Here is a 53,860-nt window from a genome sequence, read left to right on the forward strand (position 1 = left end):
GGCCAGCGGTCCAACAAGCCGCATCAACAGGCCGGACATATGGATGCAAGCGATCCGATCAAACCTCACTTGGCTCTTGTGCCACGGGGGCCGTCCACATATGGGTCCTGGCTTTCGCCAGGACGACCTCTGAGGGTTGGTTCCGCCAGAGGCCACTATCCTGCAGCCTCAATTCTGCAGCCTCACCCCAAGCATCACCACCGTCCCTGACGAGCTCGCACCCACGACGTTCGAATTCAGGATATCGTGGCGCAGGCTGCCCTTGATCCAGAGGTTGCGGTTGAGCTTGTAGATGATGTCGCCTTCGATCGAGTAGGTCTTGTCGTTGCGGTTCTGGCCCTGATAGTCGAGCGTGCCGTAGGTGAACTTGCCGATGCCGGTGAGCCAGCGGCGGAAGTCGTGATCGACTTCGGCGGTGTAGGTGCGCACCAGCACGCCGGAGGCGCCGGGGATCGTGGTCTCGGCGAGCTGCGTGTCGGTGAAGAATTTGACCGTGGTGAGCCCGCTCGCGTTCCAGATCAGCGAGCCCGTGGTCAGGAAGCCCGAGAGCTGGCTGAGCCTCGGATCGACATAGTTGCGCGCGGCGTAGCCGATCGAGATTTCGCCGGTGAGGATGCGCGAGAACTCGAAGGACGTGCCGACCTTGGCGTAGCCCCCGTTTGAATCGCGCAAGTACCCATTGCGGTCGACGGCCTGGTCGTGCACGCGGGTATCACCCTCGATTTCCAGGAACGGCTTCAGGCCCGGCTTGAGATCGTAGGAGAAGCGCCCCACTCCGCCATACTGGTTGAAGTCGCGGTCGTCGTTGCTGGAGGTCGTACCGTCGGTGAGTTTCGAGTTGGTGTAGGCCGTGCGATCGACCGTGGCGCCGGCTGCGACCTCGAAACGGTTGAAGGTCTGGTCGACGCCGAGCGTCGTGCCGTAGGTGGCGTAAATTGGATATTTCTGCAATCCGGCCTGGATGTTCGGGCTGCCAGGATTGTCGGTGGCAAGCCGCAGCCGGAGCTGCGAGGTCAACTTGAGATCGCGGTCGACGTCGATGCGGCCGTCGACGTGGCCGGTGAAATCCGGGCGGTCGATCTCAACCGGCGCGGGGGAGGCGAGACCGTCGATGGTCGACGGCAACTGATTGCCATAGCCGGTGAAGGAGCCACGCAGGTCCGCGACCAGCGCGTGGCGCTCCCAGTCGGACATCACGACGAGTTCGGGGGCGACGACATAGAGCGGTGAGCCGATCGGCTTGTTGAGGCGCGCAGGGTTGGTGTCGTAGCCGCCCGAGAGCTCGAGCGCGCCCTTGATCAGGAAGCTGCCGGCGTAATCTCCGACGGGGCCAAACGGATCGTCGTCGAGCTTAAGGCGCCGGCGGAGCGGCTGACCGGGCACGGTGCCGGCCATCGCCGCCGGCACCGGCGTCTTGTTGGCGGCCTCCGACGGCGGCGGCGCGATGCGCGGCTGGCCGATGCCAGGTGCGGATGTCGCGGCCGGGGCCGGGGTGCCGGGACCGGGCGCGCGCTTGGGCTTCGGCTGTCCGGGATAGAGCTTGGGCTGCTGGCGCTTGCGGTTGAGCGAGTCATAGCCCGAGACGCCAGAGCCGTTGGCGGCAGGCAGGCCGTAGGTCGGCACCTGACCGACGCGCGAGGGCGCCGGTGTGTCCTTGCTCTTGCGCGGATCGGCGCTGGGATCGGGTAGCGCCGGCAAGGCGTCAGATGGCGGCTGCGCGAATGTCGCCGTGGCCGTGCGGCGCGTCGGCAGTGTGTCCGGCGAGACGAAGCCGCCGCGGCTCGGATTGAAGAGGTCCGGTGTGAGGCTCTGGGCAGCTGCGGGCGTGGTCTCCAGCACGGTCAGCGCAAGGCATGGCAGGACAACGCGCGCGAATTGCGCGCGTTTGCTCCGGCCCATGCCTGGAGACCACCCCACGATGGAAAAACTCCAACGAATTCCAATACTTCTGCGAGAGCTTCCGCGGCGGGCGCGGGAACCATCGTTAATGGAGTTAAAACAATTATGGTTAATGAGCCGTTGAGGACGGACGATCGGGCTGTCGTTTCTTCGAAACGCTATCCCGCTCTATCTCTTTGTTTGAGCATGATCTTTCCGGAAAACCGGTCTCCACTTTTCCGGATCATGCTCCCGCGTCGCCTCCCCGGGCCCGCCGTGCTAAGCAGACGGCCACGGGCAACCCGGGTTGCCCTCCTCCCTGGATCACAACATGCCGAGCTCGAAACCGCTGATGACCCCATCATCCGGCCCTGCCTCCCCCGACATCGAATCCGCGCTGCGCACGCTGGAGACGGAGAGCGGCGGCATCGGCGCGCTCGCCACGGCGCTGAAGGGGCCGATGGCCGCTGGCTTCACGGCGGCGATCGACAAGATCCGCAATGCCAAAGGGCGCGTCGTCGTCACCGGGCTCGGCAAATCCGGCCACATGGCGCGCAAGATCGCAGCGACCCTGGCCTCGACCGGCACGCCCGCCTTCTTCGTCCACGCCGCCGAAGCTGGCCATGGCGACCTCGGCATGATCACCACCGACGACGTCATCATGGCGCTGTCCTGGTCCGGCGAGCAGCCGGAGATGAAGAACCTCGTGAATTATTCGGCGCGCTTTGCGATTCCCATGATCGCGTTGACGTCGAACGCGGGCTCCGCGCTCGGACAGGCCGCCGATATCGTGATCGAGCTGCCCAAGGCGCGCGAGGCCTGCCCGCACAATCTGGCGCCGACCACCTCGACCCTGATGCAGGCCGCGATCGGCGATGCCATCGCGATCGCCCTGCTGGAAGGCCGCGGCTTCACGGCGCTGGAGTTCGCACATTTCCACCCCGGCGGAAAACTCGGCGCGATGCTGAAATTCGTTCGCGACTACATGCGCACTGGCGCGGAGATCCCCGTCAAGCCGCTCGGCACGAAGATGTCGGAAGCGGTGGTCGAGATGTCGGCCAAGGGCCTCGGCTGCGTCTGCATCGTGGGCGACACCGGCGAGATCGCCGGCATCATCACCGATGGCGATCTGCGCCGGCACATGCGGCCCGATCTGCTGACCGCGACCGTCGACGACATCATGACGAAGCAGCCAAAGACCGTGCCGCCCTCCATGCTCGCGACCGAGATGCTGGAGGTGCTCAACACGAGCAAGATCACGACGCTGATCGTCGCCGAAGCAAGCAAGCCGGTCGGCATCGTGCACCTGCACGATCTCTTGCGCGCGGGCGTGGCGTAAGCTTTTCTCCGTCATCCCGGGGCATCGCGCAACGGGAGCCCCGGATCCATTGGGCCTCCCGCCTCCTTTCCGTCATTGCGAGCGCAGCGAAGCAATCCAGATTCCAGCCGCGGTCGCAGTCTGGATTGCTTCGCTGCGCTCGTGATGACGACGTTCAGAGCTTCGGAAACCGAGCCGCCTTCTCCTCCAGCGGCAATCTCAACCCGTTCGCCACATACGACACCGTGCGATAGACCCCGCACAGCATCATGATTTCCAGGATCTGCGCATCGTCGTAATGCGCTGCGAGTGTTGCGAACTCTGCGTCATCAAGTGTCGCGCGATGATGCAAGGCGTCGACTGCCGTGATCAGCGCCTGCTCGGCCGGAGACCAGCAGGCTGAAGTCGCCTCGCCATCAGCGGTGGCGCGGACCTGTTCGTCCGTGAGGCCCGCGGCCCCCGCGAAAATCGCGATGTGCACGCCCCATTCATACTCGCATCGGTTCATCGCGCAGGTGCGGTCGATGACGATCTCGCGCTGGCGCAAGGACAGCGGCCCCGGGTCCAGCAGGCTGCCGGCGCGAAACTTGTCCCAGGCGCGCTTGTGTCCCGCCATCACCCGGAACAGCATCAAGGGCGGCGCGCCGCGCATGATGCGGTTGAACTGCTCGTCGATCTCGGGCGGATACGGCGGATCCAGCGGGGCGATGCGTGGTGCGGCAGGTGACATGGCCGGCCTCTCTGCTACAATAGTTGTAGCAATTTATGCTACATTATGTGTAGCAACGCAAGAGGCGGATATGGCCAGACCGGCAAGGCAACGCAGCGTACGCGGCTCACGCACGGGCCGGCCGATCATGGCGCTGCTGGACCTCTTGGGGAAACGTTGGTCCTTGCGGATCCTGTGGGAGCTGCGCGGCGATCCCCTCACCTCCCGCGCGCTGCGCAGCGCCTGCGACGAGGCATCCCCCACGGTGTTGCAAGCGCGGCTGACGGAACTGCGCGAGGCAGGCTTCGTGGAGCTTGGAGATGCCGGCGGCTACAGCCTGACGCCACTCGGGCAGGAATTGTGCCAGACCTTCATGCCGCTGCACCGGTTCGCGGAGAGGTGGCGGAAGTAGAATTCGAGGAAGCGGCCGTCCACTTTGATCTCCCTTCTCCCCTTGCGGGAGAGGGTGGCGCGAAGCGCCGGATGACGGGTCTCTCTCCGCGAACTCTGTGCACAGGGTTATTCGCGGAGAGAGACCCCCTCATCACCCGTCTCGCCGCCGCGCGGCGGTCCACCCTCTCCCGCAAGCAAGGGGAGAGGGGAAGAGAGCTACGCCGCGGCCACCGTCAGGTTCGCACCATCCACCTGCACCACCTTCACCCGCGTGCCGGCCGGCGTGTCCGGGCCGGCGACGCGCCAGACGGTGTCGCCGATGCGCACTGTGCCGTTTCCGTCGATGATCGGCTTCTCCAGCGTGAACTCGCGGCCGAGAAGCGCCTGGGTGCGCTTGTTCAGATGCGGGCTCGCGCTCGTGTCGATCCTGCCGCGCGCCAGGCGTCGCCACAGCGGGACTGCGGCGGCCGCGAACAGGGCGAACATCACGAGTTGTGCCTGCCAGGACGGGTGAAACGCGAACGAGACCAGCCCAACCAGCAGCGCGGCAAGCCCCAGCCAGAACAGGAACACGCCCGGCGCGAACACCTCCAGCGCCATCAGGATGAAGCCGAATATCAACCAGTTCCAGGTTCCGAGGGTGACGAACATGTCGGTCATGACACGACCTCCGAGCTACCCTATTGCCGCGGCGGCACTGCCGGCGGCGCGTTGCCAGCCGGCGGCACGGAGCCGCGACGAGCGGCGGCCGCCGCCGACGCGGCACTCTCGCCAAATGTTGCCTTCGCGATCTCGCCGATACCGGCGAGCGAGCCCAGCAGGCTCATGGCTTCCATCGGCAGCATGATGACCTTCTGGTTCGGCGCCTCCGCGAACTGGCCGAACGCCTTGATATATTTGTCGGCGATGAAGTAATTCAACGATGCGACGTCGCCCTTGGCGATGGCTTCCGACACCGCCAGCGTCGCCTTGGCCTCGGCCTCCGCAAGACGCTCGCGCGCTTCGGCGTCGCGGAACGCAGCTTCCCGCCGGCCTTCGGCCTGAAGGATCTGACCCTGCTTGGCACCTTCGGCGCGCAGGATCTCGGACTGGCGCTGGCCTTCGGCGGCCAGAATGTCGGCGCGCTTGACGCGCTCGGCCTTCATCTGACGGCCCATGGCCTCGACCAGATCGGCCGGGGGCACGATATCCTTGATCTCGATGCGGTTGACCTTGACGCCCCACGGCGAGACCGCGGCGTCGACGACGCGCAGCAGGCGCTCGTTGATCTCGTCGCGGTGCGACAGCACCTGGTCCAGATCCATCGAGCCCATCACCGAGCGGATGTTGGTCATGGTGAGCACGGTGATCGCATTGTTCAGATTGGCGACCTCGTAGCTCGCCTTGGCGGCGTCAAAGACCTGGAAGAAGGCGACGCCGTCCACGGTCACCGTGGCGTTGTCCTTGGTGATCACCTCCTGCTCGGGAATGTCGATCACCTGCTCCATCATGTTTATCTTGCGCCCGACGCGATCGAAATAGGGCACGATCAGATTGAGCCCCGGCGACAGCGTCTGGGTGTATTTGCCGAACCGCTCAATGGTCCAGTCGTAGCCCTGGGGCACCGTCTTCACGCCGGCGAGCAGCGTGACGATGACGAGAAACACCAGTGCAATCGCAAAAATATCGAAACCGCTCATAGGTCCTCCAAGGCGGGAAAAGGCTTTTCCCGCGCCGTTCATTGGTCGGAATCCAGTCCCGACCGGTTCAGCGGCACGCTTTACGTCGGCCTCTCGCGATCATTCCACAAGACGCACGAAGCCGGAACGGCGGCCATTAAGTATTGGCGAGGGGGCTCTTGAAACAGGACGGCCGCAACCTAGCGGATGCGCCTCATTCGATGACCTCGTCGGCGATCGCAAGCAAGGCCGAGGGGATGGTGACGCCGAGCGTCCGTGCGGTCCGCAGGTTGATCGCGAGCTCGAATTTGGTGGGGTTTTGCACCGGAAGATCGGCCGGCCTTGCGCCCTTCAGGATACGGTCGATATAGGCGGCGGCGCGCCGCACCTGCTCGGCGCTATCGGTGCTGTAGGACATCAGGCCGCCCTCATCGACGAAGGTCCGGCTCCAATAGACCGCAGGGACGCGTGCCTCGGCGACCGCCGCCTGGAGGCGCGCGCGATTCGCCAGCGTGAAGAAATCAGGCAGGACGAGCAGGCCTTCGCCCTTGCGGGTTGCGAGCGCGGCGATCGAGGCCTCGTCATGGACCGGCGCCGGCTCGACCGACACGCCGAGCGCATGCGCCGCCTGTTCGATCGCGTGCAGCATGAGGCCGGCGAACGGCGCCGTGGCGGGATTATAGACAACGGCGATGCGGTAGACCTTTGGCGTGATTTGCGTCAGCATCTCCAGCCATTTGCCGGCCATCGGCCCATCGTAATCGGTGAAGCCGGTGATGTTGCCGCCCGGATGCGAAAGCGCCTGGACAAAGCCCTGGCCAACGGGATCCGTGACGATGGCGAACACGATCGGCGTTGCCGCAGCGTGCTTGCGCAACTCCGCGACCGACGGCGTGCCGATGGCGAGCAGGATGTCGGGATTGAGCGCGACCAGCTCCTCGGCCTGCCGCGCGATCAGCGCCCGGTCGCCGCCGCCGCTGCGCCAGTCGATCAGCAGATTGTCCTGCTCCTTCCAGCCGAGCTTTGCGAGCGCGTCGACCAGGATCGTCGCGCGCTTCTGCGCGATCGCGTCGTCGGCCGCCGTCACCGTGAGCACGCCGAGCCGGCGCATCGCCGCCGGCGCGGGCTGGGCGGCGGCCGGCAGCGGCAGCAGGGCGGCGCCGCCGAGAAGTGCCAGAACATCGCGCCGCTTCATGAGACGCTCCTCAGATCCAGCCCTGCAGCTCGCGCAGCACCAGGGTGCGGATCACGTCCATGCCGGGCTCGCTGTCGTTGAGGCAGGGAATCGCCGCAAACGCCTCGCCGCCATTATGCCGGAAGATCTCGGCATTCTCCTGCGCGATCTCCTCCAGCGTCTCCAGGCAGTCGGCGGCAAAGCCCGGCGTCACCACCGCGATGCGGCGCACGCCTTCCTGCGCCAGGCGCTTCATGGTCGCGTCCGTATAGGGCTGGAGCCATTCCTCATTGCCGAAGCGCGATTGGAAGGTGAGCAGCAGCTTTGACGCGTCGAGCCCCAGCCGCCGGCGCAGCGCCTCGGTGGTTGCCACGCAATGACCCTGATAGGGGTCGCCTTTCTCGACATAGGATATCGGCATGCCGTGGAAGGAAGCGACGATCAGCTCCGGCTTGAACGGCAGGCTCGCCAGGCTCGCCTCGATCGAGGTCGCGAGCGCCTCGATATAGGCTTCGTCCTCGTAGTAAGGCGGGCTCACCCGCAACGTCGGCTGCGCGCGCAGGCGGGCGAGCACGCGAAACACCTCATCGCAGACGGTCGCCGAGGTCGAGGCCGAATATTGCGGATAGAGCGGCACCGCCAGGATCCGGTCGCAGCCTTGGGCGATCAGCGCCTCGATGCCCGATTTAATCGACGGATTGCCGTAGCGCATCGCCCAGTCCACCACGACATGCGCGCGGTCGGCGAGTGCGGCGGCGAGCTTGTCGGACTGCGAGCGCGTGATGGTCTTCAGCGGCGACTCGTTCTTCTCGGTGTTCCAGATCTTCTGGTAGTCGAGCGCCTTGGTCCGCGGCCGCTTGCGCAGGATGATGCCGTTGAGCACGAACTGCCAGACCAGGCCCTGGTCCTCGATGACGCGGCGATCGCTGAGGAATTCCTTGAGGTAGACCCGCACGCCCGGGGCATCCGCAGTGTCGGGCGTCCCGAGATTGACGAGCAGCACGCCGACACGCGAGGCGGCCGGAGCCGCACTGGCCTTCGATGTGTCGATCGGGAGAACGCGCGTCATGGTCCAACGGGTTCGCGCGTTGGACCGAACTTGTCAAGATTGGGCCGACTTCGCTAGGGTTTCGGCCCGAGCGCGATGGGTTTCCATCGCGCTCGTCTCTTAGAGGCGCATGGTCTTTCTCGGAAAACCGGTACCCACTTTTCCGGACCATGCTCAGGGGGAAGGAACCATGACGCTCGCGGAATGGTGCATATTTGGAGCGCTGCTGCTCTATCTTGCGACGATCGCCTCGATCAAATGGATCAGGTTCGGTCGTTTCGACAATTCGCGCCCGCGCGACCCGGCCTTCTATGAGGATGCCATCTCCCAGCGCGCGCTGGGCGCGCACCAGAACGGCATAGAGACCTTCCCGTTCTTCGCGATTGCCGTGCTGCTCGCCGAATTCCGCGATTCCCCGCAGCGCCTGGTCGACGAGCTCGCCGTGCTCTTCCTGATCGTGCGGATCGCCTATGTCTTCACCTATCTCGGCAACCGCCCGACGCTGCGCTCCATCCTCTGGAGCATCGGCTTTGCGATCAATGTCGCGATCTTCTTCATGCCGGCGTTGAAGCGGTTCTTGCCGGTGTGAGGCTCTCTCTGTCGTGTCCCGGACGCGGTGCGGCGTCTTGGCGCTGCGCTGCGTCCGGGGCACGAGAATTCCTATCAAAAACACGTCGTGCGTTCGGCGGCGAGGTAGCCGAACAGCAGGCCGGTGCCAAACAGCAGCACGAGGCCGGCAGCCGCAAATTCAATGCCGCGCATGAACAGCGCGCCGCCGCCGTCGCGGCCTGCGCTCAGGCGCCGGGCGACGTCCTTGGCGGAGACGGCGATGACCGCGATCGTCGCAACCGTGATCGCGGTGCCGAGCCCCATCAGGAGGGTTGCGGCAATGCCGGCCCAGAACAGCCCCTGGGCGAGCGCGAACACCAGGACCAGGATCGCGCCCGAACAGGGTCGGATGCCGACGGTGAGGATCGCGGCCAGCCCGCGCCGCCAGCCGCCGGGGCCGGCAAGCTCGCTCGGCGTCGGGCCGTGAGAGTGGCCGCAATGCTCGTCATGGACATGGGCATCGTCATAAGCATGGGCATGAGCATGCGCGTGGCCATGGTGGTGATCATGGTGAGCGTGACTATGCTCATCATGATGATGGTGATGATCGCCGTGATCGTGATGATGCGGCACGCCGGCGATCGCCGGCACCGGCTGGGTCGCCTGGAGCGCGCGAAAGAAGGCGCCGCCCTTGACCCAGACGAGGCGCAGCCCGAACGCCGCGATCAGGGCATAGCTGGCGATCTCGATGACCTTTTCGGCGCTGCACATGGTCTTGGCGGTCGCATTCAGCGCCCAGGCCGCGACGCCGACGATGAGGATAGCAACCATCGACTGCATCAGCGCCGAGACAAAGGACAACACGATGCCGCGCCGTGCCGTTTCCTGGTTGGCGACGAGGTAGGACGAGATCACCGCCTTGCCGTGGCCGGGGCCGGCGGCATGGAAGATGCCGTAGGCAAAGGAGATCGCGAGCAGCGTCCACATCGCCGAGCCGTCGGATTTGGCCGCGCGGATGGTCGTCGACATCTCGCGGTAAAATTCCGACTGCTTGGCCAGCAGCCAGCCGACAATGCCACCTGCCTGCGGTTCGGGCGCTGGGCGCGGACCGCCGAAGGGATTTTGTGCCAGGAGATCGTGAAGCGCTGCATCGACGGCCCACACGGCGGCAAGAACGGCCGCGCCGGTTGCAAGCGAACGCACAAACGGAGACCGAACGAGCGAGGTCACGGGCAATCCACGGTGATCTTGTTGGCGAACATCATGCCGAAGTTGGAGTTCTCGCCGTCCACAAAGGTCTGCTCGTTGAGCTTCTGGGCGCTCGCCGTGCCGTCGCTCGGACGCTCCAGCTTCAGCTGACAGCCGGCGGGTGCGCCGACCAGCTTGACCGGGTTATCCTTGGCCATCTGGAAGTCGATGAAGAAGGAGCGGTCGAAAACCTCCAGCATGAGCTGCTTCGGCTTCAGCGGCGTCTTCAGCGGCAGCGTGAAGTGCAGGGTCAGCACTTGGTTCTTGTAGTCGAGGAAATAGTCGACCGGCTCGTTGAAGCGCTCCCTCTTGCCGTCGGCCTTGGCGAAGGTGAAGTAGGCATATTCCTTCAGCGACTCGACATTGGTCTGGGCGAGCGGGGCGAGCTCCTCGCGGCTGTAAGCGCCCTTGGTCTTGCCCTCGAGCCCCTGGGTCGCATAGGCCGAGAACATGTCGTCGAACGTCCAGGCGTGGCGGACGCCGATGATCGAACCGTCGGGCGCATAGATCAGCTCGCTCGTCGCGGTGATCCAGACGTGCGGATGCGCCTCCGCCGCGCCGGCCACGAGCGACAGGGCGGCACCGAGCAGCAGCCCGAGAAGGGCGCGCGCGCCCATCAGGCCGCCTTCGCGGTGTCGAGCAGGCCGCGGCGGCGCAACAGCGCGTCGGGTTCGGGCGGCCGGCCGCGGAAAGCCTCGTAGGCGGCTTCCGGGTCGACCGATCCGCCGCTGGAGTAGATGTCGTCATGCAGGCGCTTTGCCACCGCAGGATCGAAGATGTTGCCGGCCTCCTCGAAGGCGCCGAAGGCGTCGGCATCCATCACCTCAGACCACATGTAGCTGTAATAGCCGGCGGCGTAGTGGTCGCCGGAGAAGATGTGGCCGAATTGCGTGGGCCGGTGCCGCATCGCGATCTCCTCGGGCATGCCGATCTTCTCGAGCTCCTGTCTCTCGAAGGCCCGCACGTCCCGGGCGGCCGCGGCAGGCTGGGTATGGAATTCGAGGTCGAGAAGCGCCGAGGAGACGAATTCGACGGTGGCAAAGCCCTGGTTGAACTTGCGCGCCGCCAGAAACCGCTGGAGCAGGTCGTCGGGCAGCGGCTCGCCGGTCTGGTAGTGGCGGGCGAACTGCTGCAGCACTTCGGGCCGCTCCTGCCAGTGCTCGTAGAGCTGCGAGGGCAACTCGACGAAGTCGGTGAATACCGAGGTGCCCGACAGCGACGGATAGGTCACGTTGGAGAGCATGCCGTGCAGGCCGTGGCCGAACTCGTGGAACAGGGTGCGGGCATCGTCGGGCGACAGCAGCGAGGGCTCGCCGCCGGCGCCCTTGGCGAAGTTGCAGACATTGATGACCAGCGGTGCGACTTCGCCGTCGAGCTTCTGCTGGTCGCGCAGCGACGTCATCCAGGCGCCGGAGCGCTTTGAGGGACGGGCGTAGTAGTCGCCATAGAACAGCGCCTTGTGCTTGCCGTCCGGGCCCTTCACCTCCCAGACGCGGACGTCCGGATGCCAGGCCGGGACATCCTTGCGCTCCTCGAATGTGATGCCGAACAGCCGCGTGGCGCAGTCGAAGGCCGCCGCGATCATGTGGTCGAGCGTCAAATACGGCTTGATGGCGGCGTCGTCGAAATTGGCGCGCTGGAGGCGCAGCTTTTCGGCGTAGTAGCGCCAGTCCCAGGGCGCGAGCTGGAAATTGCCGCCCTCGGTCGTGATCAGCGCCTGCATTTCATCGCGATCGGCGAGCGCGCGCGCCCGCGCCGGCTTCCAGACCCGCTCCAGCAAGCCCCGCACCGCATCCGGCGTCTTGGCCATGGAATCCTCGAGCCGGTAGGCGGCAAAGGTCGGATAGCCCAGGAGATTGGCGCTTTCCTCCCGCAGCTTCAGGATATCGATGATGGTCTCGTTGTTGTCGTTGGCGTTGCCGTTGTCGCCCCGCGCGGTGAAGGCCTTGTAGACCTTCTCGCGCAGGTCACGGCGGCCAGAGCCCTTTAGGAACGGCTCGACGGAGGAGCGCGACAGGGTGACGATGGCCTTGCCGGCCATGCCGCGATCTTCTGCCGCAGCCTTGGCGGCCGCAATGAAGCTGTCGGGCAGGCCCTGGCGGTCGTCCTCACCGAGCTCCATGAACCACTCCTGCTCGTCACCGAGCAGATGATGGCTGAAGGTGGTGCCGAGCTGGGCGAGCTTCTCGTTGATCTCGGCCATCCGCGCCTTGGCCTCCTCGGTGAGCCCGGCGCCGGCGCGGTGGAAGCGGGTGTAGGTGCGCTCGAGCAGGCGCAGCTGCTCCGGAGTGAGCTTCAGCGCGGCGCGGTTCTCGTGGAGCTGGGCGATGCGGCCGAACAGCACCGCGTTCATCATGATCGGATTCCAGTGCCGCGCCATCCGCAAGGAGACCTCCTTGTCGATCTCCAGGATCGCCGGATTGGAGTGTGCGGAGACGAGGTCGTAGAACACGGCCGCGACCTTGTTGAGCAGCTTGCCGGAGCGCTCCAGCGCCGTGACCGTGTTGGCGAAGTCGGGGGCTGCGGGATCGTGGACGATCGCCGCGATCTCGGCGGAGTGATCGGCGAAGGCCTGTTCGAAGGCGGGCAGGAAGTGCTCCGGGCTGATCTCGTCGAATGGCGGGGTTGCGAACGGCGTCACCCAGGCCTTCAGGAGCGGGTTCGTCTCGGCCGGCGCGGCGCCGGTATTTTCGCGGGGTTCTGACATGACTTGTCCCGTTTTTTGAGCTGGTTTGTTGCAGCCAGCTATAGCACGCGATGGGGCTTTTTTGCGCCTTTTGGCCTTGCTCCCCGCCGCCTTTTCGGGGAGATTGCGCCCCTCAAAGACCACGGACCCAAAGCTCATGAACGCGCCTGCCTCCTCCTCCCGCCGGATCGTCTGGCCAAGCGTCATCACCGTCATCAGCGCCGCCATCCTGATCGGCGCCGAGGTGTTCGGCGCAGCGTTTGCCGGCGGCTGGGCGCTCGCGATTCTGTTCGGGCTCGACGACACCGGCGCGCACATCGTGCAGGCGGTGCTGTTCGCGCTCGGCGTGCTCGTCATGACCGCGTTCATCCGCGCTGCTCAACGCGTCGAGCCGTTCACGAAGCGCGCGTGAGGCGACGCGCGCAAGCAAGAAGCGCTTCGCAGCTCGCACAAACTTAACAGCCATTCATCTTCAGCGTCGCTCGCGCAGCACAGCGCAAGCAGTCGTTAGGCAATTCTGCTCTCAACCTAAAAATTTTCTTGCGAAGCAGAGTCAAAACGCTTATGTGCGTTCTTGCCCAATTTCGCACGTGCCTGTGGTCGTGTGTCAGTCGGTAGGTATCCGGACAAGAGGCCGGACAGCCGCCAAGGGGTGAAGAAGCCGAGGGGCTCTTCGGAAGAAGCGGAAGCCGCAAGACGGCAGATGCCGAAAGTCCGAAGCGTCCAGCATCTCTCTCAAGAGATGCCTTGTCGAAGGTGACTTCGCTCTTTGCAACCGTGACTGGCAGCCGGAGGCGAACCGGCGCACCCCGCTCTCAACGGGGGACGCGACTTAAAGCAACGACGGATCGGGCTTTTTTGGTCTCTACCGGCATTCCAACGCCGGCGCGGGCTACTGAAAAGGCTTGTCCTTCATTGCCAGGTGAGCGGGCGGGAAAATTCCCAACCAATCCACGGCAGCACAATTCGGTCTAGGGGTCTTGGCCCTGTCGCGTCTCCATCGTGCGGCAGCGGCAAAGCGCCCTCGTCCGAGAACATTTTGAACGGGTCTCCGTCGCTGGGGCCGTTTGGAGGGTGCTATGACCGATCGCATCAGGGAATTTCTGCGCAACCGCCGCACCGAAGGTCTCGACACCGAGCCGTGCCTCGTTGTCGACCTCGACGTCGTGCGCGACAACTACCAGAGCTTTGCCAAGGCGCTGCCCGACAGCCGCGTGTTCTACGCCGTCAAGGCGAACCCGGCGCCGGAAGTGCTGGCGCTGCTGGCATCCATGGGCTCCTGCTTCGACACTGCGACCGTCGCCGAGATCGAGATGGCGCTGGCCGCGGGTGCGACACCCGACCGCATCTCCTTCGGCAACACGATCAAGAAGGAGCGCGACATCGCGCGCGCCTTCGCGCTCGGCATTCGCCTGTTCGCGGTCGATTGCGCCGCCGAGGTCGAGAAGGTCGCCCGTGCAGCGCCGGCTGCGAAGGTGTTCTGCCGCATTCTCTATGACTGTGCCGGCGCCGAGTGGCCGCTGTCGCGCAAGTTCGGCTGCGACCCGGAGATGGCCGTCGAGGTGCTCGATCTCGCCAAGCGTCTGGGCCTGGAGCCGTGCGGCATCTCCTTCCATGTCGGCTCGCAGCAGCGCAAGGTGAAGGCGTGGGACCGTGCGCTGGCGATGGCCTCGCAGGTGTTCCGCGACTGCGCCGAGCGCGGCATCAACCTCTCGATGGTCAACATGGGCGGGGGCTTTCCGACCAAGTACCTGAAGGACGTGCCGCCGGTGGTGACCTACGGCCGGTCGATCTTCCGTGCGCTGCGCAAGCACTTCGGCAACCAGATTCCGGAGACCATCATCGAGCCGGGCCGCGGCATGGTGGGCAACGCCGGCATCATCGAGTCCGAGGTCGTGCTCATCTCGAAGAAGAGCGACGAGGACGAGGTGCGTTGGGTCTATCTCGACATCGGCAAGTTCGGCGGTCTCGCCGAGACCATGGACGAGTCGATCCGCTACGCCATCCGCACCCCGCATGACGGGGCGGACATGACGCCGTGCGTGCTCGCAGGCCCGACCTGCGATTCCGCCGACGTCCTGTACGAGAAGAACCCGTATCCGCTTCCGGTGACGCTCGAGATCGGCGACAAGGTGCTGATCGAAGGGACCGGGGCCTATACGTCGACCTACTCGTCGGTGGCGTTCAACGGCATCCCGCCGCTTCGCACCTACCACATCTGATCCGCCTCCTGATCGAGGCCTGACGAACCCCGGGGAGCCGGCGAGCCGGCTCCCTCCCTGACATTTCGATTTCTGACGACGCTTGGGGCGAGTGCGCACGCGCGCCGATGCAAGCGAGGACTGACGTGTCATGACTGCTTTTCGGACGCCACAGGTCGCCCTCACCTCGAAAGCCGCTCCGTTCGCGATCCGTGCGGAGCGTGCTGCCGACGTTGCGATGCGTGAAGCGCTGCTCGATGCCTGCTTTGGCGAAAACCGCCACGGCCGCACCTGCCAGCGCCTGCGCGACGGACGCGCCCCTGCCGCCGGCCTTGCGCTGGCTGCGGTGCGCGAGGGGAAGCTCGTGGGAACCGTGCGGCTGTGGCACGTCAGCGCCGGAGGCAGGCCCGCTCTGGTCCTCGGACCACTCGCGGTCGACCCTGCCTGCCGCGAGTTCGGGATCGGCGCCGCGCTGATGCATCAAGCGCTGGCCGCCGCCCGGGCGCGCGGGCATGCTGCCGTAATCCTGCTCGGTGACGCGCCCTACTATGGCCGCTTCGGCTTCTCGGCGGAGAAGACCGGCGGGCTCTCGCTGCCCGGCCCGTTCGAGCGCGAGCGGCTGCTGGCGATCGAATTCACCAACGGCGCACTCGATGGCGCCGAAGGGATGATCGCCCCGACCGGAGCGGCCCTGCCTAAACGGAGGGTAGTTCGCGTCCTCGAGGCGCACGCGGCCTGAGGGATTGCCATGATGGCGACGACCGAAGCCGCGCTGAGCGGCAACGTCCGGCCGCGCCTGCGCTAGACCCGCTTCCTTTGGGGTTGCGCAGGCCCCGGAAACGCCCTTTAACCCCGCGAAACACCCGCTTCAGTCGAGGTCGAACAGATGTCCCGTCGCCTGATTTCCACCGGCTCGCCCTTCGAGAAGACTGCCGGCTACAGCCGCGCCGTGATCGACGGCGACTTCGCCTTCGTCGCCGGAACCACCGGCTACGACTACACGACGATGACGATGCCATCAGATGTCACGAGCCAGTCACGTAACTGCTTCAAGACCATCGAGGCCGCCCTGAAGGAGGGCGGATTCGAGATGGCCGACATCGTCCGCGCGACCTACTACCTGACCGACGCCAAAGACGCAGACGCCCACTTCGCGGTCTGCGGCGAGTTCCTCGGCGAGATCCGTCCGGCCGCCACGCTGCTCGTCGTCTTGGCGCTCTACAAGCCCGAGATGAAGGTCGAGATCGAAGTCACCGCCAAGCGCCGCAGCGCCTGATCCACCCCTCACCTTTTGTCCGCCAGCACGTTCCGGAGAAACCATCCCATGAGCCCCCCCTCGCAGATCTACGCGAAGATCACCGGTCCCATCGTCATGGTCGGCTTCGGCTCCATCGGCAAAGGCACGCTGCCGATGATCGAGCGGCATCTCGATTACGACAAGTCGCGCGTCACCGTGATCGATCCCAAGGACGAGGGCCGCAAGGCGCATTGCGAGAAGCACAATGTCCGCTTCATCCAGAAGGCCGTGACCAAGGACAATTATCGCGACTTGCTGACCCCGCTGCTCACCGAAGGCGGCGGCCAGGGCTTTTGCGTCAATCTCTCGGTCGATACCGGCTCGACCGACATCATGGAGCTCTGCAACGAACTTGGCGCTCTCTATATCGACACCGTCAACGAGCCCTGGCTCGGCTTCTATTTCGATGCGTCGAAGGGCCCGGAAGCGCGCTCCAACTACGCGCTTCGCGAAGTGACGCTGGCCGCCAAGAAGGCCCGGCCCAAGGGCTCGACGACGGCCGTCTCCTGCTGCGGCGCCAATCCCGGCATGGTCTCGTTTTTCGTCAAGCAGGCGCTGCTCAATGTCGCCGCCGATCTGAAGCTCAACGCTCCCCGGCCGAAGACCAAGGCCGAATGGGCCGACCTGATGCGGCAGGCCGGCATCAAGGGCATCCACATCGCCGAGCGCGACACCCAGCGCTCGAAGAAGCCGAAAGAGCCTGACGTCTTCGTCAACACCTGGTCGGTCGAAGGCTTCCTGTCGGAAGGTGTGCAGCCGTCCGAGCTCGGCTGGGGCACCCACGAGAAGTGGATGCCCGAGAATGCGCGCACCCACGAAGCCGGCTGCGGCGCCGCCATCTATCTGATGCAGCCCGGCGCCAACACGCGCGTGCGCACCTGGTGCCCGACCCGCGGCGCGCAATACGGCTTCCTCGTCACCCACAACGAGTCGATCTCGATCTCCGATTACTTCACGGTGCGCGACGCATCGGGCAAGGCGATCTATCGGCCGACCTGCCACTATGCCTATCATCCGGCCGACGATGCCGTGCTGTCGCTGCATGAGATGTTCGGCCGCGCAGCGAAGATGCAGGAGAAGCACCACATCCTCGACGAGAACGAGATCGTCGACGGCATCGACGAACTCGGCGTGCTGCTGTTCGGCCATGACAACAATGCCTATTGGTACGGCTCGCAGCTCTCGATCGAAGAGACCCGCCGACTGGCGCCCTATCAGAACGCAACCGGCCTGCAGGTGACCTCCGCCGTGCTCGGCGGCATGGTGTGGGCGCTGGAGAATCCGAACGAAGGCATCGTCGAAGCCGACGAGATGGATTTCGATCGTCTGCTCGAAATCCAGCTGCCGTATCTCGGCCCGGTGAAGGGTTTCTACACCGACTGGACCCCGCTGACGGATCGTCCGGGACTGTTTCCGGAAGACATCGACACGTCCGATCCCTGGCAGTTCCGGAACATTCTGGTGCGCTGACACGCACCGGCGTGATGCCCTGCCAAAGGCGCCAAAGGCGAGGCATCAAAAAAGTCGAAAACAACCCCATGCAAAGTAGCCGATGACTGCGGGTGTGATGCACGGTGGATTTTGCGAGGTCGTTGATACGTCGGATAAATCAGGGACCGTAACGCAAGGCGCGCTGACGTCGCCTCATTCTCCGCCATCATTGCCCGCGAAAGCGGGCAATCCAGTACGCCGCGGCTTCTCGATTCAATTACTGCCGTCTCTGGAATACTGGATCACCCGCTTTCGCGGGTGATGACACCGAGCGTATGGGCAACGCCTACTACTTTTCCTTGGCCGGCGGCTCCTTGATCGGCGGGGCGATCTTCTCCGCGGGCGCCTGCGGCAACACCGGCTTTGCTGCGCCCTGGGTCTGCGGATCGGGGCGCGCGGGCTCGGGCGCCGGGGTGGTGGGACGCTCACCCCCGGGCTTTGATTGCGCAGGCGTCTTGCTCTGATCATCCGGCGCCGGCGTGCCTTGCAGCGGCTGTGTGGCTTGAGCCATGTGCTGCCGGCTCTCGGCCCGGATCTGCGCCAGCGACAGGCCGGAAATCAGGATACCCGCCCCGAACAGGAAACAGGCGATCAGCAGATCGCGTTGAAATCTCAGCTTGTCTTGCTTGCCGGCCATCTCGGGCTACCCCGCGAACTCGTTCGCGGTATCAACGAAATGGTCGGACTGCAGTTCCCGTGGGATGACGTTCGGGAACCCGCAAGGAGTGCGGCGTTCAGTCCGTCGTGCTGACTTCCCAGGTCGCGTGGCGCACGCCGGACTGGCGCTGCATGTCGACCGCCACCGCGTTCAGCTCGTTCGGATCGACCGCGGTCGCGACCAGCTTTGCGACGATTTCCAGGATGTCGTCGCCGATCTCGACCACCTCGACATCCGCCACCGGATATTTCGCGCTCTCGAGCTTGTCGACCAGGCGGTCGCGCATGTCGGGCAAGGCTTCCGTCGTGACTGCGACCTTGAAGTAGTAGGTCGCCTCCAGCGCCTTCTCGTTCAGCGGGATGCGGTTGATCGCGTTGACCAGGGGACGCAGCAACGTGTTGCCGGCGATGATGAACACCGTGAGTGCGACGGCCTGCGCGACCAGGTCGGCGCCAGCGCAGGAGCCGACGGCGGCCGAGGCCCAGAGCGTCGCCGCAGTGTTCAACCCGCGCACGTCCATGCCCTGCTTCATGATGACGCCGGCGCCGAGGAAGCCGATGCCGGAGACGACGTAGGAGATCACGCGGACCGCGCCGTCGGCCCCGGTCAGATGCATGGCGAGATCGACGAAGGCGGCGGCGCCGACCGCGACCAGCACATTGGTGCGAAGCCCTGCGGTGCGCTGGCGATATTGCCGCTCGGCACCGATCAGCGTTCCCAGCACGAAGGCCGTGAACAGGCTGATCAGCGTGTCGAGGAAGTCAGCAAGCTGGAAGGTCGTCAGAAACCGCATGGCCCCTCATACGGTCGGAATATGACCGTTGATCAAAGCTCGAGGAGCCCTCCATCGCCGGTCTCGTCGGCGAATGCAAGCAACGTTCCCTTGGCGTTCCAGCCGAGCGCCGCGACCGGCGCCGTGCCGTTGCGGCGGACGAGAATCTCCGCGCCGTCTTCCAGCCGCACCATCAGCACGGTGCCGTCGCTATAGCCGGCAGCGAATATGTCGCTCTTCGGGTGGCAGGCGACCACCGTCACGCGCGCCTGCAAGGGCGCGAGCATCGCGGGCTCCTTGCCCATCGGACCGTCCTTGCTGGCGAACGGCCACAGGATCACGGTATCGGCGCCCGACGTTGCCAGCGCCTTTCCGCCGGTGCTCCAGGACATCGAGCGGACGCGGCCCGGATAGCCGGTCATGCGCATATGCTTGTTATCGGCGAGCCGCCAGCCATGCAGCGCCGGCTCGTGCATCGCGGTGACCAGGAACTTGTTGTCCGGACTGAAGGTGACGCCGAGATGCGAGCCGGCCCAGGGCAGGAATTCGGCACTGCCAGCCATGTTCGGAAACCACAACGTCGCGCCGTTGTAATGCGCGATCGCCAGCCGCAGGCCTTTTGGTGCAAACGCGAGGCCGCCGACGGTCGACGGCACCTCGATCGACTTCTCTTCGTTCTTGCCGCTCTTGACGAAGGCGAACTTGCCGGCCGACCAGGCGAAGGCGCCATCCGCGTGCAGCGCCACCGCATCGATCCAGCGCCGCTTGGGATCGGTCGCGAGCAGCGTCACCTCACCCTTGGCGTCGAGCGCCGTGACCTTGCCGTCGTCGCCGCCCATGATGAGGCGCTTGCCATCGCTGGCCGTGGAGAGAATGCCGCCGCTATGCGCGGCGACGGTGGTGATCTCACCCTGGCTATCTACCAGCGCGACGTTCTCCTCGCCGCCGACGAAAGCGGCACGCGAGCCAAGAAAATGCACGGACGTCACGGCCATCCCGAGCCCGACCGGCTTGACGCGGTCGGTGACGGAGACGATCGAGGGTGAATCGGGAGCCGGCGTAAACTCTTTCATCACGAGACGATGCAGCTCTCGAAACCTTCGCGGATGGCCTGTTCCGGCAATTCGCGACCGATGAAGACGAGACGGCTCTCGCGCGGCTCGTCCTCCTTCCACTTCCGCTGATGATTGCCCTCCAGCATCATGTGCACGCCCTGGAAGACGTAGCGGTCGTCATCATTATGGAAGGCGAGGATGCCCTTGGAGCGCAGGATCTTCTGGCCCTCCACCTGCACGAGGTTCTGGAGCCAGGGCATGAACACGTTGGGGTCGAGCGGCTTGTCGGTCTTGAGCGACAGCGACTGCATCTCCTCGTCGTGATAGTGCTTCAGGCCGTGGCCGTGATCATGGTGGTGATGATGGTCGTGGCCGTGATGGTGGTGATGATCATGATCATGATCGTGGTCATCGGCCTCCAGGAAATCAGGCTCGATCTCGAGGATGCGGTCGAGATCGAAGGCGCCGCGATCGAGCACATCGGCCAACGCCACCGAGCAGCGCTCGGTGCGGTGCAGCTTGGCATAGGGGTTGATGCCGCGGATGCGGGCCTCGACCTCGGCGAGCTCTGGCTTGGAGACGAGGTCGGTCTTGTTCAGCACGATGACGTCTGCAAACGCGATCTGGTTCTTGGCCTCGGGCGCGTCCTTCAGCCGGTCGGACAGCCATTTGGCATCGGCAACCGTCACGACCGCGTCGAGCCGCGCATTCTTCTGCACGTCCTCATCGACGAAGAAGGTCTGGGCGACGGGCGCGGGGTCCGCAAGACCGGTGGTCTCGACGATGATGGCGTCGAACTTGCCCTTGCGCTTCATCAGCCCGTCCATGATGCGCACGAGATCGCCGCGCACGGTGCAGCAAATGCAGCCATTGTTCATCTCGAACACTTCCTCATCGGCGCCGATGATGAGGTCGTTGTCGATGCCGATCTCGCCGAATTCATTGACGATGACGGCGTATTTCTTGCCGTGGTTCTCCGACAGAATGCGGTTCAAAAGCGTGGTCTTGCCGGCTCCGAGATAGCCGGTCAGCACGGTCACGGGAATCTTCTGAGAGGTCACTTCAGACATAACTACTCCGACATCGGGCTTGTCGCGCGACGCGAGGCGGGGTGGCCCCTGCCCTAAAGCGCGATGAATCTAGGTTGGATCGTCATCGCGCTTTAGTTCCTTGTTTGAGCACGATCTTTTCGGAAAACCGCTGCACACTTTTCCGGATCGTGCTCTAGTGGTCAAGCGCGCTGGTCAGGGCCTTTATATTGTGCCTGACCATGTCAATGTAAGTGGGGGCAGGCCCCTTTTCGCCGGTCAAACCGTCCGAAATCAGGGTCCCGCCGACCTTCGAGCCGGTCTCCGCCGCGATCCGCCGGATCAGCCGGTCGTCGCTGATATTCTCGAGGAACACGGCCGGGATTTTCTGGGCCCGGATCTGGCTGATGATGCCGGCGATATCCCGGGCGCTGGGCTCGGTTTCGGTGGAGACGCCGAGCGGGGCGATGAACTGGATACCGTATTCGGCGGCGAAATAGCCGAAGGCATCGTGGGTCGAGATCACCTTGCGCCGCTCGGGCGGGATCTTTGCGATGGCCTCGCGCACCTCGCGGTCGAGCGTTTCGAGCTTTTCCAGATAGGCCGTGGCTTGCCTACGGAAAACTTCCGCATCCTCAGGCGCGGCCGCAGCCAGCGCGCCCGCGATGTTGGTCACATAGGCCTTCGCGTTGGGGATCGATTGCCAGGCATGCGGATCGGCATCCGAGCCGAGCTTGAGCGGCGCGATGCCGGCGCTCGCCGTCACGACGGTTGCCTTGCTGCCGGAGGACTGAACCAGCCGCGGCAGCCAGCCCTCCAGGCCAAGGCCATTGACGATGACGAGCCTTGCATCCGCGATGCGCTTCGCGTCACCCGGCGCCGGCGTGTAGACGTGGACGTCGCTGTCGGGACCGACCAGCGTGGTGAGGTTAATGCGATCGCCGCCGACATTGCGGACGAAATCGGCGAGGATCGAGAAGCTCGCCACCACGTCGAGCCGGTCCGCTGCGTGAAGCGGCGACGCGATCAAGAGGCATGCAACGACGAAGAGCAGAAGGCGGCGCATCACGCCTCCAGATGCCGGCCGGGAAACATCTGCCGGACCAGCCCGCCGACGCTGCCGAACAGCACGGAGACGACGTAGAACGCTGATGCCACCAGAATGATCGCGGGGCCTGAGGGAATCCGGGTCTGGAACGACAGCACGAGCCCGGCATAGCCGGACACCGCAGCGGCGATGACGGCGATACAGATCATCGCGGTGAGGTCGCGCGACCAGAACCGCGCGATACCGGCGGGCATGATCATCAGGCCGACGGCAAGCAGGGTGCCGAGTGCCTGAAAGCCGTTGACGAGGTTGATGACGACGAGCGCGAGGAAGGCGAGGTGCGCCGGTCCGCCCGCGCGGCTCACGGTGCGCAGGAACAAGGGATCGACGCTCTCGATCACCAGCGGACGGTAGATCACCGCAAGGACGAGCAGCGTGATCGTCGCGTTGAAGGCGACCACCAGCAGCGTCTGGTCATCCATGGCGAGGATGTTGCCGAACAGCACATGCAGAAGGTCGATGTTGGTGCCCTTGATCGAGACGATGGTGACGCCCAGCGCCAGCGAGGCCAGATAAAAGGTCGCAAGCGAGGCGTCCTCCTTCAGGCCCGTCGAGCGCGCGACGACACCGGCGAGAATCGCCACCGCAAAGCCCGCGATCAGGCCGCCGGCGGTCATCGCAAACAGATTGAGGCCGGAGAGCAGGAAGCCGATCGCGGCACCGGGGAGGATCGCATGCGCCATGGCATCGCCGACGAGGCTCATCCGCCGCAGCATCAGGAATACGCCGATCGGCGCGCCGGCGAGCGCCAGCGCGATCACGGCGGCGAGCGCGCGTCGCATGAACTCGAATTCGGTGAAGGGGCCAATCAGCGCGTCATACATCGTGCGTCATGCCGCCTGCGAGCGCTCGTCATCGTCGGCGCAGGCCGCCGCGCTGTCGTCGAACGCCTCGCACATCCGCATCGCGACCATGAGGTTCTCCGCCGTCAGCACCTCGGCGGTCGCGCCCCAGGCCACCGGGCCTCGCGCAAGCAATAGCGTTTGCGGGAAGTGCGCCCGCACCATCTCCATGTCGTGCAGCGCAGCGAGCACGGTGCGGCCCTCGCCATGCCAGCGCGTCACCAGCGCGAGCAGATCGGCCGTGGTCTTGCTGTCGATGGCGTTGAAGGGCTCATCCAGCACGATGAGCGCGGCATCCTGGAGCAGCACGCGCGCGAACAGAACGCGCTGCATCTGCCCCCCCGAGAGCGTACCGATCGGGCGATTCTCAAAACCGTTCAGGCCGACCGCCGCGATCGCACCCAGGACCTTCTCGCGCGCGGTTTTGCCGATGCCGCCGAACAGGCCGATGCCACGCCAGAGGCCCGTGCCGACAAAATCGAACACCGAGATCGGGAAGCTGCGGTCGATATCGGCGGTCTGCGGCAGATAGGCGATGTCGCGCGGATCGAGCCCGCCGAGATGGATGCTGCCTGCGAGCGGCTTCAGGATGCCGACGATGCCGCGGAGCAGCGTCGACTTGCCGGCGCCGTTCGGTCCGATCACCGCGACCAGCGCCCCGGGGGCGATCTCGCCCCTGAGATGATGCACGGCCGGATGCCGGTCATAGCCGAGGGTGACGTTGTGGAAACCGAGCGCCGCCATGATCACCTCATCGCCAGGAAGACCACGCCCCAGAGCACCGCGCAGACGGCCAGAGCCGCCGCCAGGCGCCCCGCCATGGTCATGCGCAGGATCGACCAGGGCGCCGCTTGGGCCGGATGCGGCGCCGAGGGATCGTGGACATGGGCATGCGTATGGTCGTGCCCATGGGCATGGGCGTCGTCGTGGGAGTGGCCCTGGGAATGGTCGTGATGGTGAGCGTGGGACGCGGCGGGAACCATCCCCAAACGTTATATTATAACATTACTCCTGTCCACGCCCGGAATGCCGTCCGCGTTGCAGCCAATCACGGCTTGCCGGTCACCATGGCGATGGCCGCCGCCACGAACGGGAACGGCACCGAAACGGCGCAGCGGAACCAGACGAAACGGGCCGGCATGAACGGGATTTCCCACAGGATCACCCGCTGGAAGGCGAACAGCGCCCAGGCGACGACATAGGCGACAACCTGGGGGACGCCGCCGCCGGACTTCAACGCCACCGTGCCGATGGAGAAGCCGATCACGGGGCCGCCCGGCGTGGCCGCGCCGGCGACCACGGCGGTGGCCACCCCGAGCCAGCCGCTATCAGGGCCGAGCCAGCCGGTGATCACCTCCTGCGGGATGATCGCGGCGATGTAGCCGGAGCCGATCACGCCCAGTGCGATCCGCGGCACGATGTTGACGAAGTCCATCGACCCTTCGCGGAGCGAGGCCTTGAACACTGCAGGGCTGCGACGAAAGGCAATCAGGCCGACGCCGAGCACCGAGCCCCACAACAGGATGTCGATGAGAAGCGCGGCGCTCACGCCTCGTCGTCCTTTGCATCACGTTTCGGATAGAGCCGGACATAGACGAAGCGGCCGAGCGCGCCCGCGAGCACCGGCAGCGGCAGCGAGATCACGATCCGCCACAGCGTGAAATCGGTGCCCATGATCGGGATTTCCCAGGCGACCGCCCGGCCATAGCCGATCAGGGTCCAGCTCACGACCATGGCGATGGTGGCGCCGAAATCGGCGCCGACCGCCAGCAGCGCGCTTGCCACCGGATAGGCGGTGAAGGGGCCGCCCGGCAGGATCGCACCGAAGGCGGTGCCGATCAGCAGGCCCGTCAAGCCGGAGTTCGGCCCGAGCGAGCGCGATACCTTCTCGTGCGGCAGGATCTCGGAGATGAAGGCCCCGAGCAGGCAGCCGGCAAGCACGCGCGGCAGGATGCCGGAGAACAAGGAGAGATCATGGGTGAGGATCTCCATGACACCGCTGGCACCGTCGCGCCGCCACACCAGCGCCGCGCTCACCGCAACCAATGCCGCAATGATGATCGTCGACCAGCCGATCGGCTTGCGCACCCGCCCCGGCCGCGGTTCGGATTCCGCGTCCTCGGCAGGTGCCGGATTGTTCGAGGAAGGTTCTGACAACGGGCTCGGGTCGGATCGAGGGGATACCCGTTCTGCTTAAGGGTGCCACCGAGGCGATGCAAACACGGTGATGGCGGGGGCGATGCGCGCCTCGCGCAGAGCTATGCGAGGTGGGGGCAAATTCCGGGAGGGCGGCGCGAAGCTACTCTTGCTGGTCTGAGGCATCTCACTTGGGCAAAGCTGGGAAGAGTATCCTGGGTTCGGAATCATATGCCTTTTTGTCCGCGACGCATTCCTCATCAGCACAATTCCAATGGCTACAGGGAGTGACGCGCGGCCGCGGCTCTCCCTCTTTGGGAAATCCGATTACCTCATAACAGTACTTTGTAAGATGATGATTGGTATTGGGGAAAATGTCGTCGTACTCCAAAAATCCGAAGATAAACCAGTGAGGATTTGTGGAGGCGAGGATTTCGGAAGGAACGGCAACTCCGCCAAGGATGGCGCCTGTATGAGGACCAAGCACGAGATTTCGATTCTTAAATCTAGTGCTCTGCTTGAGAGATTCTGGATCAACCGTCGCATTAGCAACGGAACTTTGATTTCCAACGATAACTTGCTGCAATTGAGCGGAAGCCATTGTGCTACTTGGCGCGGTAGTCAGAACAACCCCTGGGTAAATTTGTAGATTTCGGGTCAACGTATTGCCGCTGTTTTCAAAGCTGGTCGTGAATGTCCAGTATTTGGCGTTCGCAATCTCATCTACTTTCCCGGAAATCAGTCCTTCACCTGGCTCTATTTTGATCTCTTTGAGTGTGACAAAGGCCCGCTGTGTCGCGGTGTAAGCCGTATGGGCGTCGTTAGCCATATCTCGCGTTGTGTAAGCCAAGTCGCCGGAGAAATAAGCCGCGAAACCGGCGGCGATCAGGGTCAAAACCGAGATGATCGCGCCCCCGATCTCAAGCCACTTCTTATAACCGGGCTCGCTCTCGGGTTCTCTCTTGCAGCATTTGGAAGTCACGTTGGCTTTATTGGCGGCCTCGTGATCTACCGCGGCATTTTTACCAACTTCATTGGATTTTCGACGTGGGCCTTGTTGACGACGATTTGCGCTTTTTCTCTTGGACAATCAGCATCCCTCAATCGCCGTTCTGAAATTGTCATCATCGAATCGATTATTGTACCGGACATGGGATTTTGCAATGTAGAGGTGCAGGTACCTTTGCCAGTGTTGTAGAGGATGCCGACGTAGGGCCTGCGCAGCAAAAAAGGCGGCCGCACATGCGGCCGCCTTTTCGATTCTGTCATTCCGGGGCGCACGAAGTGCGAGCCCGGAATCTCGAGATTCCGGGTCTGGTGCTGACGCACCATCCCGGAATGACGGAGTAAAATCTCACGCCTTGTCGAACAGGGACTCCACGTATTCCCAGTTCACGAGGTTCTCGACGAACGCCTTCAGATAGTCGGGGCGGCGGTTGCGATAGTCGATGTAGTAGGAGTGCTCCCAGACGTCCACGCCGAGGATCGGGGTGGCGCCGTGCACCAGCGGATTCTCGCCGTTGGCCGTCTTGGAGATTTCGAGCTTGCCGTTCTTCACGGACAGCCAGGCCCAGCCGGAGCCGAACTGGCCGACGCCCGCCGCCTGGAAGTCGGTCTTGAACTTCTCGAAGCCGCCGAGGTCCTCGTTGATCTTCTTCTCGAGCTTGCCCGGCAGCTTGGTGCCGCCGCCATTGGGCTTCATCCAGCTCCAGAAGTGGATGTGGTTGTAGTGCTGGCCGGCATTGTTGAAGACCGCCGGGTTCTTCCCGAAGGAGCCCTTCACGATCTCCTCAAGGGACTTGCCTTCCCATTCGGTCCCCTTGAGCGCGTTGTTGCCGTTGGTGACATAGGCCTGATGATGCTTGTCGTGGTGATATTCGAGTGTTTCCTTCGACATGTACTGGCCGAGGGCGTCATAGGCGTAAGGGAGTGGGGGGAGCGTAAAGGTCATGGGTTCTTGTCCGCAACTGGTGGGGAACGTGGCTTAACGGTCACTCCTTATAGAAGGTTCCTGCTCCGTAAAACACCGGGAATTTGCGAAAACGGGTCATGCGACGGCATGGCGTGACTGCGCAAATACACCACACAGGATCGGGCTCGCAGAAGGGACGCAAAATATCATTGCCTTTGAAGCGTTTAAGAGAGAACGAATGCATCCTCCCGCGGAGTCAGCAAAGGCCGGACCCATGAGCATCGAGATCGACATTTTGAACGGCGATGCCTCATGGCCGGTCGCCGAGCCGCTGCACAGCGCGGTCTGGGGCCGCCGGATGGTCGAGAACAAGCCCTGGGCCCACGTTAAATGGGCCAATGCCGATTTGCGCGTGCTGATCGAGACGCCCGAAGACGGCCTCGTCTGCCACGTCGGCATCTACTTCCGCACCGTGACCTGGAACGGACAGAAGGCGCATATCGGCGGCATCGGTGGGGTCTGCACCCGCGAGGACCGGCGCGGCCGCGGCTATGCAACCATGGCAATCGACGCCGCCGTGCATACCATCCGCGCCAACGAAGCGGCGCGCTTTGCGCTGCTGTTCTGCGAGCCGCATAATTTCGCGTTCTACGCCGCGCGCAGCTGGCTGCCCTTCAAGGGCGAGGTCTATTGCGAGCAGCCGGAGGGGCGGATCCGCTTCGACCATATGGCGCCCTATGTCTTCAACATCGTCCGTGCTCCGACGCTCGGCACCATCGACCTCTGCGGCCTGCCCTGGTGAGCCCTGCGTGACGACTGGCTGGCGCGGGCGCAGACCACCCGGTAATATGTCGATCATCATCTGATATCCGCCGGTGAACATGACCACGCCCCGCTAGACGCCGCCCCGCCACGGATCCCGGCTACCTCCCCCATTGCCAGCCTGCTGACTGCGCCGATCCTGCCGACGCTGCTGAGGCTGGCGATCCCCAACATGATCGCGATGGTCGGCGGCGCCATGACGGTGTTCGGTCTGTCCACGGCCACGTCCGTTGCCCTTGCGCGCTGGGGCAAATGAACGCAGGAATGTGATGCAGCCGCGCGTTGCATGATGGCGATTTGCTGCTATGGAGACGCCTCCATTTTCGGGGCTCTCCATGATCCGCAGATTCGCCGTTCTCATAGCCTGTTTCGCTGCGCTGTTCGGCGCGACTGCCGCACGCGCGCAGAGTGCGGATGCGAACGGGACCTGGCTGACCCAGGCGGGCGATGCACGGGTCAAGGTCAGCAAGTGCGGCGGCGGCATCTGCGGCGTCATCGTCTGGCTGAAGGAGCCCTACGACACCGCGACGGGCCAGCCCGCCAGCGACAGCAAGAATCCCAATCCCGCACTCGCCAGGCGCCCGCTGATCGGCCTGCCGCTCTTCAGCGGCATGCAGGCCACCGGTCCCAACAAATGGTCGGGACAGATCTACAACGCCGATGACGGCAATGCCTATGCGAGCAACATCTCCATCATCGGCAGCGACACGCTCCGCGTCGAAGGCTGCGTCGGGGCGCTCTGCGGCGGCGAGACCTGGACGCGGGTCGGTCGCTGAACGTTCACGCCGTCGCCTTCAGCGCCGTTGCCGCCGACGCGTAGCCGCCGCGGGCGCCGTCGATGAAGTGGACGTGGTCGCTGCGCAGCGCCGAGGGCGTGAAGCAGGTCATCATTGCTGCATCCTGCCGGTGCAGGCCGTAGCGCACGACCCCGCTCTTCGCCGCCGCGGCGAGCCGATCGCTCAGGTCGCGTTCGAGGTCCGGCGTGCAGTCGAGGATCATGCGCAGGCCGTCGTCATACTTGCGGAAGTCCGAGTTCTCGACGACCTGCCGCGTATAGGTCTTGGGCACGAAACCGCCGACCTTGATATCGAAGCGCACGATCATGTAGGCGAACAGCGTGTAGGCCAAGACGCCGACGCGGCGCTTGAAGAGCGAGCCGCCGCGCCTGGCGCGCGCTTCGAAATCGAGCCCTTGCGGCGGCCATTTCAGCGGTGGCCCCTGTGGCGGCACGGGACGGCCCGCGTCCGGGCTGCGCTCGACGAGATGGATCACATCCTCGATCACCTTGCGAAAGAGAAGCGGATCGGCGCCGGCCGCCGGCACCACCAGCACGGACAGGATGAGCCCGCGCGAGGCCGGAATCTCCTCGAACCGGCAGGACAGGCCAGACAGATCCGGCTGCGTGTCGTCGGGCGCCTCGAGAACCGCGAACTCGCCGCGCTTCATCGCGGCCTCGGCCCACCCCAAACCTCCGCCCGAAAACATCGCATAGGACAGATTGTCAGATGGCCCGAAGCGCGCGACGCGCACATCGAGGCCTTGCGCGCGGATGGCACTGACCGGCACCAGCGCGACGCGCATCTTCAGATCGAGATCCTGCCTGACCCAGGTCGCCGTCGCGGCCAGCGCCTCGCGAGCACGATCGAGATCGCCGGGCGCAACCGCAAAGCTCGCGCCGTCGCCGCCGAACACGAAGGGGAATTCCCGTCCCTCCAGCGCATTGGTGACGGCTGCGATCACCGCGGCACCGGCCATGTTGACCGCCTTGTAGCGCTGCGCCGCAATCGCCTTGGTGGAATCGACGATATCGGCCACCCCGACGGTCCAGTCATCCGGCAGCGGCGAATAGAGGGAAGGGTCCATCAGGCTGGTGAAGCCGCGGAAGACGGAGATGCTGCCGTAGAAGGAGACGCCTGGTGTCATCGCGTGGGGCCGGGTGCGTTTCGCGCAGTCAAGATACAAGAGCGGGATCAATTGGGTTCACCGAACGGCGAACCTTGAGATTTACCCGATCATTGGCTGAAACGGACCCGGACAACAAGAGCGGTCGGCCGCTGCTCAGATGCGTTCGGCGCGCGAGCTGAGAAGCGGGGCGATTGAGCTGGATCTTTGCGAGATCAGGACGATAGAGGCGGTGTACGCAAGCTAGTGCAGCTTTTCCTTCTCCGCCGTCGTCAGCGACGCATGGACATCGTGGCAGCCGATCAGCCGGACGAACTGCTGCGGATACATCTCGTAGCCATGGTCGCCGGAATTCTGATGCGACATCGGCTTACAGCTGGCAACGCTCTCTTTTGCTTGAGATGACTGCGCTGACGCCCGGGGAAGGTTCGAAGCGGTCATGCACTGCTCCCTGTCGATTAGGGCAGATCGATTGACGTAACCCAACCGATTGCCGTGCATCTTAGGACCAAACGCGCCGAAATGAAATTGAGCCGCGTCAACTCAACGCGGCTCCAAGAATTCTGCGGCTCCAAGAGTTCTGTGGCCCAAAGAGTTCTGCGGCTCAAAGAGTTCCCTCAGCCGTTCCGGATCATGTTCTAAGCGGTATTTCCGGCATCGATCGTGAACACCGTTCCCGTGATGTTGCGGCCGCCTTCGCCGAGCAGATATTCGACCATCCGCGCGACGTCCTCGGTTTCCGGCAAGCGGCGCAGCGCGCTGCGCCCGGCGATGCGCTTGCGGCCGTCATCCGAGAGATTATGCGTCAGCTCGGTATCGATGAAGCCGGGCGCGATCGCATTCACGGTGATGCCGAGCTTGCCGACCTCGCGCGCTAGCGAGCGCGTGAAGCCGGTCGCCGCCGCCTTGGTCGCACCATAGACCGACAGGCCGTTGTAGCCGGTCGTAGCGATGATCGAGGAGATGTTGATGATGCGGCCTGCGCCATCGGCCATCATGTGCCGCGCGACATATTTGGTGAGGATGATCGGCGACAGCACGTTGAGCTGCACCAGCGCCTCGATCTCGGAATTATGCATGGTCGCGAGCAGGCCCTCGGTGCCGAGGCCGGCATTGTTGACGAGACCATAGATCGCGCCGAACTCGTCGCGCACCAATTTTGCGAAGGCCGGGATCGCGTCGATCACCGCGAGGTCGCAGGCGCGGAAATGCAGACGCTTTTCCGACGCGCGCACCGCAGCCGCGAGCTCTTCGGTCTCGCGCCGCGCCACCGCGATCACGTTGTAACCGGCGCCCACCAGGCGCGTCGCGATCGCAAGGCCAATGCCACGGCTGCCGCCGGTGATGAGGACGTTATGCATCGTTGCGCGCCAGCTTTCCGGCCGGAGTGACGTCGAGCGTCTCGACGAAGCGGATCACTGCAGGCACCTTGTGTGAGGCAAGCTGCGCCCGGCACTGGTCCACGATCTGCTCGCGGATTTCCTGCGCCCGAGCCGGATCGGTGCCGTCGGCGAGGATCACGTCGGCGACGACGATGCCGCCGGTGATCGGGCTCTTCCGCGATTTCGCACGCGACATCCGCACATCCGGATGACGGTTGATGGCCGCCTCGATCTCCTCGGGATGAACCTTCAGCCCGCCAATATTGATGATACCGCCGCGGCGGCCGACGAAATGATAGCGGTCGCCGCGCAGCTCTATCATGTCGCCGGTGTCGACGAAGCCGTCATCTTCGACGAGCTTGCCGGCATTGCGACCGATATAGGCGTGCGCGGTGCGATTCGAGCGGATGCGCAGCGAGCCGTCGACGATCTTCATCTCGACGCCGCTGGGGTTCACGCCGATATAGCCGGCGGGGAAACCTTCGAGGCCGTCATTGACGGCAAAGCCGACGCCCGCCTCGGTCGAGGCATAGGCATGGCCGATCGAGGAGTCGGGGAAAGTCGCCTTCAGGCCGTCGAGCACGGCCTGGTCGGCGATCTCTCCGGAGAGGCGGACGTAACGCGGGGCGAATTGCGCAGCCGAACCGCTCATCAGAAGCTTGCGCCAATGCGAAGGTGTGCCGGAAATGTGCGAGACGCTGCGCGCGTTGAGCCGCGCGACATGGTCCGCGAGGATCTCATGCGCGTCCGACAGCACCATCGAGCCGCCGGAAAGGATCGCGCGCAGGAAAATCTGGAGGCCGCCATAGCGGCGGATGTCGTAGAAGGTCGCCCAGACCGGTGCGGGGCCGCTCGCAGGCGCCTCGGCCCGGATCGCACCGGTCAGCGCTTCCAGCGTGTGGGCTGCGATCTTCGGCACGCCTGAGGTGCCCGACGTCAGCATCAGCCATTCCGTGGCGCGCTCGGATTCGACAGGCGCAGCATTCGTGAGCGGCAGTTGCGCGATCACGACGAGCGGGATCGCATTGTCTTTCCAGAACTCCGGCTCGTCGGTAATGACTGCATCGATCTCCGCGTCAGCGATCAGCGCATCGATATACGCGGGATTGAGATCCGGCGGGCACAGCAGCATGCGACGGGCGATGCCGTCGAGCTCGATCATGGCAAGGCCGGATTTGAGCTGGTCCGACAGTTTCAGCAGCACCGATCGGCCGGACAACTCACCCAGGCGGCCGCCCAGGACCGTCTGCGACAGCACATCGGTCAGCGACACCAGATGGTGCGCATCCGACAGCGTCCGTCCTTTCAGCTCCGGGCCGAGATAGTCGCGAAGTGCAGATATCTCACGCGGGGACATTTTCGTAGGCCCGCACGAAATCGCCGACGGTCGTGGGGAAGGCAGCGTCCTCGGAAATCGTGAAGGGATCGACGCCCAGCTCGTCCTCGAGGCGTGCGATCAGGATCGCGAAGGCGAGCGAATCGAAACCCGTCTCGTGCAGCGACAGGTCGTCCGTCAGCTCCGGCAGCGTGACGCGCTGCTCCCTGGCAATCTGCTTGATCGCTTCAGTGACCTTTAACCTTACCGACATGGCTGCGCTCGCTTCGTGTTTGTTGTTGTTTTGACCGTCTTCGGCGGAGTGCCCGCCTCCCGTTGCTCCGTGGTTTACCGGACAGAAGTAAATGCCTTCTTGGACAATTCAGATAAAATTGGACCTATTTCTGCTTTTGTAACCCGCTAGAGCCTGACATAGCCATCAACAATTTGCGCATAGGTCTCCCCGTCAATTGCGACATACGCGCCGGACTTCGGCTCCATCACGTACAGCGGATCAGCGATCACGCTGGGATCAAACCCCTCGCGCGCAAGCTGGCTCTTCTTCTGCTTGAAGGTCTCGGTCGCATCGAGCTCGGTCGAGATGCGGATGAAGACCGGACGGGCATAAGCCGGCAGGCGCGCAGCGAGATGACCCGCGAGCGCGGCGAGGTCAAAACCCTCGTTGACCACGATCGCGCTCATGCCGGCGCGGCCGTCGGTGCCGGGAATGCTGACGCCGTAGGTCGTTGCGTCGACCACGCCGGCGCCATCACGTACGGCGTCGTTGACCTCCGACGTCGCGACGTTCTCGCCCTTCCAGCGAAAGGTGTCGCCGATACGGTCGACGAAATGAAAGAAACCCTTATCGTCGAGCTGCATCAGGTCGCCGGTGCGGAACCATGCATCGCCGTGAGCGAAGACGTTGCGAAGTATCTTCTTCTCGGTCTCGCCGGCGTCGGTATAGCCCTCGAAACGCCCCCCGCCTTCATCGGCGGTGCCGATGCGGCCGATGGCTTCGCCCGCCTCGCCGCGTGCGCAGGCCACGCAGAGGCCGTCGGCATTGCGCAAGGGCACGCCGGCATCAGCATCGACCTTGACAATGGCCGCCGGGAATCGATGCGCGAGCAGCGGCGGAATGCGGCCGATGGCACCCGGCCTGCCCTCGACGTTGAACAGCGAGAAATTGCCTTCGGTCGCTGCGTAGAATTCGAGGATGCGGGGAAGCGCAAAACGTGCCTGGAAATCTTCCCAGATGTCGCCGCGCAGGCCGTTGCCACAGACAAGCCGCAGGCGATGCCGGTTTTCGTACTCGGAGGGCGGCGCCTTCAGGAGATAGCGGCAAAGCTCGCCGATATACTGGAACAGCGTGCAGTCATGCCGGACGATGTCGGACCAGAAATTCGTTGTCGAGAATTTATCCGCGATCACCACCGAGCCGCCGGCGGCGAGCATGCTGCAGGGCGCGACGATGCCGCCGACGGAATGAAACAGCGGCAGGCAGTCATAGAGTCGATCCTGCGGCGTGGCACCGGTCAACCCTGCGAACCAAAAGCCCCAGTTGAGGATGCGGCGATGGCTGATGCTGGCAGCCTTCGGCAGGCCCGTGGTGCCCGAGGTGTAGATCAGCAGCGCGCGGTCATTGATGGAGACGTTGCCGTGCTCATCCTGCGAGAGCGGGCCGTCGTCGAGCGCGGTCAGCGCGACGTCGATCGAACGCTCGCTGCGCGCATCGCCATGGGTCCAGATCTTTGCGACGGAGCTCAGGTGCGGCGTGGCATCGCCAAGTGCCTCGGCCAGATCATGCGCGACGATGAGATGGGACGGCTTTGCGACATCGATGCAATGCGCGAGCGATTGCCCGACCAGCCTGGTGTTGATCAGGGCGACGACCGCGCCGATACGGCTGATGCCGAGCCAGGCGGCCACATAGTCGACACCGTTCGGCATGATCATACCGACGGTATCACCCTTCGCCAGGCCGACCGAGCGTGCCCATCGCGCATAGCGGTTGATCCGTCTTGCGAGCTGACCGTAGCTGATCGTTTCGTCATCCGTGACGAGAGCTGCGCGATCCGGCTGGCGTCGCGCCCAGTCCTCAACGACATCGGCAAACAGCCGGCCCGGCAGCGTCTCGATGCGCGCGGTGAGCTCGATCGCCTTCAGCCAGATTTTTGAGGCCGAGGGCGCGCGCGCCGATGTCGGCTGCTCGATGACGCCGGTGCTCATGTTGTTGATGTCTTTCGGCCGGTCACTCGTCTGTCACGGTAGCTATAGACCGCGGGCCCCTGACCAGGTGTTAAGAGACAAGGTAAACCACGGTTAGTCCGCGATTAACTCTCATCATTCGTTAGCAAGCCGGCGGGAACGGCGTCCGGCAGCGGCCGCCCCCACGCGCAACAGCGGCTTGCGTCCGCAACATCCACACCCGCAATCCCTAGCGGCTTGCCCTTGCCTCTCCTGCGCGCGCATTGTCTCGCGCCATGGGCAACAAATCTCGTGAGCGAATCTACGGCGCGTCCGTTCGCGCCGCGGCGGAACGCGCGGCGGCGGCGCGCAAAGAGGCCGACCGTCTCGCCTGCGAGGCCTGGAACAAGCGGATGCTGTCCTTTCAGGGGCCGGCGCAGCCGTCGCCGACGCTGGGCGACGCACTGAACGCCGGCTACTGCTATCTCGAGGTGAAGTGCCTCGGCTGCGAGACGCACCAGACCGTGGCGCTCGACATCGTCAGACGCAGGAAGTCGATGCCGATCCACGAGCTCGAGCGTTACATGCGCTGCCGGCAATGCTCGGAGCTGTCAGGATTTCCCTACAAGCGCAGCCATCTCGTGGCGCTGCGCACCACGAAGATCTCCGTGCGTGATCCCCGCTCGGAATGGTGGCCGGGCGAGCGGTGAACGCTGCGCCGCACACATTGCGGCGCCGGGCGCGCTGATGGCGACGCTAGTAAGCCTGCTTATAACGCCGGCGCGGCTGCGGCTGGTCGTAGGCGTAGTAGGGATTGACATCGCAGCTCGCGCTGAGGCCCGAAGCGGTGGCGCGGCACTGCTCCAGCGACGTGAAGGAACAGTCGAACCGGTCGCTGCCGCCGCCGCGAGGGCCTCCCGTGTAGATATGCATGCACACCGGATAGCGCGGGTCATAGCGCTGGGCGCTGGCAGGCGTCGCTGCCTGCAGCGTGGCGATCGCGATGATGGTCAGGAGCGGTATGCGCATCGGAAATTCCTCGAATCGGCGGCGACGATGAGCGTCGCGCCGGACCGATATGGCATAACGCGGCGGCAGAGGCGACCATTCCGCAACATACCTCTCCCGCTTGTGACGCACGAAAAAGCAGACGAGCCGACCTCTTTTGATCTGCAGAAAGCGCATATCTGCGGGCCGCCCCTGTTCGACAAAGGTCGCAATCATCCCGCGCAGGATTCCGCTCGCAAGCCGGCGCGAAGGGACTAATCTTGCTGCCACAACGCCGGCCCCGAACCGCCGATGACTCGGGGCAGTCAGCAAGCATATAGGCTGAAGGAAACGCACATTCGCGCTCGGGCTCTCGGGCGCGACTCCGCCGTTTGCGAGGAGAAGATGCGCTGGCCATTCGATGGTTTCAGGGCATGCAAGAGAGCTTCTCGTCTCTGTTCATCCGCTACCCGATCGGCACCTCGCTGCTGATGGCGGGTATCCTGTTCGTCGGCCTTGTGGCCTATCCACTGCTGCCGGTTGCACCGCTGCCGCAGGTCGACTTTCCGACCATCCAGCTTTCCGCATCGCTTCCGGGCGGCAGCCCCGAGACGATGGCCTCCTCGGTCGCGCAGCCGCTCGAGCGCCAGCTCGCGCAGATCCCCGGCATCGCGCAGATGACGTCGACGAGCTCGCTCGGTTCGGCCTCGATCACCATCCAGTTCGATCTCAACCGTCAGATCGACGCCGCCGCCAACGACGTTCAGGCCGCGATCAACGCGGCGAGCGGTCAATTGCCGAAGAACCTGCCCTCGCCCCCGACCTATCGCAAGGTCAACCCGGCGGACTCGCCGATCATGATCCTGTCGGCGACGTCGGACACGCTGCCGTTGACCACCGTCAGCGACCGCACCGACGCCCAGCTGGCACAGCAGATCAGCCAGATCTCCGGGGTCGCGCAGGTCTTCGTCGGCGGGCAGCAGAAGCCGTCGGTGCGCATCCAGGTCGATCCGGCAAAGCTCGTCGCCAAGGGCCTGTCGCTGGAGGACGTGCGCAGCCAGATCGCGATCACCACCACCGACAGCCCGAAGGGGAACATCGACGGCACGCGGCGCGCCTACACCATCTACGCCAACGACCAGCTGGTCGAAGCCGCGGCCTGGCAGGATGTGATCATCGCCTATCGCAACGGCGCTCCGCTACGGATCCGCGACATCGGCGAGGCGATAGCTGGCCCTGAGGACATGAAGACGGCGGCGTGGGCCGATGGCAAGCGCGGCGTGTTCCTCGTCATCTTCAAGCAGCCCGGCGCCAACGTCATCGACACCGTCGACCGCATCAAGGCGCAACTGCCCCGGCTGGTGGCCGCGATCCCGCCGGCGATCGCCATCAAGATCATCAGCGATCGCACCATCACCATCCGCGACGCGGTCGAGGACGTGCAGATCACGCTCCTGATCACCATTGCGCTGGTGGTGATGGTAATCTTTCTGTTCCTGCGCAGCTTCTGGGCCACGATCATCCCGACCGTGACCGTTCCGCTGGCGCTGCTGGGCGCCTGCTCGCTGATGTGGGTGTTCGGCTATTCGCTGGACAACCTCTCCCTGATGGCACTGACGATCGCCGTCGGGTTCGTGGTCGATGATGCGATCGTGATGCTCGAGAACATCACCCGCTACGTCGAGCATGGCGAGCGACCGCTCGCCGCGGCCTACAAGGGGGCGGCGGAGATCGGCTTCACCATCGTCTCGATCAGCATTTCGCTGATCGCCGTGCTGATCCCCTTGCTGCTCATGGGCGGCATCATCGGCCGGCTGTTCCGCGAGTTCGCCGTGACGCTGGCGATGGCGATCTTCGTCTCGCTGGTGGTCTCGCTGACCCTGACGCCGATGATGGCCTCGCGCTTCCTGCGCGCCGATCAGGAGGCGCGGCATGGCCGGGTCTACCAGTGGAGCGAGCGGATGTTCGAGCGCCTGCTCGGCGCCTATGAGCGCGGGCTCGACGTCGCGCTCAAGCACAGCTTCATCACGCTCTGCATCTTCTTCGCGACGGTGGCGCTTTCGGTCTACCTCTTCATCCTGATCCCGAAGGGATTCTTCCCGCAGCAGGACAACGGTTTCCTGACCGCAGTCTCCGAGATGCCGCAGGACATCTCGTTTGCGGAGATGAAGCGGCGCCAGGAGGAGCTCAACGCGATCGTGCAGGCCGATCCCGCCGTCGATTCGATCGCGATGTTCATCGGCGGCGGCGGCACCGCGCTGAATTCCGGGCGCATGTACATCACGTTGAAGCCGCGGGAGGAACGTGACGTCAGCGCGCAGCAGATCATCGCACGACTGCGGCCGAAGCTCGCGGCGGTCGAGGGCGCCCGCCTCTATATGCAGGCCTCGCAGGACGTACGTCTCGGCGGCCGCGCCACGCGCACGCAGTTCGAGTTCACGCTCCAGGACGCCAATCTCGCCGAGTTGAACGCATGGGCGCCAAAAATCCTGGAGGCGATGAAGACGCTGCCGCAGCTTCGCGACGTCGCGACCGACCAGCAGACGGAAGGCACGACGCTCGAGCTCACCATCAACCGCGACACCGCCGCACGGTACGGCATCCAGCCGCAGCTCATCGACGATACCCTCTATGACGCCTTCGGCCAGCGCCAGGTCGCGCAGTATTTCACCCAGACCAACAGCTATCACGTGATCCTCGAGATCACACCGGAGCTCCAGGGCAAGCTGGATACGCTGGACAAGCTCTACATCAGATCGCCGCTGACGGGCGAGCAGGTGCCGCTTTCAGTCTTCTGCAGCTGGACCAACGTGCCGGTGCGGCCGCTCGCGATCGCCCATCAAGGGCAGTTTCCGGCGGTGACGATCAGCTTCAATCTCGCCGAGGACGTGGCACTCGGGCAGGCGACCGAAGCGGTCTCGCAGGCCGTCGGCGAGATGCGCGCGCCGCCGACGCTGGCAACGAGCTTCCAGGGCACCGCGCAGGCGTTCCAGCAATCGCTCGGCACCGTGCCGCTGCTGATCCTGGCCGCGCTCGTCGTGGTCTACCTGATCCTGGGCGTGCTCTACGAGAGCTACATCCACCCCCTGACCATTCTCTCCACGCTGCCTTCGGCCGGCGTCGGTGCGATCGCCATCCTGATGATCTTCGGCTTCGACTTCAGCCTGATCGCCTTGATCGGCATCATTCTCCTGATCGGCATCGTCAAGAAGAACGGCATCATGATGGTGGATTTCGCGATCGCCGCCGAACGCGAGCAGCATCTGTCGCCGGAGCAGTCGATCCGCCAGGCGGCGCTGCTGCGCTTTCGCCCGATCATGATGACGACGATGGCGGCGCTGCTCGGCGGAGTGCCCTTGATGCTCGGAAGCGGCACCGGTGCGGAGATCCGCCAGCCGCTCGGCTATGCCATGGTCGGCGGCCTCCTGGTCAGCCAGGCGCTCACGCTGTTCACGACGCCGGTCGTCTATCTCTATCTCGACCGCTTCTCGAACCTGCTCTCACGCTGGATGGCAAAGAAACCGAAGCCGGAGGCGGAGGCTGTACGCGACGAGCAGAAGGATGCGGCGGAGTGAGCTGCAACTGTCCTCACATTCAATGCCGGAGAGACACGAGCTGCGTTCCCTCCCCACTTGCGGGGGAGGGAGCGCAGCGGGGCAAGCTGCACCGGCTCTCGTTCCCGGCGACTCTAAGAAAGCCCCTGCAGCACGAGCCGGTTCAGTCTTGCGGCGAAGGCGGACGGGTCTTCCGGCAATTCGCCGTCGAGGATCTGGGCCTGCTCCAGCAGCAGCAGGCAGAGATCATCGATCATCGTCGAGCCCGCCGGCGCCCTGGTGATCGCGGTGACCAACGGATGGCGCAGATTGACCTCGAGGATCGGCCTCGAGCGCTCTCCCCGGTTCTGCTGTGCCAGGAGGCGCTCGAGCTCGCGGCTCGGACCATGGCTGTCGGCGACGAGACATGAGGCGGAGCTGGTGAGACGCGTCGACGCCTTCACGTCGCTGACGCGCTCGTTGAGGGAGCCCTTGATCAGCGCGATGGTGGCGGCTTCATCAGCCGCCGGCCCGTCCTTCTGTTCATCGTCGACGCGCGGGATCAAATCGAGATTGAGATCGCCCTGGCCCAGCGACTTCAACGGCTTGCCGTCGAACGACATCGGCATCGAGGTCCAGAAGGCATCGACGGGATCGGTAAGCAGCAGCACCTCGATGCCGCGCGCAGCCGCTGCCTCAAGGCGCGGACTGGACTTCAGCCGCTCGATGCTGTCGCCGACGAGATAATAGATTTCGGTCTGGTTCGGCTTGAAATCGGCGACGACGTCCTTCAGCGAGCGCTTCTCGCCCGAGGTCGTCGTGAAACGCGACAGCGCCAAAAGCTTCTCGCGACGCTCGAAGTCCTCGTAGATGCCTTCCTTCAGCACGGCGCCGAAAGCGTCCCAGATCTTCGCAAAATTCTCCGCGTCCTTCTCGGCGAGGCTTTCGAGCTCGGAGACGACGCGCGTGGCGACCGCCTTGCGGATCTGCGCGAGCTGCGGGTTGTTCTGCAGCATCTCGCGGGAAATATTCAGCGGCAGGTCCTCGCTGTCGACTACACCGCGGATGAAGCGCAAGTACCCCGGCAACAGATCGGCATCGTCGGTGATGAAGACGCGCCGGACATAGAGCTTGACCCTTCCCTTGCGCGACGGCTCGAACAGGTCGAACGGTTTCGTCGACAGCGCGAACAGCAGCACGGCGTAGGAATAGCGGCCCTCGGCGCGATAATGCAGCGTCATCGCGGGATCGTCGAAGGCGGTGGCGATCTGCTGATAGGCCTTCTTGTAGTCGTCAGCCGAAAGTTCCGATTTCGAGCGCTGCCACAGCGCGCTTGCCGAATTGATCTGGCGCGGCTCGCCTTCGGCCGGCACGAGCTCGATAGGAAAGAGGATGTTGTCGGAATAGGCGGAGACGATGCGCTGGATCTCGTAGTCTTCCAGATATTTCTTCGCATCCTCCTTCAGGTGCAGCACGATCTCGGTGCCACGGCTCACGCGCGCTGCATCTTCCTCGCCCGCGCGCGCGATCTCGAAACCGGAGCCGCCCGAAGAGGTCCAGGTCCAGACATCGCTCTCGCCGGCCCTGCGGCTGACGACGAGGATCCTGTCCGCAACCATGAAGGCGGAATAGAAGCCGACACCGAACTGGCCGATCAGGCCGAGGCCGTCCTTGGCTTCCTTCAGCTTCGCCACGAACGCCTTGGTGCCGGAGCGGGCGATGGTGCCGAGGTGATCGATCAGCTCCTGCCGCTCCATGCCGATGCCGTTGTCGGCGATGGTGAGCGTGCCGGCCTGCTTGTTGGGAATGATGCGGATCTTGGGCGCGTCGCCCTCGCCGAGCAGCGCCGGGTTCTCGATCGCGTCGTAGCGGAGCTTGTCGCAGGCATCCGACGCGTTCGAAATCAGCTCGCGCAGGAAGATGTCGGTCTCGGAGTAGACGGAGTGCACCATCAGGTGCAGGAGCTCGGACACCTCGGCCTGGAAGGGCTGCGAATGCACAGCCGGATCTGACGTCGTCATGCGTTTACCCGGATCGAAACTGGATGAGGAAAACCGGGATATAGCGCACAGGCGCGGCAGATCAAGAGGTTGTGATGGGGCATTTCTTCCTTCTCTCCTTGCTGGAGAAGGTGGCATAGGCGGCCTTCGGCCGCCGTTCTTAAGAACGCCTATGCTTCGCATCGGCTGCGGCGCTGGATGAGGGGTTGCATCCGGACGCTTGCATGAAGTGATTCAGTCGCGGAGAGAAACCCCTCACCCGCCTCGCTTCGCGAGGGAGAGGGTTTGGGCCACCCGTTCACGGAAACGCTACTCGGATCGTGCTATGCTAGCCGCTAAAAGCGTCGCCCCTGATTCCAACTGCTAATTTTTTATGAAACCGTCCGTCAAGGCGGCCCTCGCCGCACATAGCCACGATGCCAGGCTTTATCTCACGCTCGGGATTGCCAACTGGTCGATCTTCCTCGACCACGTGCCGAATAATGTTGCCAATCTGCTGACCTTGCGCAATTTCGGCTTCAGCGGCGCCGCCGACCTGTTCGTGTTCGTGGTGGGCTACGGCGTCACGATCATCCACGGCAAGATGGCGCTGGAGCGCGGCTTCGTCGTTGCCGCGACCCGCATCTTCGGTCGCGTCTGGCGACTCTACGCCGCCTACGTCGTGCTGTTCGTGATCTATATCGACGCCATCGCCTACGTCGCCTCGCAATCGACCGCGCCGGAGATCATCCATGAGTACAATATCTCGGGGATTCTCGATCATCCGCTGCGTACCCTGGTGCGCGGGCTGGTGCTCCAGGAAGAGCCGCTGAACCTCGACCTCTTGCAATTGATGATCCCGCTGATGGTGTTCTTTCCGCTGGCGTTGTGGGGCCTGCTCCGCCGGCCGCACCTGACGCTGCTCGCATCGGTCGCGGTGTACTTCGCGGCGAGGTATTTCGGCTGGACGTTCCGGATCTCTCCGGAAAGCGAATGGACCTTCAATCCGTTCTGCTGGCAGATGCTGATGGTCATGGGCGGCTGGTTCGCAGTGACCGGCGTGCCTGCCCGCGCGCTGCACGGCATCTCTTGGTTGCGCGCGCTCGCGGGCGCCTATCTCGTGTTCGCGATGGTGGTCACGCTGGCGCGGCATTTGCCGGCGCTTTCCGCCTATCTGCCGGATGCCGTGCTCGGCATCTTCGCGCCCGACAAGGAAAACCTCGCGCCGCACCGCGTGCTGCATTTCCTCGCGCTCGCTTTCCTCGCGACGTATCTGGTGCCGGCCGATCATCCGGCCTTGCAATGGAAATCGCTGCAGCCGGTGATTCGGAGCGGTGAGGAGTGGCTCGCAGTGTTCTGCGTCAGCGTATTCCTGTCCTTCGCCGCGCACCTCATCCTGATCACGGGCCCCAACCTCGTCGCCATGCAGATCCTGGTCAGCTTCGCAGGCCTCGCGGCCATCGCGGCGGTCGCCTACTACATCTCCTGGTCCAAGCGGCAGGACCGGCCCGCGACCCTGCGGCAGCGAGCCTAGGCGTCGTTCAGGCGATGGCCGCCAGATAGCGCGCGACCGACGCGTCGAACGCTGCCTTGGCGCCACCGGCGATATTGCGGCCCCACCAGGCACCGTAGATGCGATCGAAGGCGAGCGGCGCGACGGTGTCGGCAATTCGCCGCACCGCGGCCGCGTTCAACGGCGTGTAGTTCGGATAGGAATACATGAAGCTGACGAAGCGGCGGTCCATCGTCACCTGCGCGACGTCGCCGGTGAGCAGCGCACCCTTGCCATCTGCGCCGCGCGTCCAGTGCAGCATGGTGGCGCCCGCGAAATGGCCGCCGCTGCGCAACAGGGTGATGCCGTCCGAGAGCCGGTGACTGTCGCCGGTCCAGTGTTCGATCGCGCGATGCGGCCGCGTCACCCATTGGCGATCGTCGGCATGGAGATAAACCGGCGCGCTGAAGGCTTCGCTCCAGTCGGCGAGCGCGCCGTAATAGTGCGGATGCGAGATCGCGATCGCCTTCAACCCGCCGAGCGATCTGACATGCTCGATCGCCTCGCGGGTCGCCAGCGGAACGCAGTCCCACATCACGAAAGCACCGCCGTCGGGAACGAGCAGCGCCCGCTGACCGATGGCAAAGCTCGGCTCGAGTGCAAGACCAGTCAGGCCGAGATCATCCCGCCACACCAGGCGGCAGCGCTCGACCAAAGCCTCGCCGGACAGAAAGGTCTGCCCCTTCCAGTTCACGAATTGACGCTCATCCTCGCAGATCGGGCATGAGGTCGGCGGCTTTTCACTTGCGGGAAATTGCGCGCCGCAGGTTTCGCAGGTCCAGAGTGGCATGCCGTACTCCAGGATGGACTTCGACCAAGACGATCAAGATGTGACGGCTCGATCGCTCCTCCGCAAGGGTGGCTGGAACCAACACAATCACCATCCGTTGTGTTCTGGTCCACACAAGATCAGGGCAACCCCGCCGACACCAGATTTGGTTGAGACCACGCTTGACGTATCGATGACATCGCGGTCCCCCTCCTCGCCTCGTCTCTGGCCCCTCTTTGCGCTCAACTTCTTCATGGCCGACATGCAGTCGGGCATCGGGCCGTTCATCGGCGTGTTCCTCCAGGAGCGCGGCTGGGCGAGCGGACTGATCGGCACCGCCATGACCATCGGCAATGTCGCGGGCATGCTGATCACGACGCCGATCGGCGGCTTCATCGACGCCAGCCGCAACAAGCGCCTTTGGGTGGTGATCCCGGGCGCCTGCGTCGTCCTCGCCTCCGCGATCATCCTGGTCTCCCAGAACTTCTGGGCAGTGACGATCTCGCAGGTGGCACAGTCGCTGGCGAGCGCTGCGATCGTGCCGGCGGTGACCGGCATCACGCTCGGCATCGCCAAACAGAAAGGTTTCAATGCGCTGAACGGCCGCAACCAGGCGTTCAACCATGCCGGCAACATGGTCGGTGCGGCGCTGTCGGGCTGGCTCGGCTACCGGTATGGCTATGTCTCCGTGTTCGTGCTGGCCGCAGCGTTCGGCGCGATCGCGATCGCCTGCGTACTGATGATCCCGGCGAAATCGATCGACGACCGCGTCGCGCGCGGCAGCAAGGAGGACGACTCCAAGGCGCCGCCGGATGCGATGACGATGCTGCTCCGGCACAAGCCGCTGCTCGTGCTGGCGCTGGCGCTCGCCATCTTCCATCTCGGCAATGCGGCGATCGTGCCGCTTTATGGCCTCGCCGCCGTCGCCGAGGGGCAGGCCAACGGGCCGAGCTTCGTCGCCACGACGGTGGTGATCGCGCAAGGCGTGATGATCGTGACGTCGCTGATCGCCATGAAGGTCGCGAGCAAGCGCAACTACTGGCCGGTGATCCTGGTCTCCTTCATGTTCCTGCCCATCCGCGGCGTGCTCGCCTTCTTCTTCGCGGGATGGTGGGGCGTGGTGCCCGTGCAGGTGCTCGACGGCATCGGCACCGGTTTGCAGACAGTCGCCGTGCCCGGCGTGGTCGCACGCTCCCTCAACGGCAGCGGCCGCATCAATCTCGGCCAAGGCGCCGTCATCACCGTGCAGGGCCTCGGCGCAAGCCTCAGCCCCGCGCTCGGCGGCTGGATCGCGGAATGGATCGGCTACGGCCCGACGTTTTTGCTGCTCGGCGGCTTCGGGCTTGCGTCGATGGCGCTGTGGCTCGCCTTCGGCGCGGCGATGAAGAAGTATTGAGGTGGCGCAGTGCAGCGCGCGCTGTTACCGAAGCAATCCAGACTGTCTCCGCGGAGGATTCTGGATTGCTTCGCTGCGCTCGCAATGACGATGCGGCAGCAGTTGGCGACCAACTGACCGGCCGATCAGGTCCCGAAATTGGCATGTCGCCTACGCGCTCAGAGCTTATGCCCCTTCTGGCGCAGCGCCTCGGTCAGGCGCTGCTTCAGCTCGTCGGCAGCCCTGCGGCTGACATCCTGGCCGATCTGCGCGCTCGCCTGTGCAAGCGCATCCGACTTCTCCAGCAGCTTGCGTCCGGCCGGCTGGGCGTAGAAGGCCTCGATCTGGCGCAGCTCGTCCACCGTGAAGGTGGTGGCGTAGACTGCGGCGATCTGCTCGACCATCTGGTCGACGAACGGCGCGTAAATGTCCGAGCTCGTCGCCGTCATGGCGTCGAAGTCGCGCTCGATCTCGGGCCTGTCCTGGGCCAGGACGGGGCGCAGCTTGAGCAGGAGCTGCGGCAGCAACGCGCGATATTGCTCCGCCGTCTTCATGGTGATCACGAGCTTGCGCGCCGCGCTCATCGCCTCGGGCGACGGCGCCTGCGCGGCTGCGGTGCAGGTGAGGAACAGCAAGGTGCCCGCGATCGTCAACCAGCCTCTCGACATGAACCTCTCCATGAAACCTGTCATGAGAATTCGTCAAAGCACGCGTGGTAATCGTCTCTCAGCTGCCGGCGGTGGCCGCGGCAACGGCGGCTGTCTTGTCGCGATCGGGCGCCGGCTCGGGCTCCTCTTCCTCCTCGAGCACGTCCACGAACAGGTCCGGAATTTGTTTCGCCCGGTCGAACAGCCACGCAACGACGATCATGACCGCGATGCCGGCGAAGGAGACAGCGAGTTGCTCCCACGTGCCCTTGGTATATTGGGTCAGGATCCAGTGTGCGGAAAACGACAGGAACACGCCGAGACAGAAGATCGGCAGCGAGTGCTGCCCGCACAGGATCACCGGGCGGAGCCATCTCGTGTGAAGCGCCTGCCAATGGCGCGGCACGAGCTGCGTGACCCAGACCGCCAGCGCGAGAAAATGTGTGAAGCGCAGCATGTCGAGATCGGTCTTGTCGATCGGGTAGATCGCCTTGATCATCCACTTCGGGATCATCGCCTCGAGCGCGTGAACGTGCCAGGTCATCACGATCAGGAATGCGAACACGATCCAGGCGGCTGCAAGTCCCATCACGGATTTCGACCAGACCCATTTCGCGATCTTGTCCACCTGGCCCGAACCGCACCAGGCCGCGAACACGAACATCAGCTGCCAGCAGAACGGGTTGAAATACCAGGTCGTACCGGGTGGATAGGACGCGACGTTCCAGTCGAACCAGCGCGACAGCACGTAGAGCACCACGGAGGCCAGCAGCGTGAGGTTCGGGCGCCGCACGAGGCACCACACAATGAAGGGAGAGGCGAACACCAGCGTGATGTAGAGCGGCAGCACGTCGAGATTGACCGGCTTGTATTTCAACAGGATCGCCTGGCCGATCAGCTCGTCCGGATGCGCCAGGAAATTGAACACGTTGAACTCGTGCTCATACATCGGGTTGTCGAACCGTCGCGCAGTGCGCGCGATCTGGGCAGTGAACAGCAGGAACAGCATGATGTGGGCGACATACAGCTCGGCCGTGCGTTTCCAGAGACGCTTGAGCGCCGCGAGGAAGAAGCCGCCCCGCACGATCGGCGCGTAGATCCAGCCGACGAGATAACCGGAGATGAAGACGAAGAACTCGGCGGCGTCGCTGAAACCGTAATTGCGCAAGGTCAGCCACGACACGACGTCGTGCGGGATGTGATCGAGGAAGATCATCCACAAGCCGATGCCGCGGAACAGATCGAGCCGCAGGTCGCGCTCGATCGGAGACAAGAGAGCTGCCGAATCCCGGTTGATCATGGCTCCGCCCCGTTTTCCAAGGACAGTCTCAAGCACAGTCTTGCGGCCGACAGGCCGCCCAAATCAATCAATGCTGAAATTGACGCAACTACGCCACCTAACCCGGTGGTTAGCAGTAAGGGTAGCGGACATCGGCTCCGCCGAAAAGAAGCTTTGTCGCGCCGAAGGGCGCTCGGATCGGCTGGCCGGGCTTTCCTGCGGCTGCGCAATCTGATCTTCTTCCGCCTCGTTTTTGGGGGAGAGAAGCGATGAACGTCGCCATCATCTGCACCACCTTGCTCGGCCTGCTGCTGTTTGGCCTCGGGCTTTATGTCTCGGCCTTACGCGGCCGGTTCAGGCGGAGCATCGGCCACGACCTCGGCCCCACAGATCCTATTCACCGCGCGGTGCGGGCGCATGCCAACACCGCCGAATATGCGCCGTTCTTCGCGGCGATGTTTCTCTGGTTCGCAACGCGCCCGGCCCCAGGCTGGATCATGGTGACGATCGTGGTGGCGACGATCGCGCGGTTTTCCCTTGCCGCCGGGCTGTTGTGGGGCAAGTCGCTCAACCGGCCCAACCCGGCGCGCTTTGCCGGCGCCTTGTTCACCTATCTCTGCGGGCTGGCGCTGGCGGTCGGACTGGTGGTCGCGTGAGACACCCCCGCCTCATGGACTTTTTGCGACGCACGGCGATCTCCGGAACGATCGCGCTGGCCATGCTGATGCAGGCGTCGGAGGTTCACGCCGACCCTGCCTTCGACGACTGGCGCGCGCAGCTCTGGCTGGAGGCGAAGGCGCGCGGCGTGAGGCAGGCGGTGTTCGACCGCGCGACCGATGTCCAACTCGATCTCGGCCTGCCGGATCTCGTCATCCCCGGCCGCCCCGTGAAGGAACAGGCCGAGTTCGCAAGGCTGCCGGCGGACTATTTGCCCCGGCAACAGCTCACCGGGCTTGCCGGCGTGGGCGCGCGGCACTTCCAGACCTACCGCAGCCTGCTCGCGCGCATCGAGGCCGACTACGGCGTTCCCGGCAACGTCGTCATTGCGATCTGGGGCCGCGAGACCGATTACGGCACCGAAGTACAGCGCCATCCCGTGTTCCAGGCGCTGGTGACGCAGGCCTATCTCGGCCGCCGCAAGGACCTGTTCCGCAACGAGCTGCTGATCGCACTCGACCTGGTCCAGCAGGGTACCATCAGCATGGATGCGAAGGGCTCCTATACGGGTGCGATGGGCCACACCCAGTTCGAGCCCTCGGACTTTCCAAAATTCGCGGCCGATGGCGACGGCGACGGCAAGATCGACCTCGATCGCTCCATCCCCGACGCGCTCGCCTCGGGCGCCAAGCAGCTTCGCGACTATGGCTGGCAGCGCGGCAAGCGATGGGGCTTCGAGGTTCGGCTGCCGCCGACCGTGAGCTGCGTGGAGAGCTCACCCGACATCAAGCGGCCGCTCGAGGCCTGGCTGAAGCTCGGCGTCACGCCGGTGGGCGGTGCCGGCACCGTCACCGGCATGCTGCAGGACCAGGCGCAACTGGTCATGCCTGCCGGCGTTTACGGGCCGGCGTTTCTCGTCTTCGCCAACTTCCAGGCGATCCGCAGCTACAACCAGTCCGACGTCTATGCTCTGTTCGTCGGCCAACTCGCCGACCTCATCGCCGGCGGCGCCCCGTTCGAAAAGCCCTGGGCCAAGCTCAAGCCGCTGCGCAACAGCGATGTCGCAGCGATCCAGACGCAGCTCGCTAAGGGTGGCTATTATTCCGATGCGATCGACGGCCGGCTCGGGACGGTCACAAGGCGGGCGATCGGACAGTACCAGCAGCGCGCCGGCCTGGCCGTCGATTGCTGGCCGTCGCAGGAGTTGCTTGCCAGCCTGCGGGGGGCGAGATCGGCTCCCAAGTAAAATGTCGAAAACAACCCCATGCTCTTACTCACCACACACACGCCTATGTCTTCTCAAACCGGCTGGCTTGGTTGCGGGCGCCGCAACAGCCGCTCCCACAGAGTTGAGCCGATAGCAATTTCCTTGAGCCGGTAAGGTCTTAGACTTCGGTCTGATCTGTCCCCAATAGCCGACCCTGTCCGGTTGACTGCAGGCAACTCATCGGTATTCGCACGAAGGATTGACGGCGAATACTCGCAGAACGTGCATCATTGCTTCGCCTGCGCTAAGGTTAGACGCAGCGCGACAATTTCGAGACCGCGCCTCGCACGTGAGCTTTCTATAATGATTAAGCGCGGTCTGTCGGTGTTCGATCCGCCTAACGACCTGGTCGACGCCTTTGGGGTGAAGCCCAAGCTGAGTGAAGGCGAGCGAGTTATCTGGATCGGCACGCCAGGATGGTTCAGCCCTTTTTTCTGCTCAACGACAGTTCCTACGTGGGGAGCGTTTTGCCTGGCGCTTTTGGCGTACCATGGGATCTATACGCTAACACCGGAGCAATACGCCATTGAAGGGCTCGTAAGAGGACGATGGACAGTTGTCTGCGTGACACTCTTATTTGCCTTCATACCTCAGTTATTCGTACTGCGCATAGGCGGGGCCTTCGCGTATATTCTCACGACGGAACGAATGATCGTAAAAATCGATCAGACAAGAATGTTCGTCCGATGGCTTAGGTACTTCAAGAAAGTTGCCGATGCGGATGGCTTCGCCGCCTATGACCTAAGTTATCTCAATGGCGCTCGTGCCTATGCCGGGTTGCGGAGCTACGGAAATGTAAGTGTCCACCGCAGTGTCGGGGACTTCGGCGAGCTCCGCTTCGACTTAAATACAAGTGGACCTGATCCATTCTTTGGTCGTGACCGCAGATACGTGAAAGTGTTCTACCGCAAGCTGGCCCGCTTTCATTTGGCCGAGACACCTTGCAACGTGTACTTCGGCCTCAAGGACGTAGGTAGGCTTGGCGATATTCTGAACGATCAATGCGCGGCCTATATTGAGCGCACCACAGCTTCCCGCCGACGCTGACGCGAAAGCTGAAGGCCCGTCAAACGGCTAATTTGGCGGACCGCTCTAATTTACGGGCATCTCCTTCGTGGCAACGATCGAGCCTGATCCCATCGCGCTCTAGCAGCCGGCATCACGGCGCACCACTACAGCTTCCTGTTCGCCCCAGTCTGGTGGTCCGCGACGCGGGACTGGATGATCTTGTTGCCGAAATAGTTGGCGGCAAGGCCGATGCCGAGAGCGGCGAGGCTGCCGCCGAAGCCGGGAATCATCGACGATGCGGCCACGGCCGCGCCCTTCGCGACGACCTGCAAGGCGGTGCCGTCGGTGAAGAAGCTCGGCAGCATGTCGAACACCGTCTGCAATTGTGGCCTGGCCTGCCGCGCGATGTCGGCGAGCTGGAGGACCTTGGAGAGATCAGGGTTCTTCGTAAGCACATCCGGCGGAATCAGCGCCTTCAGCTGCTGCAGCACATTGGCGTTTTCCGGGGTGATCAGGTTCTTCAGGTCGACGGCTTGCAGCTGGCGGAGACCTTCCTTGATCTGATCGAGCTTGTCCGTCTGCTGTCCCGACGACAGGAATATCTGGAGGTCGTTGAGAAACTTGAACAGCCCCTGCGGCAACTGTCCGGTCGGCGCTGATACCACCGGCGCGCCGGCCGAATTCGCCATCTCGACGATGCCGCTGTTGCCGATGCCGAGCACGCCGAGGATCGACGCGATCAAGCCGGCAGTCTTGGTATGATCCGCCTGTATGACGGTCTGAGAGCCCATCTTGCGCAAATCGTCGGCCGTCGCCCGCACGCGATCGGGGTCGAGCGCACGCGGGCGCGCCGTCTCGAAGGCGGCGGCGGTCGCAGCGTCCGCCACGCCCGTCAGCGGCAGATTGTTGTCGGCCTGGAAGGCGAGCAGCGCTGCGCGCGTCAGCGGTCCGTAATCGCCGTCGATAGCACCCGGCGGGTAGTTCAGACGCTGGAGCTGCTGCTGCACGAACGTCGCGCTGATGGACGACAGGGGCGCGGGACTGCCCGCCACGCCGGCTTCGAACACAGGCGCGCCCGCCGCGAGACGATCGAACGCGCCGAACTGCGGCCTTTGCGGATTGAGGTCACCCTGATCGACATCGAGGCCGCATAGCGTCGACGGCAGGCGCTGACGCAAATTCCACTGCCCGGAGCGCAGGAAGGCGGCAGTGCCGTTGAACCCGCCGGATTGGGAGACCCAGGTGTAAGACACCAGTCCGGCCTGCAGCAAAGCCTGGCACACGGCGCCGCTGCCATAGACCCCGACCTGATAGCTGACCGCGCCCGCCCCGCCCGTCAGGGCCTGCCGAACCGCCCGAAAATACGGAACGATGCGCGTGCGGATATCCGCATCGGAGGCGTCATAGTCGACGGCGAAGTAGATCGCGGAATCACCGGGCTGGCCGATGACGTTCGCCGCATAGTCGCGTGCGTAGGCGCCGTCCTTGGCACCCGCATCCTGCGAGAAGGATGCCGCGGAATCGCCGGCGCCCTGATAGACGACGACGAGCCTCAGCCCCGAGCGAATGATGGCTTCGGCCTCATCAGGCGTCAGCCGCTTTTCGGCCTGCCGCGTGTTGCGGCAGTAATAGCGGATGATGGTATCGACGCCGTTCTGCCTGAGGCTGGCCAGGCGCGGAGTCGTCCGCATGTTGGTGTCAATGATCATGGCTCGCCCCCGGGTTGGACGGATTGGCCGTTGCGGCCGACATGATTGTCTGGTGGGTGTCGTTCATGGTCATCGGTTCGTGTTGGCGCCCGTGACGTGGTCGCGTGTGCGGGCCTCGATGACGCGGTTGCTGAAGTAGTTGGCGGCGAGGCCGATCGCGAGCGTCGCGAGCGACCCGCCGAAGCCCGGGATCACGCTGCCTGCAACAGCCGACAGTCCCTTCGACAGCAGCTGAAGCGTCGAGTCGTTGGCGAACATTCCCGGCAAGGCATCGAAGATGGTGTGGAACTGGGTTAGCCCGCGCGCGCCGTCGACGATCTGGAAGAAATTGGAAAGCGCCGGATTTGAGCTGATGACATTGGCGGGGATCAGCCCGCGGATATTGTCGAGGATCTGGATATTTTCCGGTGACACGAGCTGCTTGACGTTGAAATTCTGCAACTGCTTGGCGGCATCGAGCACCTGCTGGGTGTTCGCCGGATCGGCGCGCAGCTGCGGTGAGGTCAACAGCTTCTGCACTTCGCCCAGGAATTGGGACAGATTGGGCGCCGGCGGCGTCGCGACGTTGTTGTTGATCACCTGGACCGCGGCGCTGTTGCCGATGCCGAGCGCGCCGAGGATCGTGGAGATCCACCCGGCGATCTTGGTATTGTCCGCGGCCTTGATGGTCTGCGAGCCGCTCGCTCTGAGATCGTCGGGCGTCGCGGAGAGGCGATCGCGCGACAGCGGTCGCGGCTGCGGCCGGGCGAATGCGACCTGGGTGGCCGCATCGAGGACGCCGGTCGGGGATACGTTGTTGTCGGCCTGGAACGCCAGCAGCGCCTCGCGCGTCAGCGTGCCGAACTGGCCGTCGATCTCGCCCAGCGAATAGCCGAGCTCCGTCAGCCTCCGTTGCAGGCCCTCGACCAGCGCCCCCTTGTCGCCGAACCTGAGCTCGGTCGCCCCCAGGACGGGCGTCGATTGCAGCTCCCGCGGCGCGATGTCCGGACTATCGACCTGGGGCGCTTCCGCCCATCCGAGCGCGGTCTGCCGGATCTCGGCGAGCCGGTTGAGCCAGCCGCGGCCGAACGTGTCGAAGATGGCAAGGCTCCGCAGATAGGATTCGTAAGCCGAGCAGTAGTCCTCGACCAGCATCTTCTGATCGGCCGCAAGGCAGGCATCTATGGTGGGCGAATTCATGTGTCCGTCCACAGCGAGCCCGTTCTGCTGACGGGCCAGGGCCTGCTGCAACAGACGGATGCCGCGCGTCGTCCCGCTCAGAACGGCCGCGTTGTAGACGACCTGCGCGGCCGGCAGCGGGATCTCATCGCCATGCACCGGCGTCCAGTAGTTGGCGCGGAAGATCTGCAGGGCCTCGTCCCGCGTGAGGTTTCGCACGTCGTCGGCCGTGACGGGTGCGTGCCGCCAGGCCGACAGGTCCTTTTGCGTGATGCCCATGTTGGTCGGGCCGCCGGGATCGCGCGGATGATTGGTGTAGCCGCCCTCCCATTTCTCGATCAGCGCGTGCACCTTCTCGAAGTTCCCGAGCGCGATGTCGCCTTGCAGGGGCGATCCGCCGCCGCGTGTTTCCATCAACCGTCCCGGCACCGGCCGGCCATTGACGACCCCCTTCACGGAGCTCCAGTCGATACCCGTCGCGAGATCGTCGGGCTTGACGTCGATCTCGAAATGCATGGTGTCCTTGATATTGACCCAGTTGCCGCCCCACTCGAACACCCGCTTCTTGTTGACCGTCCTGACCGCAAGCACGTCGTCGATCATGGCCTGGGTCATGTCGGTGTCGGCGAGGTTGCGCTTGACGTCCTGGGCGCGCAGATCCTGCGTCGTCTGGTCGGAGAAGCGGACCTTGCGCTGGTCGGAGGTCTCCTTGTACGGGTTCGTCGTCCAGTTGACGTCGAGAGCAATGCCGAAGGCATGCAGGCTCTTCTCGGTGCCGCCGGTAATGGCGCGGCAATTGTAGCTGTCGGTGTCGGCTGTCCTGATGTTGTAGCCATTGGCCGCAAGCACCATCGCCAGCGCCTGCCAGGCATCAGCCGTCGGTGGCGCGACGAGGATCTCGTCGGGACCGAATGAGACGCGAACCATCGCGTGCTCGTTGCACTCGAAGGTCTTCCAGTTTACGCGCTGCTGGGCGGTCGATTCGCTCATGCTGCCCCCTCCATCGCCTGCTCGTCAGCCTCGGCACGGACCCGAGACAGGGGATGCGCTTTCTAAAAAAACTGCGTGCCGCGTGGCCGATCCGGCACGTGCGACTTAAAGGCGTTGCTCGAAATAGGCGGTCTACAAATGCAACCTTAGGGTACAGCAGGAACCGTCACACCGAGTGTGAACT

At 64.2% G+C, this 53,860-nt stretch carries 51 protein-coding genes; 17 read left to right on the forward strand and 34 right to left on the reverse strand.

Annotated elements, in window-relative coordinates:
- Positions 1 to 168 precede the first annotated feature (168 nt).
- Positions 169 to 1,917 carry an outer membrane beta-barrel protein gene (locus ACV1FX_RS37245; RefSeq protein ID WP_473122497.1) on the reverse strand — a complete coding sequence of 583 codons (1,749 nt, stop codon included), beginning with the start codon at positions 1,915 to 1,917 and terminating at the stop codon, positions 169 to 171.
- A gap of 292 nt (positions 1,918 to 2,209) precedes the next feature.
- On the opposite strand from ACV1FX_RS37245, the gene ACV1FX_RS37250 reads away from it, so the two are divergent.
- A complete protein-coding gene (locus tag ACV1FX_RS37250) occupies positions 2,210 to 3,217 on the forward strand; it encodes a KpsF/GutQ family sugar-phosphate isomerase (protein ID WP_473122498.1) in 1,008 nt (335 codons plus the stop codon).
- A gap of 154 nt (positions 3,218 to 3,371) precedes the next feature.
- On the opposite strand, the gene ACV1FX_RS37255 is transcribed toward ACV1FX_RS37250, so the two are convergent.
- The gene (locus ACV1FX_RS37255) at positions 3,372 to 3,926 is read right to left on the reverse strand and encodes a carboxymuconolactone decarboxylase family protein (RefSeq protein ID WP_473122499.1); all 555 of its coding nucleotides are present in this window, start codon (positions 3,924 to 3,926) and stop codon (positions 3,372 to 3,374) included.
- Between the two features lie 70 nt (positions 3,927 to 3,996).
- Between ACV1FX_RS37255 and ACV1FX_RS37260 the strand changes: the two genes are divergently transcribed.
- A complete protein-coding gene (locus ACV1FX_RS37260) occupies positions 3,997 to 4,317 on the forward strand; it encodes a winged helix-turn-helix transcriptional regulator (protein WP_473122500.1) in 321 nt (106 codons plus the stop codon).
- 197 nt (positions 4,318 to 4,514) lie between these two features.
- Here the strand turns inward: ACV1FX_RS37260 and ACV1FX_RS37265 are convergent, their stop codons facing one another.
- The 4 genes from ACV1FX_RS37265 to hemH all read right to left on the reverse strand — a co-directional run bounded on the left by ACV1FX_RS37265 (position 4,515) and on the right by hemH (position 8,199).
- Positions 4,515 to 4,958, reverse strand: coding sequence for an NfeD family protein (locus ACV1FX_RS37265; RefSeq protein ID WP_473122501.1), 444 nt, complete (start codon positions 4,956 to 4,958; stop codon positions 4,515 to 4,517).
- 20 nt (positions 4,959 to 4,978) lie between these two features.
- Positions 4,979 to 5,977 (reverse strand): SPFH domain-containing protein, encoded by a 999-nt coding sequence (locus tag ACV1FX_RS37270; protein WP_473122502.1) that lies wholly within the window; start codon positions 5,975 to 5,977, stop codon positions 4,979 to 4,981.
- A gap of 193 nt (positions 5,978 to 6,170) precedes the next feature.
- Positions 6,171 to 7,151 carry an ABC transporter substrate-binding protein gene (locus ACV1FX_RS37275; RefSeq protein WP_473122503.1) on the reverse strand — a complete coding sequence of 327 codons (981 nt, stop codon included), beginning with the start codon at positions 7,149 to 7,151 and terminating at the stop codon, positions 6,171 to 6,173.
- Between the two features lie 10 nt (positions 7,152 to 7,161).
- Positions 7,162 to 8,199, reverse strand: coding sequence for a ferrochelatase (gene hemH / locus ACV1FX_RS37280; protein WP_473122504.1), 1,038 nt, complete (start codon positions 8,197 to 8,199; stop codon positions 7,162 to 7,164).
- Positions 8,200 to 8,368: 169 nt separating this feature from the next.
- On the opposite strand from hemH, the gene ACV1FX_RS37285 reads away from it, so the two are divergent.
- A complete protein-coding gene (locus ACV1FX_RS37285; protein ID WP_473122505.1) occupies positions 8,369 to 8,767 on the forward strand; it encodes an MAPEG family protein in 399 nt (132 codons plus the stop codon).
- Between the two features lie 74 nt (positions 8,768 to 8,841).
- On the opposite strand, the gene ACV1FX_RS37290 is transcribed toward ACV1FX_RS37285, so the two are convergent.
- The 3 genes from ACV1FX_RS37290 to ACV1FX_RS37300 are packed head-to-tail and all read right to left on the reverse strand — an operon-like array spanning position 8,842 to position 12,682.
- Positions 8,842 to 9,963, reverse strand: a complete 1,122-nt coding sequence (locus tag ACV1FX_RS37290) for a nickel/cobalt transporter (RefSeq protein ID WP_473122506.1) — start codon at positions 9,961 to 9,963, stop codon at positions 8,842 to 8,844.
- Positions 9,954 to 10,592, reverse strand: coding sequence for a DUF1007 family protein (locus ACV1FX_RS37295; protein WP_473122507.1), 639 nt, complete (start codon positions 10,590 to 10,592; stop codon positions 9,954 to 9,956). The genes ACV1FX_RS37290 and ACV1FX_RS37295 overlap by 10 nt, the downstream gene beginning before the upstream one ends.
- Positions 10,592 to 12,682: a M3 family metallopeptidase gene (locus tag ACV1FX_RS37300; protein ID WP_473122508.1), complete on the reverse strand. Its 2,091-nt coding sequence runs from the start codon at positions 12,680 to 12,682 to the stop codon at positions 10,592 to 10,594. Before ACV1FX_RS37300 ends, ACV1FX_RS37295 begins: the two co-directional genes overlap by 1 nt.
- A gap of 136 nt (positions 12,683 to 12,818) precedes the next feature.
- Here ACV1FX_RS37300 and ACV1FX_RS37305 point away from each other — a divergent pair, with 136 nt between their 5' ends.
- The 5 genes from ACV1FX_RS37305 to ACV1FX_RS37325 all read left to right on the forward strand — a co-directional run bounded on the left by ACV1FX_RS37305 (position 12,819) and on the right by ACV1FX_RS37325 (position 17,629).
- Complete coding sequence (locus ACV1FX_RS37305; protein ID WP_027522243.1) at positions 12,819 to 13,073, forward strand: hypothetical protein; 255 nt, start codon at positions 12,819 to 12,821, stop codon at positions 13,071 to 13,073.
- Between the two features lie 667 nt (positions 13,074 to 13,740).
- Entirely contained in the window at positions 13,741 to 14,883 is a 1,143-nt protein-coding gene (locus tag ACV1FX_RS37310) for a type III PLP-dependent enzyme (protein WP_473122509.1), read from the forward strand.
- A 130-nt stretch (positions 14,884 to 15,013) separates the two neighbouring features.
- The gene (locus tag ACV1FX_RS37315; protein ID WP_473122510.1) at positions 15,014 to 15,601 is read left to right on the forward strand and encodes a GNAT family N-acetyltransferase; all 588 of its coding nucleotides are present in this window, start codon (positions 15,014 to 15,016) and stop codon (positions 15,599 to 15,601) included.
- Positions 15,602 to 15,748: 147 nt separating this feature from the next.
- Positions 15,749 to 16,138 carry a RidA family protein gene (locus tag ACV1FX_RS37320; RefSeq protein WP_473122511.1) on the forward strand — a complete coding sequence of 130 codons (390 nt, stop codon included), beginning with the start codon at positions 15,749 to 15,751 and terminating at the stop codon, positions 16,136 to 16,138.
- Between the two features lie 48 nt (positions 16,139 to 16,186).
- A complete protein-coding gene (locus ACV1FX_RS37325) occupies positions 16,187 to 17,629 on the forward strand; it encodes a homospermidine synthase (RefSeq protein ID WP_473122512.1) in 1,443 nt (480 codons plus the stop codon).
- Positions 17,630 to 17,939: 310 nt separating this feature from the next.
- Here the strand turns inward: ACV1FX_RS37325 and ACV1FX_RS37330 are convergent, their stop codons facing one another.
- The 12 genes from ACV1FX_RS37330 to ACV1FX_RS37385 all read right to left on the reverse strand — a co-directional run bounded on the left by ACV1FX_RS37330 (position 17,940) and on the right by ACV1FX_RS37385 (position 27,200).
- A complete protein-coding gene (locus tag ACV1FX_RS37330) occupies positions 17,940 to 18,287 on the reverse strand; it encodes a hypothetical protein (RefSeq protein WP_473122513.1) in 348 nt (115 codons plus the stop codon).
- A gap of 97 nt (positions 18,288 to 18,384) precedes the next feature.
- The gene (locus tag ACV1FX_RS37335; protein ID WP_473122514.1) at positions 18,385 to 19,101 is read right to left on the reverse strand and encodes an MgtC/SapB family protein; all 717 of its coding nucleotides are present in this window, start codon (positions 19,099 to 19,101) and stop codon (positions 18,385 to 18,387) included.
- A 32-nt stretch (positions 19,102 to 19,133) separates the two neighbouring features.
- Positions 19,134 to 20,153: a WD40 repeat domain-containing protein gene (locus ACV1FX_RS37340; RefSeq protein WP_473122544.1), complete on the reverse strand. Its 1,020-nt coding sequence runs from the start codon at positions 20,151 to 20,153 to the stop codon at positions 19,134 to 19,136.
- On the reverse strand, positions 20,153 to 21,205 hold the full coding sequence (locus tag ACV1FX_RS37345) for a CobW family GTP-binding protein (protein ID WP_473122515.1): 1,053 nt from the start codon (positions 21,203 to 21,205) through the stop codon (positions 20,153 to 20,155). Before ACV1FX_RS37345 ends, ACV1FX_RS37340 begins: the two co-directional genes overlap by 1 nt.
- Before the next feature lie 154 nt (positions 21,206 to 21,359).
- The gene (locus ACV1FX_RS37350; protein WP_473122516.1) at positions 21,360 to 22,229 is read right to left on the reverse strand and encodes a metal ABC transporter substrate-binding protein; all 870 of its coding nucleotides are present in this window, start codon (positions 22,227 to 22,229) and stop codon (positions 21,360 to 21,362) included.
- Positions 22,229 to 23,095 (reverse strand): metal ABC transporter permease, encoded by an 867-nt coding sequence (locus ACV1FX_RS37355; protein ID WP_473122517.1) that lies wholly within the window; start codon positions 23,093 to 23,095, stop codon positions 22,229 to 22,231. Before ACV1FX_RS37355 ends, ACV1FX_RS37350 begins: the two co-directional genes overlap by 1 nt.
- A gap of 6 nt (positions 23,096 to 23,101) precedes the next feature.
- The gene (locus tag ACV1FX_RS37360; protein WP_473122518.1) at positions 23,102 to 23,857 is read right to left on the reverse strand and encodes a metal ABC transporter ATP-binding protein; all 756 of its coding nucleotides are present in this window, start codon (positions 23,855 to 23,857) and stop codon (positions 23,102 to 23,104) included.
- A gap of 2 nt (positions 23,858 to 23,859) precedes the next feature.
- On the reverse strand, positions 23,860 to 24,096 hold the full coding sequence (locus tag ACV1FX_RS37365) for a hypothetical protein (protein ID WP_473122519.1): 237 nt from the start codon (positions 24,094 to 24,096) through the stop codon (positions 23,860 to 23,862).
- A 65-nt stretch (positions 24,097 to 24,161) separates the two neighbouring features.
- Positions 24,162 to 24,662: a hypothetical protein gene (locus ACV1FX_RS37370; RefSeq protein WP_473122520.1), complete on the reverse strand. Its 501-nt coding sequence runs from the start codon at positions 24,660 to 24,662 to the stop codon at positions 24,162 to 24,164.
- On the reverse strand, positions 24,659 to 25,270 hold the full coding sequence (locus ACV1FX_RS37375; protein ID WP_473122521.1) for a permease: 612 nt from the start codon (positions 25,268 to 25,270) through the stop codon (positions 24,659 to 24,661). The genes ACV1FX_RS37370 and ACV1FX_RS37375 overlap by 4 nt, the downstream gene beginning before the upstream one ends.
- 166 nt (positions 25,271 to 25,436) lie before the next feature.
- Positions 25,437 to 26,339, reverse strand: a complete 903-nt coding sequence (locus ACV1FX_RS37380) for a hypothetical protein (RefSeq protein WP_473122522.1) — start codon at positions 26,337 to 26,339, stop codon at positions 25,437 to 25,439.
- A 264-nt stretch (positions 26,340 to 26,603) separates the two neighbouring features.
- Positions 26,604 to 27,200, reverse strand: coding sequence for a superoxide dismutase (locus tag ACV1FX_RS37385; RefSeq protein WP_449381426.1), 597 nt, complete (start codon positions 27,198 to 27,200; stop codon positions 26,604 to 26,606).
- 235 nt (positions 27,201 to 27,435) lie between these two features.
- Between ACV1FX_RS37385 and ACV1FX_RS37390 the strand changes: the two genes are divergently transcribed.
- Together ACV1FX_RS37390 and ACV1FX_RS37395 are read left to right on the forward strand one after the other, a co-directional pair.
- Entirely contained in the window at positions 27,436 to 27,963 is a 528-nt protein-coding gene (locus tag ACV1FX_RS37390) for a GNAT family N-acetyltransferase (protein WP_473122523.1), read from the forward strand.
- Positions 27,964 to 28,318: 355 nt separating this feature from the next.
- Positions 28,319 to 28,759, forward strand: coding sequence for a DUF2147 domain-containing protein (locus ACV1FX_RS37395; RefSeq protein WP_473122524.1), 441 nt, complete (start codon positions 28,319 to 28,321; stop codon positions 28,757 to 28,759).
- A gap of 4 nt (positions 28,760 to 28,763) precedes the next feature.
- Here the strand turns inward: ACV1FX_RS37395 and ACV1FX_RS37400 are convergent, their stop codons facing one another.
- From ACV1FX_RS37400 to ACV1FX_RS37425, 6 genes are all read right to left on the reverse strand, one after another.
- The gene (locus tag ACV1FX_RS37400) at positions 28,764 to 29,906 is read right to left on the reverse strand and encodes a DUF3095 domain-containing protein (protein WP_473122525.1); all 1,143 of its coding nucleotides are present in this window, start codon (positions 29,904 to 29,906) and stop codon (positions 28,764 to 28,766) included.
- 222 nt (positions 29,907 to 30,128) lie between these two features.
- The gene (locus ACV1FX_RS37405) at positions 30,129 to 30,326 is read right to left on the reverse strand and encodes a hypothetical protein (protein WP_473122526.1); all 198 of its coding nucleotides are present in this window, start codon (positions 30,324 to 30,326) and stop codon (positions 30,129 to 30,131) included.
- 197 nt (positions 30,327 to 30,523) lie between these two features.
- A complete protein-coding gene (locus ACV1FX_RS37410) occupies positions 30,524 to 31,246 on the reverse strand; it encodes an SDR family NAD(P)-dependent oxidoreductase (RefSeq protein WP_473122527.1) in 723 nt (240 codons plus the stop codon).
- Entirely contained in the window at positions 31,239 to 32,624 is a 1,386-nt protein-coding gene (locus tag ACV1FX_RS37415) for a class I adenylate-forming enzyme family protein (RefSeq protein ID WP_473122528.1), read from the reverse strand. Before ACV1FX_RS37415 ends, ACV1FX_RS37410 begins: the two co-directional genes overlap by 8 nt.
- Positions 32,611 to 32,856: an acyl carrier protein gene (locus ACV1FX_RS37420; RefSeq protein ID WP_473122529.1), complete on the reverse strand. Its 246-nt coding sequence runs from the start codon at positions 32,854 to 32,856 to the stop codon at positions 32,611 to 32,613. The genes ACV1FX_RS37415 and ACV1FX_RS37420 overlap by 14 nt, the downstream gene beginning before the upstream one ends.
- Before the next feature lie 146 nt (positions 32,857 to 33,002).
- Entirely contained in the window at positions 33,003 to 34,817 is a 1,815-nt protein-coding gene (locus tag ACV1FX_RS37425) for a long-chain-acyl-CoA synthetase (protein ID WP_473122545.1), read from the reverse strand.
- Positions 34,818 to 35,062: 245 nt separating this feature from the next.
- Between ACV1FX_RS37425 and ACV1FX_RS37430 the strand changes: the two genes are divergently transcribed.
- On the forward strand, positions 35,063 to 35,476 hold the full coding sequence (locus ACV1FX_RS37430; RefSeq protein WP_473122530.1) for a hypothetical protein: 414 nt from the start codon (positions 35,063 to 35,065) through the stop codon (positions 35,474 to 35,476).
- Positions 35,477 to 35,522: 46 nt separating this feature from the next.
- Here the strand turns inward: ACV1FX_RS37430 and ACV1FX_RS37435 are convergent, their stop codons facing one another.
- On the reverse strand, positions 35,523 to 35,795 hold the full coding sequence (locus ACV1FX_RS37435) for a DUF3551 domain-containing protein (RefSeq protein ID WP_473122531.1): 273 nt from the start codon (positions 35,793 to 35,795) through the stop codon (positions 35,523 to 35,525).
- A gap of 392 nt (positions 35,796 to 36,187) precedes the next feature.
- Here ACV1FX_RS37435 and ACV1FX_RS37440 point away from each other — a divergent pair, with 392 nt between their 5' ends.
- On the forward strand, positions 36,188 to 39,328 hold the full coding sequence (locus tag ACV1FX_RS37440; RefSeq protein WP_473122532.1) for a multidrug efflux RND transporter permease subunit: 3,141 nt from the start codon (positions 36,188 to 36,190) through the stop codon (positions 39,326 to 39,328).
- Between the two features lie 113 nt (positions 39,329 to 39,441).
- Here ACV1FX_RS37440 and htpG read toward each other — a convergent pair whose 3' ends face one another.
- On the reverse strand, positions 39,442 to 41,307 hold the full coding sequence (gene htpG / locus ACV1FX_RS37445; RefSeq protein ID WP_473122533.1) for a molecular chaperone HtpG: 1,866 nt from the start codon (positions 41,305 to 41,307) through the stop codon (positions 39,442 to 39,444).
- 352 nt (positions 41,308 to 41,659) lie between these two features.
- On the opposite strand from htpG, the gene ACV1FX_RS37450 reads away from it, so the two are divergent.
- A complete protein-coding gene (locus ACV1FX_RS37450) occupies positions 41,660 to 42,799 on the forward strand; it encodes an OpgC domain-containing protein (RefSeq protein ID WP_473122534.1) in 1,140 nt (379 codons plus the stop codon).
- 7 nt (positions 42,800 to 42,806) lie between these two features.
- Here the strand turns inward: ACV1FX_RS37450 and ACV1FX_RS37455 are convergent, their stop codons facing one another.
- Positions 42,807 to 43,607, reverse strand: a complete 801-nt coding sequence (locus tag ACV1FX_RS37455; protein ID WP_473122535.1) for an MBL fold metallo-hydrolase — start codon at positions 43,605 to 43,607, stop codon at positions 42,807 to 42,809.
- 172 nt (positions 43,608 to 43,779) lie between these two features.
- Between ACV1FX_RS37455 and ACV1FX_RS37460 the strand changes: the two genes are divergently transcribed.
- Complete coding sequence (locus ACV1FX_RS37460) at positions 43,780 to 44,982, forward strand: MFS transporter (RefSeq protein ID WP_473122536.1); 1,203 nt, start codon at positions 43,780 to 43,782, stop codon at positions 44,980 to 44,982.
- Between the two features lie 158 nt (positions 44,983 to 45,140).
- On the opposite strand, the gene ACV1FX_RS37465 is transcribed toward ACV1FX_RS37460, so the two are convergent.
- Together ACV1FX_RS37465 and ACV1FX_RS37470 are read right to left on the reverse strand one after the other, a co-directional pair.
- Entirely contained in the window at positions 45,141 to 45,629 is a 489-nt protein-coding gene (locus ACV1FX_RS37465) for a DUF2059 domain-containing protein (RefSeq protein WP_473122537.1), read from the reverse strand.
- Between the two features lie 58 nt (positions 45,630 to 45,687).
- The gene (locus ACV1FX_RS37470) at positions 45,688 to 46,908 is read right to left on the reverse strand and encodes an OpgC domain-containing protein (RefSeq protein ID WP_473122538.1); all 1,221 of its coding nucleotides are present in this window, start codon (positions 46,906 to 46,908) and stop codon (positions 45,688 to 45,690) included.
- A 248-nt stretch (positions 46,909 to 47,156) separates the two neighbouring features.
- Here ACV1FX_RS37470 and ACV1FX_RS37475 point away from each other — a divergent pair, with 248 nt between their 5' ends.
- From ACV1FX_RS37475 to ACV1FX_RS37485, 3 genes are all read left to right on the forward strand, one after another.
- Positions 47,157 to 47,543 carry an MAPEG family protein gene (locus tag ACV1FX_RS37475; RefSeq protein ID WP_473122539.1) on the forward strand — a complete coding sequence of 129 codons (387 nt, stop codon included), beginning with the start codon at positions 47,157 to 47,159 and terminating at the stop codon, positions 47,541 to 47,543.
- Positions 47,544 to 47,557: 14 nt separating this feature from the next.
- On the forward strand, positions 47,558 to 48,790 hold the full coding sequence (locus ACV1FX_RS37480) for a lytic murein transglycosylase (RefSeq protein ID WP_473122540.1): 1,233 nt from the start codon (positions 47,558 to 47,560) through the stop codon (positions 48,788 to 48,790).
- 324 nt (positions 48,791 to 49,114) lie between these two features.
- Positions 49,115 to 49,858, forward strand: coding sequence for a hypothetical protein (locus ACV1FX_RS37485; RefSeq protein WP_473122541.1), 744 nt, complete (start codon positions 49,115 to 49,117; stop codon positions 49,856 to 49,858).
- A 125-nt stretch (positions 49,859 to 49,983) separates the two neighbouring features.
- On the opposite strand, the gene ACV1FX_RS37490 is transcribed toward ACV1FX_RS37485, so the two are convergent.
- Both ACV1FX_RS37490 and ACV1FX_RS37495 read right to left on the reverse strand, forming a co-directional pair.
- Entirely contained in the window at positions 49,984 to 51,528 is a 1,545-nt protein-coding gene (locus ACV1FX_RS37490; protein ID WP_473122542.1) for a glycoside hydrolase domain-containing protein, read from the reverse strand.
- A 69-nt stretch (positions 51,529 to 51,597) separates the two neighbouring features.
- A complete protein-coding gene (locus ACV1FX_RS37495) occupies positions 51,598 to 53,676 on the reverse strand; it encodes a glycosyl hydrolase 108 family protein (RefSeq protein ID WP_473122543.1) in 2,079 nt (692 codons plus the stop codon).
- Positions 53,677 to 53,860 lie beyond the last annotated feature (184 nt).

This window comes from Bradyrhizobium ingae (assembly GCF_055791185.1).

Excerpts from the sequence above, each read along its gene's own strand:
- ACV1FX_RS37250 (WP_473122498.1), top strand. The coding sequence starts at position 2,210 with ATGCCGAGCTCGAAACCGCTGATGACCCCATCATCCGGCCCTGCCTCC.
- ACV1FX_RS37255 (WP_473122499.1), bottom strand. The coding sequence starts at position 3,926 with ATGTCACCTGCCGCACCACGCATCGCCCCGCTGGATCCGCCGTATCCG.
- ACV1FX_RS37260 (WP_473122500.1), top strand. The coding sequence starts at position 3,997 with ATGGCCAGACCGGCAAGGCAACGCAGCGTACGCGGCTCACGCACGGGC.
- ACV1FX_RS37265 (WP_473122501.1), bottom strand. The coding sequence starts at position 4,958 with ATGACCGACATGTTCGTCACCCTCGGAACCTGGAACTGGTTGATATTC.
- ACV1FX_RS37270 (WP_473122502.1), bottom strand. The coding sequence starts at position 5,977 with ATGAGCGGTTTCGATATTTTTGCGATTGCACTGGTGTTTCTCGTCATC.
- ACV1FX_RS37275 (WP_473122503.1), bottom strand. The coding sequence starts at position 7,151 with ATGAAGCGGCGCGATGTTCTGGCACTTCTCGGCGGCGCCGCCCTGCTG.
- hemH (WP_473122504.1), bottom strand. The coding sequence starts at position 8,199 with ATGACGCGCGTTCTCCCGATCGACACATCGAAGGCCAGTGCGGCTCCG.
- ACV1FX_RS37285 (WP_473122505.1), top strand. The coding sequence starts at position 8,369 with ATGACGCTCGCGGAATGGTGCATATTTGGAGCGCTGCTGCTCTATCTT.
- ACV1FX_RS37295 (WP_473122507.1), bottom strand. The coding sequence starts at position 10,592 with ATGGGCGCGCGCGCCCTTCTCGGGCTGCTGCTCGGTGCCGCCCTGTCG.
- ACV1FX_RS37300 (WP_473122508.1), bottom strand. The coding sequence starts at position 12,682 with ATGTCAGAACCCCGCGAAAATACCGGCGCCGCGCCGGCCGAGACGAAC.
- ACV1FX_RS37305 (WP_027522243.1), top strand. The coding sequence starts at position 12,819 with ATGAACGCGCCTGCCTCCTCCTCCCGCCGGATCGTCTGGCCAAGCGTC.
- ACV1FX_RS37310 (WP_473122509.1), top strand. The coding sequence starts at position 13,741 with ATGACCGATCGCATCAGGGAATTTCTGCGCAACCGCCGCACCGAAGGT.
- ACV1FX_RS37315 (WP_473122510.1), top strand. The coding sequence starts at position 15,014 with ATGACTGCTTTTCGGACGCCACAGGTCGCCCTCACCTCGAAAGCCGCT.
- ACV1FX_RS37320 (WP_473122511.1), top strand. The coding sequence starts at position 15,749 with ATGTCCCGTCGCCTGATTTCCACCGGCTCGCCCTTCGAGAAGACTGCC.
- ACV1FX_RS37325 (WP_473122512.1), top strand. The coding sequence starts at position 16,187 with ATGAGCCCCCCCTCGCAGATCTACGCGAAGATCACCGGTCCCATCGTC.
- ACV1FX_RS37330 (WP_473122513.1), bottom strand. The coding sequence starts at position 18,287 with ATGGCCGGCAAGCAAGACAAGCTGAGATTTCAACGCGATCTGCTGATC.
- ACV1FX_RS37335 (WP_473122514.1), bottom strand. The coding sequence starts at position 19,101 with ATGCGGTTTCTGACGACCTTCCAGCTTGCTGACTTCCTCGACACGCTG.
- ACV1FX_RS37340 (WP_473122544.1), bottom strand. The coding sequence starts at position 20,153 with ATGAAAGAGTTTACGCCGGCTCCCGATTCACCCTCGATCGTCTCCGTC.
- ACV1FX_RS37345 (WP_473122515.1), bottom strand. The coding sequence starts at position 21,205 with ATGTCTGAAGTGACCTCTCAGAAGATTCCCGTGACCGTGCTGACCGGC.
- ACV1FX_RS37350 (WP_473122516.1), bottom strand. The coding sequence starts at position 22,229 with ATGCGCCGCCTTCTGCTCTTCGTCGTTGCATGCCTCTTGATCGCGTCG.
- ACV1FX_RS37355 (WP_473122517.1), bottom strand. The coding sequence starts at position 23,095 with ATGTATGACGCGCTGATTGGCCCCTTCACCGAATTCGAGTTCATGCGA.
- ACV1FX_RS37360 (WP_473122518.1), bottom strand. The coding sequence starts at position 23,857 with ATGGCGGCGCTCGGTTTCCACAACGTCACCCTCGGCTATGACCGGCAT.
- ACV1FX_RS37365 (WP_473122519.1), bottom strand. The coding sequence starts at position 24,096 with ATGGTTCCCGCCGCGTCCCACGCTCACCATCACGACCATTCCCAGGGC.
- ACV1FX_RS37385 (WP_449381426.1), bottom strand. The coding sequence starts at position 27,200 with ATGACCTTTACGCTCCCCCCACTCCCTTACGCCTATGACGCCCTCGGC.
- ACV1FX_RS37390 (WP_473122523.1), top strand. The coding sequence starts at position 27,436 with ATGAGCATCGAGATCGACATTTTGAACGGCGATGCCTCATGGCCGGTC.
- ACV1FX_RS37395 (WP_473122524.1), top strand. The coding sequence starts at position 28,319 with ATGATCCGCAGATTCGCCGTTCTCATAGCCTGTTTCGCTGCGCTGTTC.
- ACV1FX_RS37400 (WP_473122525.1), bottom strand. The coding sequence starts at position 29,906 with ATGACACCAGGCGTCTCCTTCTACGGCAGCATCTCCGTCTTCCGCGGC.
- ACV1FX_RS37405 (WP_473122526.1), bottom strand. The coding sequence starts at position 30,326 with ATGACCGCTTCGAACCTTCCCCGGGCGTCAGCGCAGTCATCTCAAGCA.
- ACV1FX_RS37410 (WP_473122527.1), bottom strand. The coding sequence starts at position 31,246 with ATGCATAACGTCCTCATCACCGGCGGCAGCCGTGGCATTGGCCTTGCG.
- ACV1FX_RS37415 (WP_473122528.1), bottom strand. The coding sequence starts at position 32,624 with ATGTCCCCGCGTGAGATATCTGCACTTCGCGACTATCTCGGCCCGGAG.
- ACV1FX_RS37420 (WP_473122529.1), bottom strand. The coding sequence starts at position 32,856 with ATGTCGGTAAGGTTAAAGGTCACTGAAGCGATCAAGCAGATTGCCAGG.
- ACV1FX_RS37430 (WP_473122530.1), top strand. The coding sequence starts at position 35,063 with ATGGGCAACAAATCTCGTGAGCGAATCTACGGCGCGTCCGTTCGCGCC.
- ACV1FX_RS37435 (WP_473122531.1), bottom strand. The coding sequence starts at position 35,795 with ATGCGCATACCGCTCCTGACCATCATCGCGATCGCCACGCTGCAGGCA.
- ACV1FX_RS37440 (WP_473122532.1), top strand. The coding sequence starts at position 36,188 with ATGCAAGAGAGCTTCTCGTCTCTGTTCATCCGCTACCCGATCGGCACC.
- htpG (WP_473122533.1), bottom strand. The coding sequence starts at position 41,307 with ATGACGACGTCAGATCCGGCTGTGCATTCGCAGCCCTTCCAGGCCGAG.
- ACV1FX_RS37450 (WP_473122534.1), top strand. The coding sequence starts at position 41,660 with ATGAAACCGTCCGTCAAGGCGGCCCTCGCCGCACATAGCCACGATGCC.
- ACV1FX_RS37455 (WP_473122535.1), bottom strand. The coding sequence starts at position 43,607 with ATGCCACTCTGGACCTGCGAAACCTGCGGCGCGCAATTTCCCGCAAGT.
- ACV1FX_RS37460 (WP_473122536.1), top strand. The coding sequence starts at position 43,780 with ATGACATCGCGGTCCCCCTCCTCGCCTCGTCTCTGGCCCCTCTTTGCG.
- ACV1FX_RS37465 (WP_473122537.1), bottom strand. The coding sequence starts at position 45,629 with ATGTCGAGAGGCTGGTTGACGATCGCGGGCACCTTGCTGTTCCTCACC.
- ACV1FX_RS37470 (WP_473122538.1), bottom strand. The coding sequence starts at position 46,908 with ATGATCAACCGGGATTCGGCAGCTCTCTTGTCTCCGATCGAGCGCGAC.
- ACV1FX_RS37475 (WP_473122539.1), top strand. The coding sequence starts at position 47,157 with ATGAACGTCGCCATCATCTGCACCACCTTGCTCGGCCTGCTGCTGTTT.
- ACV1FX_RS37480 (WP_473122540.1), top strand. The coding sequence starts at position 47,558 with ATGGACTTTTTGCGACGCACGGCGATCTCCGGAACGATCGCGCTGGCC.
- ACV1FX_RS37485 (WP_473122541.1), top strand. The coding sequence starts at position 49,115 with ATGATTAAGCGCGGTCTGTCGGTGTTCGATCCGCCTAACGACCTGGTC.
- ACV1FX_RS37490 (WP_473122542.1), bottom strand. The coding sequence starts at position 51,528 with ATGATCATTGACACCAACATGCGGACGACTCCGCGCCTGGCCAGCCTC.
- ACV1FX_RS37495 (WP_473122543.1), bottom strand. The coding sequence starts at position 53,676 with ATGAGCGAATCGACCGCCCAGCAGCGCGTAAACTGGAAGACCTTCGAG.